Consider the following 56,757-nt stretch of genomic DNA (forward strand, 5'->3'; position numbering starts at 1 on the left):
AGCGCGGTCTGGTCGCTGGCGGCCTGGCACAGCGCGAGGATGTCGGCGACGGAGGGGCGCCCGGCCGCGTCCTTGGTCAGGCAGCGGGTCACCAACTCGCCAAGCTGCGGCGGGAGTCCGTCGAGCTGGGGCTCCTCGTGGACGATCCGGTACAGCACGCCGTGCGAGGTGCCCTCGCCGAAGGCCGGGCTGCCGATGGCCGCGTACGCCGCGACCTGGCCGAGCGCGAAGATGTCGGTGGCCGCGGTGACCGTCCGGCCCGCCGCCTGCTCGGGCGACATGAAGGACGGGGTGCCGATGGTGACCCCGCTGCCGGTCAGCGAGGTGGCGTCGGCGGCGCGCGCGATGCCGAAGTCGATCACCCGCGGCCCGTCGGCGGCGAGGAGGACGTTCGCGGGCTTGAGGTCGCGGTGCACGATGCCCGCGCCGTGGATGACCTGGAGCGCCTCGGCGATCCCGGCGACCAGCAGCAGGACCGTGTCGACGGGCAGCCTGCCGTGGGTCTGCACCGCGTCGGCGAGGGAGGGGCCGGGGACGTACGCCGTGGCCAGCCAGGGCTGCCGGGCGTCGGTGTCGGCGTCGATGACGGGCGCGGTGTACAGGCCCTGGACGCGCTGGGCGGACTTGACCTCCTGCGCGAACCGGCGCCGGAACTCGGCGTCTTCGGCGAAGTCGGGCCGGATCACCTTGATGGCGACCGGCCGGCCGCCCGGGGTGTACGACAGGTACACCTTGCCCATGCCGCCGGCGCCGAGCCGGGCGGCGAGCCGGTAACCGGCCACGGATCGCGGATCGTCGTCCTCCAACGGCTGGAAGACCGTTCCCTGGCGCGCCGGACCACCACTCATCAACCCATGTCCCCCGTAACGAACTTCGTTCTGATCTGCCTGCCGGACGCACCCTATCCAAGGCGGAGGCCCGTCTTCACCCGCGCACGGGCGCACGGGCATGCGGTATGCACTCCACATGGGACATACGACAACAGACGGACCGCGGATCGCGGGACTTCTCCTCGCGGCCGGCGGCGGACGGCGCCTCGGCGGGCGCCCGAAGGCCCTCCTGGAGCACCGTGGCCGCCCCCTGGTCGAGCACGCGGTGGGCGTGCTGCGCGCGGGCGGCTGCGACGTGGTGCACGTGGTGCTGGGCGCCGCCGCCGGCACCGTACGGGAACGGGCCTCGCTGCCCGGCTGCGTGCTGGTCGACAACCCGGACTGGGAGGGGGGCATGGGTTCGTCGCTGCGCGTGGGGCTGGCGTCGCTGGCGGGCTCGGGTGCCGACGCGGCCGTGGTGTCACTGGTGGACCAGCCGGGGATCGGGCCGGAGGCGGTGCGCCGGGTGGCGGCCGCGTACCGCTCCCGTGACGCGCTGGTGTCCGCCGCGTACGGCGGGAGGCGCGGCCATCCGGTGCTGCTCGGGGCGGACCGCTGGGCGGACGTGGGGGCGAGTGCGGAGGGGGACCGGGGGGCACGCGCGTACCTGAGGGAGCACGAGGCGGCGATCGTCCTCGTGGAGTGCGGGGACGTGGCGGAGCCGTACGACATCGACACGGTGGAGGACCTGGGGCACCTTGAGTGAACGAGATGGCACTCAGAGCCATGTTGTGTCGACCCTGAGAATCTCGACATCAACAAACCATTGAACTTCCACCATGAGGAAACTAGTATCCACTGTTCAGAAGCACCCGTTCGTAAGAAGGCGCCCGTGACCGTATCTCGGCTCCGACGGCACTCAGTGCCGCGCGCGGATGCCCGGCGGCCGCTGCACGGCGCCGTGCCACAGTCCCCGCTGAAGGAAGTGACAGCTCATGTCCGCACCAGCGCCGTCCCCGCTGGCCATCGTCGAAGCCGAGCCCCTGCCCCGGCAGGACGAGGTCCTCACCGATGCGGCCCTGGCCTTCGTGGCCGAGCTGCACCGGCGCTTCACGCCGCGGCGTGACGAGCTCCTCGCCCGCCGCGCCGAGCGCCGCGCCGAGATCGCCCGCACCAGCACCCTCGACTTCCTCCCGGAGACCGCACAGCTCCGGGCGGACGAGAGCTGGAAGGTCGCGCCGGCCCCGGCCGCGCTGAACGACCGCCGCGTCGAGATCACCGGCCCGACCGACCGCAAGATGACCATCAACGCCCTGAACTCGGGCGCCAAGGTCTGGCTCGCAGACTTCGAAGACGCGTCCGCCCCCACCTGGGAGAACGTCGTCCTCGGCCAGCTCAACCTGATCGACGCCTACGAGCGGAAGATCGACTTCACCGACCCGCGCACGGGCAAGTCGTACGCCCTCAAGCCCGCCTCCGAGCTGGCGACGGTCGTCATGCGCCCGCGCGGCTGGCACCTGGAGGAGCGCCACCTGCGCTTCGACGGCCGCCCGGTCCCCGGCGCCCTGGTCGACTTCGGCCTGTACTTCTTCCACAACGCCCAGCGCCTCATCGACCTGGGCAAGGGCCCGTACTTCTACCTCCCGAAGACGGAGTCGCACCTGGAGGCCCGCCTCTGGAACGACATCTTCGTCTTCGCCCAGGACTACGTGGGCATCCCGCAGGGCACCGTCCGCGCGACCGTCCTGATCGAGACGATCACGGCGGCGTACGAGATGGAGGAGATCCTCTACGAGCTGCGCGACCACGCCTCCGGCCTGAACGCCGGCCGCTGGGACTACCTGTTCTCGATCGTCAAGAACTTCCGTGACGGCGGCCAGAAGTTCGTTCTGCCCGACCGCAACGCGGTGACCATGACCGCGCCGTTCATGCGCGCGTACACCGAACTCCTCGTCCGCACCTGCCACAAGCGCGGCGCGCACGCGATCGGCGGCATGGCGGCGTTCATCCCGTCCCGCAAGGACCCCGAGGTCAACAAGGTCGCCTTCGAGAAGGTCAAGGCCGACAAGGACCGCGAGGCGAACGACGGCTTCGACGGCTCCTGGGTCGCCCACCCCGACCTGGTCCCGATCGCCATGGCCTCCTTCGACGCCGTGCTGGGCGACAAGCCCAACCAGAAGGACCGCCTCCGCGAGGACGTCTCGGTGGCCCCTGGGGACCTGATCGCCATCGACTCGCTCGACGCGAGGCCGACGTACGAGGGCCTCCGCAACGCCGTCCAGGTCGGCATCCGCTACATCGAGGCCTGGCTGCGCGGCCTGGGCGCCGTCGCCATCTTCAACCTGATGGAGGACGCGGCCACCGCCGAGATCTCGCGCTCGCAGATCTGGCAGTGGATCAACGCGGGCGTCGTCTTCGAGAACGGCGAGCAGGCCACCCCGGAGCTGGCCCGCAAGGTCGCGGCCGAGGAACTGGCCGCGATCCGCGCGGAGATCGGCGAGGATGCCTTCGCGGCCGGCACGTGGCAGCAGGCCCACGACCTGCTCCTGAAGGTCTCGCTCGACGAGAACTACGCGGACTTCCTCACCCTCCCCGCGTACGAGCAGCTCGTCGGCTGACACCCCTCCCGTGACACTCCGCCCCCTGGCGCCGCACAGAGCCGGGGGGCGGAGTCGTGTCTTGCGGCATGCCCTCATGCCAGACCTGACGGGCTCCCGGATCGGCCGGGTGCCCTACGCCGTCGACCGGAAGCCGACGAGCGTCCAAGGGGTGGCCAGGATCGCACGACACATCGGTCGGCTCGCGACCTGCCACGGCTGAGAGGCCTCGTCATACGCTCGGCCGGGCCGCTCAATCACTGACGTAGTCGGAGCGGAGGCGGTCCACGTACGCCCGCAAGGCGTCCGGCGAATGGAAGACCTGATAGCCGCACGCTTCCAGGGCCGCCTGTTCGGTCTGGCTCGGGTCAACGGCGAGGACGACCGGAACGCCTACTTCCGCTTGTAGGCCATGGGGCCAGACGGCCGCCGCCACGGTGATCGCTTCACCAGTACGCGGGTCACTGACCTCGGTCTCCAGCTCGGGCGAAGCGAGACCGACGTCGCCCAGCGCCGTGATCAGTTCGGCCAGACCCGGCACATCGTCGGAAACCTGGTCGCGTGTGGCCGGCGCCCAGGTGACCTCGGCGTCGGCGTCGACCGATGTGGTGTGGCCTGCGGCCAGGGCCACCGGCGAGGGGCCGTCGTGAAGCGCCTGGGCGAAGTCGTTGGCGGCAGCCGCCAGGAGTTCCCGGCGGGCCGCGAGGAAGTCGCGGTAGTTCTCGAGCCGCCAGAGGTCACGGTCCATGGGGATCCACTGCGACGCGAGGGCACCCGGCATCCGGGCCTCGATCTCCTCCAGGTAGACGGCCGGAGGCTTGGCTCCGATCTTCAGGTTGGCGCCCTGGGTGAGGAAGCACAGATTGGCGACCGCGTTCACTTCCTTGCGGTTGTACTCCTGCTCGTACAACCGGGCCTTCGGGAAGATGTGGTGGACCTGGAGGGAGCTCAGCCTGCCCAGCATGTTGTCGCGCAGCGGCACGCCGCTGACGAAGTCCTGAGCTCCGTGTACCCGGGTGAGGAGATAGAGCAGCGGGTAGAAGCGCGATCCCACGCCGGAGACGTTGAAGGATTCGGGCTGTACGTGGAGCGGGCCGACGTTCTGGCGCAGCACCTCAATGAGCCGGTCCACGCCGCCCTGGTCGACGGCCTCCAGGTCCTGGTTCATGGCCGTCTCGGTGGCCCCCGCCGAGTGGCGACCGCGCAGGAAGCTGTGGATGTACCAGTAGAAGAGGCGGTCCCTGGTCATGGCGTCCGGGAACTCGCCGCCATGGTGGTGCAGCAGGCGGACCATGACGGGGAAGGCGCCGCGACCGCTCAGGACCCGCCCATGGTCGAGGCCGAGGCGGCCTCCCAGGGCGTTCAGGAGGTAGGAGACCGAGTCGATCGAGGCCAGGAGGCCTTCCTTGAACGAAGCCACCTCGACGTCGGCCAGCTTCGCGAAGAGTGCCTCGCCTGTGAGGATCGCGTTCACATTGCGCAGCAGCCAGTCGAGTTTGAAGTCGAAACCTGCCTGCGACCAGGTGTCGAGCGCATTCTTCATGGTGGTGCGGGCGTCCGGCCAGGAAGCGCAGATGGCCGCGAGCGCCAGGTCGCCCTTCGAGAGCTTGGTGCCACCGGAGTTCACGCGGTTGAAGATTTCGACGACGACGTCGATGGTCTTGTCGGCACCGGTGACTTCATCGATGTGCACGGCACGGTCTCTGATCTGGGTGATGCGGTTCAAGCGGCCGATGTAGGCGACCTGTCGGGTGGCGTCGCCATCGGCGAGCTGCGTGGCCGCGACGAGCTGGCTCTCGAGTCCCTGCTGGAACAGGGCGGTGACATCGATCCAGACGGGATTGCCCTTCATCTTCGCGGGCGCGTAGAACTCGAAAGCCTCACTGTCGAGATTGAAGTGCAGCCCGGTGAACGTCGCCGGGTTGCCCTCGAAGAATCGCGGTGGCTTGCCCCGCGTGACGCCGTAGAGCGTGGTGACGCGCTGCTGGCCGTCGAGAAGCAGTTGGATCGTGCCGTCCTTGCCGGTGCCGCCACCCCGCGTGTCGGCGGTCTCGGCCTTGGTACTCCAGGTCAGAAACCCGCCGATGGGATAACCCTTGTAGAGGGATTGGAAGAAGCCCCGGACCTGGTCACGAGTCCACACGTAACCCCGCTGGAACTCGGGGAGCGCGATGTCTCCCGAATCGACCTTGTCCAGGATCTGCGAAATCTGCACGTCTTCTGCCTTCCGGATCCCCGGCGGCTTCCCCCCACCAGGATCTGCATACGAGTTGGAGAATCTACCAGCGCGCGTGGGCGCCGATCCCGTATCTCATGGCCACCCGGCCGGACGACGGTTGGCGGGAAGTCCGGTGGAACTCTCAGGGCATGGCTGAGGGCCGGCCCGACGCGGCGGGGGCCGGTCCGGAGCGGATGCCATGCCGAACTCGTGCGGAGACTGCGCAGAAGTGGCTCAGGCCGACCCACAACTCTTCCGTGCCACCAGGTGTCTAGCTCACCACGACCGTGCGCTGCGCGGAGAAGTCGCCCCAGGTTCCGTCCGGGAGCCTGGCGCGGAGCTTGACGCTGTAGCGGGTGCCCGGCTTGTCGGTGACGGTGAAGGTGTAGCCGACCTCGCCCGGGGGCGGCTGGGCGCCCCAGACGATGGTGGTGGCGAGGGTGCCGTTGAGGAAGAGCTGGTGCTCCTTGACCGGGGCGCCGATGTCGGGCGGGGTCCAGGCGAGGACCACGCTGCCCTTGCGGGCCGTCGCCCTGAGGCCGGTGGGGGCCGTGCTGGGCCCGGAGCCGGGGTCGGGGGTGGTCGTGAGGTCGACCGGGGGGCTGTCGGGCGACGAGTTGTCCGCGGCGTCGCGGGCGCGGACGGTGAACGTGTAGACGGTGCCCGGCCGGAGGTTGGCCACGCGGGCGCTGGTCTCGGTGCCGGGGACGCTGTGGACGCGCGAGTCGGCCTGGTAGATGTCGTACGCGGTGACGCCGACGGCGTCGGTGGCGCGCCGCCAGGTGAGCGTGACCGCCCGGCCGCCCTCGACGGTGCCGCGCAGGTCCGACGGCCGGGTGGGCGGCGTGCCGTCGTCCGGCGTGGCCGGGGGCGTGGTGACCGGTACGGCGGCGCTGGAGGCGGACAGGTTCCCGGCGGCGTCGCGGGCGCGGACGGTGAAGCTGTAGGCGGTCGAGGGCGCGAGCGGTTCGATGTCGACCATGGTCCGTCCGCCCTCCACGGTCCGGACCTTCCGGCCCTTCTGGAACACCTCGTACCCGGCCACCGCCCGGTCGTCGGTGGACCGCTCCCACATGACGTGCACGGACGTGGCACTGCCCGCCTGCGCGGTCACCCCGGTGGGTACGGAGGGCGGCTCGGTGTCCTCGTCGCCGCCGGCGCAGCCGGTGACCACGAGGACGAGCGAGACAGCGGACACGAACATGGTGGGGGAACGTCGCACGCCCGGACCTCCGCGCCTGACGGGGATTGGTCCAGACCTGTATGGCACATTCGCGGGGCTGCTTCAAGGGGCCGGCGGCGGAGAGGAGTTGGTGCGCCGTCTGCGGGCAGGGAGCACGGGGGTAATTCGCTTGAAGGGACACCGGGTCCGCGTGGCAGGCTTGCGCGGTGATTTTCGAGCCGTCTCCGAGCTCGCTGACCTGGGACGAGGTGGACCCCGCCCGTCATCCCTTCGACAGCGCGTCAGTTGCGCACGAGGTGCGCTCGCTCGGGCCCGCCCGGTGTGTGCCCCACCGCCCCGGCCTCCTCAAGTCCGACCCGGCGATGATCGCCTGGAGCTGGGGCGAGGGCCGGCTCTGGGCCGACGCCATGTCGCACGCCCTCGTCCAGCGCTATGGCCGCTGGGTCGTCGGCTGGCGCTGGGCGCACGACGAAGGGGACTTCGGCGGCGGACCGGTCGGGAGCTGGTGTTGCTCGCGGGACTCGATCACCACCCCGGAGGAGACCCTCGACCGTGTCGTCGCGTCGCTGTGCGAGTGGCGCGGGTGGCTGGAGAGCCTCGCCGGGTGGTTCGAGGCGTACCCGCTGGACCTGGCCGACGTCGCGGACCAGCGGATCCTGTGGGAGTGCGCCGCCCGTAACCTGATCCTGCACGTGACCGACCGCACCGGCTGCGGCAGCGGCTGGCACGGGCACTGCCGGCAGGTGCTCACCTGGTTCCTCAGCCGCTGGGGGGTCGACCCCGAAGTCGCACGGGAGCTGATCGACGAGGCGATCGGCGGGCGGTTCCGGAGCTGGACCGGCCCCGACACGGTGCTCGTGGACGACGTCGCGGAGCGACTCTCGCGGTCGCTGCGCCCGGACGACGCCGCACGGCCCGCCGGCCCCGTGCCGGACCACCTGCGGAGCTGGCTCGCGGTGCGCGAGGCCGTGCCGTGGCAGGAGGGGCCGGACGGCGACGCGGAGGGACCGGTGACCCCGTCCCGCGACGGCGCGGCGGAGGACATACGCGCCTTCGACGGCGCCCTGGACCCCGCCCGCGCGGAGGGCATGCTCGCCGCCCTGGAACTGGCGCGGGCCGACGCGGCGCGCGGCGCCCCGCTCAGCTTCGAACTGCTCAGCCGCTGGCAGCAGCACGTCCTGGACACCCCGCACCCGCCGCCGTTCCGCACCCTGCCCGCCTTCGCCAAGGGCGGCCGGGAACGCTACGGCATCGGCCCGGACACCCGCGACCGCCTCGACGCCTGCCTGGCCGAGAGCGCGAAGGGCGGCGCGCCGCCCCTCCCCCTCGCCGCCCGCGCCGCACGCGCCTGTCTCGACGTCTGCTTCTTCCACCCTTTCGACGACGGCAACGGCCGCTCCGCCTTCCTCGCCCTCGTCTTCGTCCTCGCCCGTGAGGGTGTCACGCTCGACGCGGTCGAACTGCTCCGACGCGTCACCTTCCGGGCCGACGCCCCCCGCGAAGCCCTGGTCCTCGCCCGCTGGATCGACAGCCACATCAAGGAAACCCGGCGCAGAGCCGCCGCCTGACCCGGCTCCGGGGGCGAGCCGTGGCACGGGGGCTGTGGCGTTGTCGTCGGTTCAGGCGGCTTGCCGGCAGTCCACGTCCGGTGACCCGGCGGGTATGAGCCGCACCTTGTCCGCGGGAATCTTCATCGGACCCGCCTTGCCGGTCCCGGAGTCGTTCCACAGAACCGCGTTCCCTCCGGCGACGGAAATGAGCAGGTACGGATGACGTTCTGCCGGGTCCAGGCTGCCGCCCTCGCTCGGCAGCTCGGCCACCGGAACGGCAGGTTCGACGCAGGTCCACTCGGGGCGCACTCCGAAGTAACCGGGCGGTGCGCCACGTTCGCGCGCCGCGGCCATGGTGGCATCGGCCGCCCGGTCGCCGGAATCGACCGCCAGGCCTCCCACACCGGTGAGGACGAGAATGAAGAGAAGGACGTAAAGGATGACGTTACTGCCGTCCCTCGGGCGGATGCGGTGAAAGTGCTTGAGGACGCCCCATGCGGCCGGGGCGAGCAGGACGAGCGTCAGGAAGCTCAACAGCTTGATCGCGGAGGCCGCCTGCCACAGGCCGGAAACGTCGAGGTCGTCGGGGGTCAAGGAGAGTGCGTCGGCGTAGAGGGCGTGCAGCACCGAACCCGATGCCACCACGCCGGAGATGACCAACGACGCGACCAGCGGAACCCCCCAGGTGAGCCATTCGCCCCACGTCCACTGCCGAACGAGGAGATAGCAGCCGGTCACGGTGAAACCGGTCGCCAGCATGACCAGGCCTTGGGCCGAGGTGACCCAGGGACCGGAGCGAGGGCCTGCCGCGACCGCGAAGAGGAACCCCGCGGCAACCAGACAGGCGATGCGCGTCTGTCCCTGACGGTGCACGGAGATCCGGCCGGACACACGCAGAGCGGCGGCCAGGAAGACAATAGCCAGAATCGACCAGAGGACGGTGGCACCGCCACGTGCGGCACGTGCCACGAACACGGCGAACAGCATCAGGCCGAGCCAGGAGAACGTGCGTAACAGACCGCGCTCGACCTGTTCCTCGCGATCGAAGAGTCCGTCCCCGCGCCAACGACCGTCCTTCGTCCGGACATCGACGTGGTGTCGGTCCGGCGAGCCCGGTTCCAGCCCCATCCTGGCGAGCCGACGGGTTTCGGACGGCGTTCCCGAAGCGAACTCACCGGTGTCGTACCGACCGCTGTTCTCCTGGACGCGCAGGCGCCTCCGCCGGCTGCGAAAGGCAGCCACATCCTCGCGTGACCGAGGGGCGGCAGGCAGAACGGGCCGGTGGCGGGTCGTGATCACCCGCCAGTGCGGCAACTGCTCACGATCAGGGTTCACCAACTCGGTCCGGCGCACGTACATTTCCAGCTTGGCGGCCCTCGCCAACGCCTCGACGCGCCAGGCGGCCGCCTGTCCGGTACGCGCGTTCCTCGCTCCGAAGAGCCGCACCTCCACGAGGAACACGCTGCTGTCGGCCCTCGCCCTCAGCACACCGGCGGTGGGGCCCTCGCCGCAGGGCCACCGCCCCAGTACCGGCCATGCCCGTTGCCCGAAGCACTCCGCGGCTTCGTCCTGATCCCTTGACGGGCCGCGCACTTCCACCAGAGCCAGCACCCGCTGGTCGTACCTCACACGCTGCACTGTCTCCCCCGCCGCTGCGCGGTGATCTCATACGCCGCGACGAGATTACTGGCAGCGGTCAGCCTGATGTACGCATCAGGCTGAGGCAGCGTCAGCGGCGGGGCTTCCTCCCGGTCGCCCGGGCGGTTGCCCTCGCGGTGCGGGAGGCCAGGGCCACCAGCTTGGGGTCAGGGTGGTGGGCGGCGAGTGACTCCAGGACCCTGTGGGCGGTGTGGCGGTCGGCCTCGATGAGGGCTTGTACGAGGGCGGGGGCGCCGCCGGGCCACTGGGAGGCGGCGGTGTCGAAGGCGTCGGGCAGCGCCCAGGGGAGGGTGGTGGGGGCCGGCTCCTCGGGGGCGGGCCGAGTCGTGGCGTCCACATAGGTGCGCAGGTCCTGGACGCAGTGGTCGTTGAGCGTTTCGAGGGTCAGTACCGCCCGGGCGCCGGGCGGGACGCGGTCGGCGTCGTCGGGGGTGGCCTCGCCCCGGCCGGTCAGGAGGCGGTGGGCGTGGGCGCCGGTGACCGGGTGGGTGAGCGCGGCGCGCAGGGCCTCGGCGGGGGCGGCGGCGAGGTCGAAGCGGGCGAAGAGGGCGGCCGTGTCGACGCCGTGGAAGTCGGCGCTCTTGGCCGCCTCCACGGCGTCGAGCAGCTCGCTCCAGGCGGTGACGCCCCGGCCCCCCGTCCACCGCGTCAGGGTGTCGACGGCCGTCTGCGCGGGCCAGTCCTGTACGGCGGTGACGACCTCGGCGGCCTCCCACTCGGAGATCTCCTCGTGGTCGGGTGCCGCCACGTGACCGGCGGTCAGGAGGTGGCGCAGCACGGCGCAGCCGAGCGGGGTGAGGCCGTACGCGTCGCCCGCGCGGAAGACGCAGCCCGTCTCGGCGAGCTGGTCCACGACGTCCGCCAGGGCCCGCGCGTGGGCGTCCAGTCCGGCCCGGTCCTCCTCACTCACGGACGGGATGCCCAGCAGGGCGGGGAGCCGGTCCCCCGGCGGCATCTCGTACGGCCGCCCCTGCTCGTGCTCGGGGACCGGTACGGGGGCGTCCTCCAGCGCCGGGTCGACCGGCAGGTCGCCCGTCTCGGCCGCCTTCCGTACGACGGAGTCGGCGGTGCCGCCCCGCTCGTACAGCGCGTACAGCAGGTGTGAGGCGTCGGGCGCGTACTCCGAGTCGGAGGTGGAGCCGATGGAGTCGACGACGGCCGCCAGGATGTCGGCGGCGAGCTCGGTCAGTTCCTCCGGGGTGCCGTCGGTCCAGACGGTGGCGGCGGAGCCGGTGAAGCAGCGTTCGGCGAGTTCGGGCGGGACGTCGTCGGAGCACGCCGCGAGGGCGGCGGGAAGCGGGGCCGCGTGCAGCAGCCCGCTGATCTCGTCGCGGGCGGGCAGCGCGGGCGGCGGCGGGACGGGGCGTGCGGTGTCGCCGTAGTAGTCGAGGTGTTCGCCGAGGAGCCGGTCGGCGAGGGCGAAGTGGGGGATGGCCTCGGGGCTGGGCGCGAGGGCGGCGTGCGGGCCGTCCGGTTCGGCGAGCGCGTCGCTGAGGCCCGCCGCCGTCCAGCGGTCGCTCAGCGTGGCCGCGATCCGCTCCAGCTCGGCGGGGAGCGCCTCGTCCGGGCGGTCGGCGTCCAGGGGCGGGCCGGGCAGCAGCGGGCCCGCCGGGGAGGCCTCCTCGACGTCGCGGGCGAAGGCGGCCAGCAGCATCTCGCCGAGCTGGGCGCGGACCGCGAAGGTGCGGGCGGCGACGTCGGAGCGGTGCAGGGGCGCGGGAAGGGCGGTGCGCTCGGCGCGCGGTGTGTTCTCGTGGGCGGTGAGCCAGGCCCGTACGGCATCGGGGTCGTCGGCGTCGACGCCGTCGGCGCGCAGCAGGGAGGCGTACCAGCGCGGCCAGGTCAGGTTCCACGGGTCGGCCATGGCCCGGCGGAACTCCGGCAGTGCCTCGTCGATCGCGGCGAGCAGCCGGGCGTGGCGCTTGGCGTTCAGCCGGCCGGAGGCCCGGACGTGGTCGGCGAGCGCGGTGAGGACGTCGGGCACGGCCTCGATCTCCGGCGGGGTGCCCCACAGCAGCACGGGCAGGTCCTCGTGGAGCACGGGGCTCAGCAGCCGGGCGGCCGGCTCGGGGACACCGGCCCGGCGGTCGGCCCCGCGCAGGGCGAGCATGGTCAGGACGGCGTCCGCGGTACGCACGGGGAGGGGGGCTTCCCCGCGGGCCTCGCGTTCCTTGTCCGCCCGGGCGAGGAAGTCGTCGAGTCCGGTGTTCAGAGCGGGTGTACGGATCACGGTCACTCGGGGAGCGTATGGGCCGCGCCCGGCTCGGCGCCGCTCGCGCACGGGTGGGTAGCCCAATCAGGGGACGCCGTTGTCAGTGGTGTGCGCTTCACTGGATTCATCACTCTCCGTGACGAGGGGTGGGGGATTCATGACGGAGCGTTTGACGTTTCTGACGCTGGGCGGGCTGCGGCGGCGCGGGTGGACGGACGCGATGGTGCGGGACCTGCTCGGTGAGCCTGACGTGCAGGGGCGGGACCCGAGGCGGTGGTCGGTCGCGCCGGTGCGGCTGTATCTGCTGGCGCGGGTGGAGGCGGTGGAGCGGACGCCGGAGTTCGCGGCGTGTTCGGCCGCGGCGGGGCGGAGTGCGGCGGCGGCGCGGGCGGCGGCGGAGCGCCGTCGGCAGGCGGTGCTCGCGGCCATCCGGGCGGAGCCGATCCGGGTGCCGTTGCTGCCGCAGCCGGAGCTGGAACGACGCGCGGTACGGCACCGGCGCCTCCTGGCCCACGAACCGAACGCGCCGGGAACGACGGGAGCGGGGGCAGCGGGGCAGGGGCCGGGGCGGAGGACAGGGCCGGCGGGAAACGGGCCTGGGCGCACGACAGGGCCGGCGGGGAACGGGCCGACGGGGAACGGGCCGGCGGGGCACGGGTCTGGGCGAGAACCGGCACCGGCACCGGGGGCGTTGGTGCGGTGGCAGGTGGACTATCTGCGCCATGTGCTGCGCCGGTACGACGCGCTGCTGGACGGGCTGTACGGGGCGACCGGCCGGGCGGAGGCCGAGCGGCTGCTGCGGGAGCGGGTGTACGGGGCGATCGCGCGGGCGTACCCGCGGCTGGCGGCCGAGTGCGCGCGGCGGACGCGGTGAGGGCGGACGATGAGTTTCCGGGCCGGCGGAGGTCTGCCATGGCATGGACGCACACACGGACGTACCCACGGAGACAGTCATGCTCGATCTCGGACCCGCGACCCGCCGGGTGGCGCAACTGGTGGACGGCGTCACCGACGACCGGCTCGACGGCCCGACGCCCTGCCCCGACTACGCCGTACGGGAGCTGCTCGCCCATCTTGCGGGGCTCGCGGTCGCCTTCCGGGACGCCGGGAGGAAGGCCTTCGGGCCCACCACGGACACCGACCCGCAGTCCGGCCTCCCGGTGCTGGACGACGACTGGCGCACCGCGCTCCCCCGCCGGCTTGACGAGCTCGCCGCCGCGTGGCGGGCACCGGAGGCGTGGGAGGGCACCACCCGGGCGGGCGGTGTCACCCTGCCGGGCGAGGTGGCGGGGCTGGTCGCGCTGAACGAGGTGCTGATCCACGGGTGGGACCTGGCGCGGGCGACCGGCCAGGAGTACGCACCGGACGAGGCGTCCCTGGAGGCGTCGTACGCCCTGCTGGCCCCCACCGCCGACGACCCGGACCAGCGGGGACCGTTCGGCCCGCCCGTGCCGGTGCCGGCCGACGCGCCCCTGCTCGACCGCGTGATCGGCCTCAGCGGCCGCCGCCCCGACTGGCGGCCGGGAGCCCGGTGATGTCCGGGTGACCAGCGCCCCGGGGGGTGTGCGGTGCTCCCCGGCCGCGGCTCCCCGGTCGTGGCCGCCCCGCAGAGACCGCCCGCTGAGGCCGACGGCCCCTCAGCGAGGGCTGGTGGCCGCGGTGTCCAGCCCCAGGCCCCGGCGGATCGCGATCTCCACGGGCGAGTACGCGCCGTCGGCCCGCTCCAGTTCGTACGGCGCGGCCGGCATCAGCGGCGGCTGGGCCATGAAGCGCGGGCGCGCGCCATGGTGCGGTTGCGCCGCGTGCACCAGGAACGGATGGCACAGGTAGACGTCACCCGGGGACCCGGTGGCGAGGGCGAGCGGGCGGTGGTCGGACGCCGCGACCAGATCGGGCGCGAGGGCCGGCCCGCTCGCCCCGTCCTCCCCGTACTTCTCCAGCACCTTCGGCACATCGAGGTGGGAGCCGACCCGGATCCGGGTCGGGGCGTCCTCCTCACCGACCTCGCTGAACAGGAACAGCATGAGCAACGCCCGGCCCCGGGAGCGCAGGTTGGTGAAGTACCAGTTCTCGCCCTCCGGCAGGTAGCTGCCCTCGATGTGCCAGCCCGCGTCCTCCGGCTCCTCCTCGTGCGGGAAGCGCAGCGGGAACGTGCCCAGCGAGTAGCGCGGCTCCCAGCGTCCCGCGCCGACGAGCAGGTCGTACGCGCGGTGCAGCGTCGGGGAGTTGGGTGCGGCGGCGAACGGTCCCTGCGCCATGCCGGGCACCCAGCGCACGGGCTGCGTCCAGGTCGCCGGATCGTCCGGGTCGCAGCCCGTCTCCCGCCACAGCAGCCGTGCGCAGTCGGCGGCCACGCGCGGCGCGACGGCGCCCTCCAGCTTCACGAAGCCGTCGCGGAGGAAGCGGGATACCAAAGTCGTGTCGTCCATGCCCCCATCGTGCGGCGGCACCGGTCCCGGTCACCCGACATTCTCCGCACCGCTTTTGTCGGGTCACGGGGGCGTGAGCGCGGGGGGGGGGGGGGGGGGGGGGGGGGGGGGGGGGGGGGGGGGGGGCGAGAGGGGGGGGGGGGGGGGGGCCGGGGGGGGGGGGGGGGGGGGGGGGGGTTGTTCCCCCCCCCCCTTTCTTTCTTCTGCGTAAGACCCCACACCCCCCCCCCCCCCCCCCCCCCCCCCCCCCCCCCCCCCCCCCCCCCGCCGGACCCGGTTCGTCAGTGCACCGGGGCCGTCTTCGTGGCGCGGGTTTCGGAGATCTCCTCGCCCGGTTCCATGGGGGCGGTGACCTCGTCGGCGTCGCGGCCGCCGTTGCCCAGGTGGTTGAAGACCAGGTTCAGCAGGACGGCGGCGACGCAGCCGGTGGAGATGCCGGAGTCCAGGATGATCTTCGCGGTCTCCGGGAAGGCGTGGTAGAACTCCGGCGCCGTGATCGGGATGATGCCCACGGCCAGCGAGACGGCCACGATCAGGACGTTGTTGTCCTTCTCCAGGCCGGCCTTGACCAGGGTCTGGATGCCGCTGGCGGCGACCGAGCCGAAGAGGACGACGCCCGCGCCGCCCAGCACCGGACGCGGTACGACCGAGATCAGGGAGGCGGCCACCGGAGAGAGGCCCATCAGGACGAGGAAGCCGCCGCCCGCCGCGACCACGAACCGGCTGCGGATCTTGGTCATGGCGACGAGCCCGATGTTCTGGGCGAAGGCGCTGCACATGAAGCCGTTGAAGAGGGGGCTGATCGCCGAGCCGAGGGTGTCGGCGCGGAGGCCCGCCGCGATGGTCTTCTCGTCGGCCGGCCGCTCGACGATCTCACCGAGCGCCAGCATGTCGGCGGTCGACTCGGTCATCGACACGAGCATCACCACGCACATGGAGATGATCGCGGCGAGGGCGAACTGCGGAGCGCCGAAGTGGAACGGCGTCGGGAAGCCGACGATGTCCGCCTCGGTGACCGGGCTGAAGTCGGTGACGCCGAAGGGTATGGCGATGAGCGTGCCCAGCACCAGGCCGATCAGTACGGCGATCTGCTTGACGAAGCCTCGGGTGAACCGCCGCAGTACCAGGACCAGGACGAGCGTGATCGCCGCGAGGGTCAGATATGTGGTCGATCCGTAGTCCTTGGCCGCCGGATTGGGGCCCTGGGCCCAGCCGAAGGCGACCGGCAGCAGGGAGACACCGATCAGGGTGATGACGGTGCCGGTGACGACCGGCGGGAAGAACCGGACCAGCTTGCTGAAGTACGGGGCGGCGATGAAGCCCAGCAGGCCGGCGACGATGATCGCGCCGAAGATGACCGGCAGGGCGTCGGACTTGTCGTCGGTGGTGTCGACGATGGCGAGCATCGGGGCGACGCCGGCGAAGGTGACGCCGTTGACGAACGGCAGCCTGGCGCCGATCTTCCAGATGCCGAGGGTCTGGAGGAAGGTGGCGAGGCCCGCGGTGAACAGGCTGGCCCCGGTGAGGAAGGTGAGCTCGGTGCCGGACAGCCCTACGGCGGCTCCCACGATCAGCGGCGGGGCCACCACGCCCGCGTACATGGCGGCCACGTGCTGGAGGCCGCTGGTGAACATCTTCAGGGGTGGGAGCGTCTCGTCGACCGGATGCTTTCGGTCGTCGGGCGCGGCTCCTGCGTCGGCGACGTCGGTGGCGTCGGTGGCGTCTTCGTCGTTGCGAAACCTGGGCTTGGCGGCCACGTGGGTTCCTCCGGTCGGTTACACGTGCTCGGGGACGTGGGTTTCAGGGAGGTGTTGCAGGTGTTGCGCCCAAACGCGTGTCGCTGTGGGGGGCCGGACACGCTTCACCGTTCCGGGGGGTGCGCACCTCATTGCGGTACGGCACCCCCCGGTCCGGCTGCCGTGGACCCCGCTCGGGTCCACGGCGACCGGTCGAGGGCCGTCCCCCTCGACCGGACTTCGTGGATCGCCCACCCGTGTCAGGCGCGGGCGGCGATGTGTGCCCTAGGGGGTCAGCCCTGGGCGGCGATACGGGCGAGGCGCTGGGCCTCGTCCCGGGTGGAGCGTGCGATGGCGTCCTCGTCGACGGTCAGCAGACGGTTGTTCTCGACGATCTGCTTGCCGTTGACGAACGACGCGGTGACCGGGGCCGCCGCGCCGAAGACGAGGGCGGTCACCGGGTCGGCGATGGAGGCGTGCGCGAGGGTGTCCAGCTTCCACAGCACCAGGTCGGCGAGCTTGCCCTCCTCCAGGGAGCCGATCTGCGAGGCGCGGCCGAGGACCTGGGCGCCACCGTACGTCCCCAGGCGCAGGGCCTGGCGGGCGTTGAGGGCGGCCTCGCGGTGCACCGGGTTGAGGCGGTTGATCAGCAGCGCGTTGCGCAGCTCGGTGTGGAGCTCGCCGGACTCGTTGGAGGCGGTGCCGTCGACGCCGAGGCCGACCGGGACGCCGGCCTTGAGCATGTCCGGTACGCGGGCGATGCCGGCGGCGAGGCGGGCGTTGGACGAGGGGCAGTGCGCGACACCGGTCTTGGTCCGGGCGAAGGCGGCGATGTCGGAGTCGTTCATGTGGACGCAGTGCGCCATCCACACGTCCTCGCCGAGCCAGCCGGTGGACTCGAAGTAGTCGGTGGGGCCCATGCCGAACAGTTCCTTGCAGAACTGCTCCTCCTCCACGGTCTCCGAGCCGTGGGTGTGCAGGCGCACGCCGAGGCGGCGGGCCAGCTCGGCACCCTGCTTGAGCAGCTCGGTGGAGACGGAGAACGGCGAGCAGGGCGCGACGGCGACCTGGGTCATGGCGTCGAAGGAGGCGTCGTGGTGCTTCTTGACGGTCTCCTCGGTGGCGGCGAGGGCGCCTTCGAGGGTCTCGACGGCGAAGTCCGGCGGCAGGCCGCCGTCCTTCTCGCTGCGGTCCATGGAGCCACGGGCCAGGGTGAAGCGGACGCCCATCTCGGAGGCGGCCTTGATGATGGCGCCGGACAGGTCGCCGGAGCCCTTCGGGTACACGTAGTGGTGGTCCATGGCGGTGGTGACGCCGCCGCGGGCCATCATGGCCAGCGAACCCTGGGCCGCCGAGTAGCCCATCTGATCGTCGATGCGGGCCCACGTCGGGTAGAGGGCGACGAGCCAGTTGAAGAGGTTGTGGTCGGTGGCCAGGCCACGGGTGATCCACTGGTAGAAGTGGTGGTGCGTGTTGATCAGGCCGGGGGTGACGAGGTGGCCGGTGGCGTCGATGCGCCGTACCACGTTCTCCAGGCCCTCGGGGGCCTTCCCTGCTCCGATCGACTCGATCCTGTTGTCCGCGATGACGAGGTGACCCGAGGCGTACTCGGTGTCGTTGGCGTCGACGGTCGCGATCGCGCAGTTCTCGATCACGATGCGCTGGGCTGCCGAAGGTGCCATGGTGCTTCCTTCTTGTTCTTGTGGCGGTGTGGGCACGGCAGGACCCTAGGAGGATTTGAGTGCCGGGACCGCGTGACGGCTCCGGGTGCCGAGATGGTGGAAGAACAGGTTGAGCAGGACCGCGACGAGCGCTCCGGCGCTGATCCCGGAGCCGAGGACGGTCTGTGCCCAGGCCGGGAACTGTGCGTAGAAGGTGGGCGCGGCGAGCGGGATGATGCCCGCTCCGAGCGCGACGGCCACCAGGATGATGTTGGAGCTGTCGTCGAGCCCCGCCTCGGAGAGCGTACGGATGCCGCTGACCGCGATCGAGCCGAACAGGACGATACCGGCGCCGCCGAGGACGGGCATCGGGACGAGCGAGACGACCGCGCCGAGCACCGGGAAGATCCCGAGGACGAGGAGCGCGCCGCCGGCGACCGCGACGACGTAGCGGCTGCGCACCCGGGTGAGGGAGACGACGCCGACGTTCTGGGCGAAGGCCGAGGTGGGGAACCCGCCGAAGACGGGGCCGATCAGGGTGGCGATGCCGTCCGTGCGCAGGCCGCGGGTGATGGTCCTGCCGTCGGTGCGGCGTTCGCAGATCTCGCCGAGGGCGAGCATTCCGGCGCTGGACTCGGTCATCAGGACCAGCATCACGATGCACAGGGAGAGGATCGCGGCGGGCTGGAACTCGGGGGCGCCGAAGGCGAACGGCGAGGGCAGGGCCGCGACCGGCGCCTCCTTGAGCGCGGCGAAGTCGGCCATCCCGAAGGGGATCGCGGCGAGCGTGCCGATGAACAGGCCGAGCAGCAGGGCGATCTGCTTGACGAAGCCCTTGCCGAAGCGCTGGAAGAGCAGGATCACGACGAGCGTGAAGGCGGCGAGCGCCAGGTACTTCATGGCACCGAAGTCGGCGGCGTGCTTGTCCCCGCCCTGCGCCCAGCTCACCGGTACGGGCATCAGGGTCACCCCGATGAGGGTGATGACGACGCCGGTGACGAGCGGCGGGAAGAAGCGGAGCAGCCTGCCGAAGAAGGGGCCGACGGCGAGGCAGAACACTCCGGCGACCATGACCGCGCCGTAGACGGCGGGCAGTTGGTGGCCGGGGGCGCTGGTCTCGGCGATGGCGAGCATCGGCGCGATACCGGCGGAGGAGGCGGCGTTGACGAACGGCAGCCGGTTCCCGGCGATGTTCGTGACACCGATGGTCTGGAGGATGGTGGCGAGGCCGGCGATGAGCAGGCTCGCCGCGATCAGCCGGGTCATTCCGGCGGCGTCCAGGCCGACGGCCTGGCCGATGATGAGCGGAGGGGTGACGACGCCCGCGTACATGGCGGCGATGTGCTGGAGCGCGGCGGGGACGAGCCGCGAGAAGGGGAGCTTTTCATCCACCGGGTGGCAGGAGGTCTTCGCCGGTCGGATGGACTCCGGTCGGGTGGACTCCGGTCGGGTGGACTCCGGTGGGGTGGAACACGGGCCTTCTGGTGCCGGCCCCGTTGCGGGCTGTGCCATTGCTGTTCCCTCCGGTCCGGTGCCGCCCCGCCCTACTGCGGGCGGGCGGGGCGGTCATCGGTCTGGCAATCAGAGGTTGGTCATGTCGACCGGGATCTGCGGCTCCACACCGTCCCGGAGGATGGTGGCCTCGATGAGGCCGTACGGGCGGTCGGCCGCGAAGTAGACCTCGTTGTCGTTCTTGAGCCCGAACGGCTCGAGGTCGACCAGGAAGTGGTGCTTGTTCGGCAGGGAGAAGCGCACCTCGTCGATCTCCGACCGGTTGTTGATGATGCGCGAGCCCATCTGGTACAGCGTCTGCTGGAGCGAGAGCGAGTACGTCTCGGCGAAGGCCTGGAGCATGTGCTTCTTGACCTGCTCGTAGGACTTCTCCCAGTTGGGCATCCGCTGCTCGTCGTCGGTCCAGTTGAACCGCCAGCGGCCGGAGACCTGGGTGGCCAGGATGCGGTCGTACGCCTCCTGGAGGGTCGTGTACTTGTCCTTCACGTACCCCCAGAACTCCGAGTTGGTGGAGTTCATGACGATGAGGTCCTTCAGGCCGGAGATGACCTGCCACTTCTCACCGTCGTAGGTGATCTCCGAGACGCGGGTCTCCTGGCCCTTGCGGACGAAGGAGTGCTTGACCTCGTCCGCGCCGATGAACTTGGAGTTGGCGTCGGAGGTCTCGATGCGCTCCCAGGCGTACTCCTCGATGCGGATGCGCGCCCGGTGGATCGGCTCCTGCGACGTCACGAAGTGACGGGCGAGGTGGATGCCGAACTGCTCGGCGGACTCGATGCCGTACTCCTTGGCGAACGCGTACACCGTGTTCTTGGTGGTGTCGGTCGGCAGGACGTTGGCGTTCGAGCCGGAGTAGTGCACCTCGTCCATGTCGCCGGAGAGGGCGACCGAGACGTTCAGGTCCTTGATGTGGTGGGTGTCGCCGTCCCGCGTGATCTTGACGACGCGGTTCTCTGCTTTGCCGTACTGGTTCTGGCCGAGAATCGTGGGCATGTGTCTGCTAGCTCCCTCGGTAAACGGAGTAGCCGAACGGGTTGAGCAGCAGCGGTACGTGGTAGTGCTCGCCCGGTACGACGGCGAACGTGATCGCCACCTCCGGGAAGAACGCGCCGCTGTCCCTTACGCGGGGGGCGTCCTGCTGCGCCTCGGCTTGCTTCTGGTCGAAGTACGCCTCGGTCTCGAAGTCGAGACGTACGTGGGTGGTGCCTTCCGGCAGGGCCGGCAGGTCCTTGCAACGCCCGTCCGCATCGGTCTTGGAGCCGCCGAGCGCCACCCACTCCGCGCCGGAGCCGCTACGGGCCGACAGGGAGATGGCGACGCCCTCGGCGGGGCGTCCGATGCTGGTGTCCAGGATGTGCGTGGACACCGATGCGGTGGTCTCGGTGCTCATGCGGCGCTCTCTTCCTCTACGAGACGGGTCAGCCGGATACGGTTGATCTTGCCCAGTTCGGTGCGGACGATTTCCCGCTCCTGCTCGGGCGAGTTCCCGATCCGCTCGCGGACCGCGTCGCGCATCTGCTCGCCGGTCCTGCCGGTGGCACAGATCAGAAAGACGTGTCCGAACTTCTCCTGGTAGGCCAGGTTCAGTTCGAGCATTTCGGCCTTGAGTTCCTCGGAGGCCCCGGCCATCCCGCTCTGTTCGCGGGAGGAGGTCGGGTCGCCGGGCTTCGGGCGGCCGATCGGCGGGTGCCCCGCCATCGCCTCGGCCAGGTCTTCCGCCGTCAGTTCGGCCATGGCGGCGTCACTGGCGAGAAGGAGGGCCTCGGTGGTGGCGTACGGGCGCTGGGCGAGCAGTTTGCTCCCCCACGCCGAGCTGGCACACACCTCGTGCAGGGCGGCGAGCGCGTCGCTGTCCGCGGAGGTGTTGAACCGGGCGAGGCCCGGTGTCGTACTCGAAGTCACGGGAGCCTCCGTGGCTGTATTCCTGTGCTTGGACGGGCTGCGGATAGCTAACGCCCTCGCCCAACGCTCCGTCAACACTTTGTTGAAACTTCGGTGACACAAAAGCCGCCGTCCCGACATCTGGACGGCGGCCGACCGCGGAGCGTGCTCAGCTACTCACTCTTCGCCGCATTCTCCCTGTTCAGGTAGTTGTACACGGTGAAGCGGCTGACCCCGAGGGCGCCCGCCACCGTCTCGACGCCATGACGGACGGAGAAGGCACCGCGTGCCTCCAGCGTACGTACGACGGCCTGCTTGGTCTTGCGGTCCAGCTCCGACAGCGGCTTGCCGTGGCGTCGCTCCATCGCCGCGAGGATGTGGTCCAGCGAGTCGGCGAGCTGCGGCAGCCGTACGGCGAGGACGTCCTCGCCCTCCCAGGCGAGGACGACGTCGTCGGCCGTGGCCTGCTCCGGCACCAGTATCTGGGCGCCCATCGCGTCCACCAGCGGCTTCACCGCGGCGACCAGCGGGTGATCTCCCGGCTCGGTCACTTCTCGTCCTCCCCGATCACATTGACCTGCAGCGAGACGCGGGTGGCGCCCGCGCCCAAGGCCTGGCGGAGGAGGGCGTCGACCGCGGTGAGCACCGCGTCCGCGCCGCCTTCGGCCGTGTTGCCGAACGGGCCCACGTCCACGGCGTCGAGATCGGCCGCCTGGATGACCTCACGGGCCACGACCGCGTGGGCCGGTGCCTCGTCCAGGTCGAAGGGCTCTGTCGTGAACTCCACTCTCAGTCGCTGCATGCCCCCACGTTAAGCAATCGCGGAGACCGCGTGCGACGGACGGGGGCTACTGGCGCGTAGAGGAGGTGACACAGGCCGACAGGGAGGGGCGATCACGTCATGCGTGCAGCGGACGGCGGCAAGGCGGACAGCGGCAAGGCGGACAGCGGCAGGGCGGACAGGACCGGGGCGGACAGGAGCAGGGCCGTCCGGGGAACGGTGGTCGCGGCGGCGGCGGTGACGGCGATGGCGGCGCTGAGCGCGTCGCAGGCACCGGGGGCGTCGGCCTCGGCGGCCCGGGAGTCGGCGCCGGCCGTGCCGGGATCGAGCGTCTCCGGCGACTCGCCGTACCGCACGGAGCTGCCACCGCTGCGGACGCCGGGCGCGGACGCGGCGGAGAAGGGGCGGCGCGCGGCGGCGGGCCGGGCGTCGGAGGCGGGAGCGGCGGCGACGGGCGGCGGCGCGCTGCCGGCCACGGTGTTCGCCGCGTACCGGGGGGCGGAGGAGCGGCTGGCGGACAGCACGCCCGGCTGCGGCCTGCGGTGGCAACTGCTGGCGGCGATCGGCCAGGTGGAGTCGGGGCAGGCCCGGGGCGGCCGGGTGGACGCGGACGGTACGACGCTGACGCCGATCCTGGGACCGCGCCTGGACGGCAACGGGTTCGCGCTGATCCGGGACACCGACGGCGGCGCGTACGACGGGGACGCGGTGTACGACCGGGCCGTCGGGCCCATGCAGTTCATCCCGTCGACGTGGGCGGTCTGGGGCGCCGACGCCAACGGGGACGGGGTGGCCGACCCCGGCAACATCCACGACGCGGCGCTCGCGGCGGGGCGTTACCTGTGCGCGGGCGGGCGGGACCTGTCCGACCCGTACGACCTGGACCGGGCGATCCTCGGCTACAACCACTCGACCGCCTACCTGCGGACGGTCAGGGCCTGGTTCGCGTACTTCCTGGAGGGCCACCGGGTGGTCCCGGACGTGGCCGGGGCGGCGGCTCGCCCCGGTGCGCCGTCGAAGGCGCCCGCCCGGCAGGCCGGCCCCGGTGCCGGTTCCGGTGGTGACGGGGATGGTGCCCGGCCCTCGGCCGAGCCGTCGCGCAAGCCCGCGCCCACGGCCGCCCCGTCGCAGTCCCCGTCGCCCTCGTCGTCGCCGAAGCCCTCGCCGTCGTCGTCGCCGACGCGGCCGGGCACCCCTACGGAACCCGTGCTTCCGGTTCCGGATGTCGAGGACGTACTGCCTGGTGGGCCCGTGGGCAACGGTAAGGACTCGATGGCCGCCGCCCCCTCCACAACTCCGGATACCGGGCGGTAATGTCGCGTTCCGCCGGGCGGCAGGGACCGGCGGGTGAGCGCGAAGGGGCCCTCATGGCTACGGACAGGCACGCACCGTCCGACGGTGACCGCTGGCAGCGGGCGTGGAGCCACCGCGAGCAGTTGCTCAAGGTGGCCCGCCGCAGGTCCATGAGCCTGGAGGACGCCGAGGACGCCGTACACGAGGCGATGCTGCGGGCCGCCGAGCAGCCGCACCTCGACGACGAGCGCCTCGGCGCGTGGCTCACCACGGTCACCATGCGGCTGTGCGTGGACCGCCACCGGCAGGTCCACCGCGAGGCCGACCCGGGCCGGGCGGCCGCGCTGGTGCCGCCGGGCCCCGCGCCGGTGGACGAGCTGGTCTGCGACCGGGCCGAGGCGAAGTGGCTCGCCGTGCGGAGCGGGGAGCTGCCCGCCCGGCAGGCGGAGGCGCTCTGGCTCAAGTCCGAGGACCTCGACGTCGGCCAGGTCGCCCGCAAGATGGGCCTGAGCTACCGGACGGTCGAATCCCTGCTCGCCCGGGCCCGCCGCACCCTGCGCAACTCCCTGGCCGCCACGCTGGCACTGGCCCTGTGGCTGTGCGGGCGCGGCCGGCCGCGCGGCACCCAGGTGGTGGCCGCCGCCTCGACGGCGGCCACCCTCGCCGTGGCCGGGTTCGTGGTGCCGTACGCCCACGACTGGGACCCGCCCGCCTCCGCCCCGGCCACGTCCGGGGCCGCCGACGTGCGTACCGCCGACGGCGCCCGTCCGCCATCGGCGTCCCCGGGCGCCTCGGCGACCTGGGAGCGGCGGTCCGCGTCGCCGGACACCCGGAGCGGCGCCCCGGCCTCGCCCCCGCTGCTCCCGGGCCCGGTGCTCCCACCCCTCCCACCCCTGCCGCCGCTCCCGGACGCGGCCGTCCCGCCGGTACCGGAGGTCCCGAAGGTGCCGCAGGTCCCCCAGGTGCCGCAGGTCCCCGAGGTGCCCGAGGTACCCGAGGTGACCCTGCCCTCCGTACCGGAGCTGCCGGAGCTGCCGTCGGAAGACGTCACCACGCTCGGCACCCCATCGGCGCCGGCCGCGCCCTCCATACCCCCCGCGCCCGCGCCCGCGCCGCCCATACCTCGGTCACCGTCACCCTCGGCGTCCCTCCCGGCCGCCGCACCCGACCCCGGGGACACCTCCACCGGCCTGCCCGCCGGAGGCCGGTGACCCAACCGCCGGTGACCCAACCGCCGATAACCCCCGCGGCCGATAACCCCCGCCACCGATAACCCGGCCGCCGGCAACCCCCCGCCGCCGATAACCCGGCCGCCGATAACCCCCGCCACCGGCAACCCCCGCCACCGGCAACCCCCGCCGCCGGTGACCCGACGGTCACCGGCAACCCGGCGGTCACCGGCCCGGCCCGTTTCCCACCGGCACCCGAGCCGGCGCCGTCGCGGCAGCCGCCGCGTCGCCGGACGGCCGCCCGCGCGCCACGCCGATGACGACTCCCATGACGCAGATCAGCGCCAGTGGAGCGGCATAGCTGCTCGCCCGCTCGATGACCTCGAACACGGCACCGCGCGCCCCACTCGTCACGTACAGCATCTCCGTCGCGATCTTCCAGCCGCACACGAAGAGGAGCAGCCCGGTCAGCGGCACGGGCACCAGGACGAGCGCGCCGAGCCCGATCTCGAACCAGCCCACCGCGTGGCTCATGACGCCGGGGGCGTCCACCAGGGACGTCAGGCCGATCGACTCGTAGTGGTCGATGAGCGCCGGCTTGTGGGTGAGGACTCCGTAGGCACCGTGACCGATCAGGAAGGCCGCGATGATCACCCGGAGGCCCCGGGCGAACGACCGGGCACGCTCCCGCGTCAGGTGCGGGACGGTGCGGACGCGCTCCAGCCACTCCCGGCGTGAGGTTCCGACACCGCAGAGCAGGAGCAGGACGAGAGGCACGCCGAAGTTGTAGGAGCGTTCGACGACCTCCCACCACGACTCCCCGCTCAGCGGGCGCAGCAGGGCGGTGAACAGGCCCCAGAACGCCATGTACGCGAGGGGCGCGCGGGTGGGACGCAGCAGCACCAGGAGCCCGAGCGTGATGTCGACCATCCCGGTGATGGGCATCAGCACCCAGGCCGCCGAGGGCGGGATGCCGAAGACCGCGTAGTAGCTGAGCCAGGCCTCCTTGCCGATGATGCCGAAGGCGCCGTGGCCGATGAACTCGCACGCGATCGCGATGCGCAGGATCCAGTGGATCTTCCACTCCGGCGAGTGGGCTCTGAACTCCTTCAGACCTATCGCGTTCATGATGGGCGCACTTCCTGGGACGAGGGGCTCCGGCGCGCGTTCACGCTGGTGCTCTCACGCTAGGAACGGCCGGGTGCGCGCACATCGGGCGGCGCACCCCAGCTTTCGCCGGCGGGACCCGGTTTTCACCGGCACGCCGCCCCAGAGACGCGCGGTCGCCGCCCGGTCACGCCTCGAAGCCGTGGTCGCCCTGGTTTCCGCCCGGTAAAAAACTTGCGACTCGTCGCGACGGACGGGCCTCCCCTCCCCGTAGAGCAGGTGTCGGAGCTGCTCCACGGCTGAAGGGTGAACCGGATGGGTGTCGAGATCTGTGTGGAAGGGCTGACCAAGTCCTTCGGCCACCAGGTCATCTGGCAGGACGTCTCGCTGACGCTGCCCGCCGGGCAGATCTCGGTCATGCTCGGGCCCTCGGGCACGGGCAAGTCGGTGTTCCTCAAGACGCTCGTGGGGCTGCTGAGGCCCGACCGGGGGTCGATCGTGATCGCGGGCCAGGACATCACCAAGCTGCGCGAGCACGACCTGTACGAGGTGCGCAAGCTCTTCGGCGTGCTGTTCCAGGACGGCGCGCTGTTCGGGTCGATGAACCTGTACGACAACATCGCCTTCCCGCTGCGCGAACACACCCGCAAGCCGGAGAGCGAGGTCCGGCGGATCGTCCTGGAGAAGATGGACATGGTAGGGCTGATCGGCGCCGAGGAGAAGCTGCCCGGCGAGATATCCGGCGGTATGCGCAAGCGGGCCGGGCTGGCACGGGCGCTGGTCCTCGATCCGGAGATCATCCTCTTCGACGAGCCGGACTCGGGCCTCGACCCGGTGCGGGTGGCCTACCTGAACCAACTGATCGTCGACCTCAACGCCCAGATCGACGCGACCTTCCTGATCGTCACGCACGACATCGCCTCCGCCCGCCAGGTGCCGGACAACATCGGGCTGCTGTTCCGGCGCGAGCTGGTGATGTTCGGGCCCCGGGAGGAGCTGCTGACCAGCGAGGAGCCGGTCGTGCGGCAGTTCCTGAACGGGCGCATGCAGGGGCCGATCGGCATGGCGGAGGAGAAGGACGCCGCCCAGGTCGAGCAGGAGCTGGCCCAGATCGACGAGGCGGCCGCACCGGCCGTCATGACGCCCCGGCTGCTGCCGAGCGCCGGGATCGACCGGCCCGACCGCTGGAAGGACATCGCCCGGCGCGAGCGGGAGGCGGTGGCGAAATGAGCCTCTCCCCCATCGGCGCCCTGCGGCAGTCGGGCAGCCTCTTCGCGATGGCCCTGGACGTGCTGCGCACCCTGCCGAGGCGGCCGTTCCAGGTGCGCGAGTTCATCCAGCAGGCCTGGTTCATCGCGAGCGTCACGATCCTCCCCACCGCGCTGGTCTCGATCCCCTTCGGCGCGGTCATCGCCCTCCAGATCGGCAGCCTGACGCGCCAGCTCGGCGCCCAGTCGTTCTCGGGCGCGGCCTCCGTGCTCGCCGTGCTGCGCGAGGCGTCGCCGATCGTGACGGCGCTGCTGATCGCGGGCGCGGGCGGCACGGCGATCTGCGCGGACCTCGGGGCGCGCAAGATCCGCGAGGAGATCGACGCGATGCAGGTGCTGGGCATCGACCCGATCCACCGGCTCGTCGTCCCCCGGGTGCTGGCGTCGATGGTGGTGGCGGTCCTCCTCAACGGCCTGGTCTCCGTCGTCGGCGTCGCGGGTGGCTACTTCTTCAACGTCGTCCTCCAGAACGGCACGCCCGGCGCGTACCTCGCCTCCTTCACCTCGCTCGCGCAGATCTCCGACCTGTGGGCGGCCGAGTTCAAGGCCCTGGTCTTCGGCGCGATCTCGGCGATCGTCGCCTCGTACAAGGGGCTGACGGCCAAGGGCGGGCCGAAGGGCGTCGGCGACGCCGTGAACCAGTCCGTGGTGATCACCTTCATGTTGCTGTTCGTGACGAACTTCGTGCTGACCGCCGTGTACTTCCAAGTCGTTCCGCAGAGGGGTTGACGCATGGCTCTGTTGCACCGCCTGGAGGAGCTGGGCGCCCAACTCGTCTTCTACGGCCGCTCGCTGGCCTGGACCGGCCGCACCCTGCGCCGCTACAAGAAGGAGGTCCTGCGGCTGCTGGCCGAGGTGAGCTTCGGGCGCGGCGCGCTCGCGGTGGTCGGCGGCACGGTGGGCGTCATCGCGTTCCTGTCGTTCTTCACCGGCACGGAGGTGGGGCTCCAGGGGTACGCGGCCCTCAACCAGCTCGGCACGTCGAACTTCGTGGCGTTCCTGTCCGCGTACTTCAACACCCGCGAGATCGCCCCGCTGGTGGCCGGGCTCGCGCTGTCGGCGACCGTCGGGGCCGGGTTCACCGCCCAGTTGGGCGCGATGCGGATCAGCGAGGAGACGGACGCGCTGGAGGTGATGGGCGTCCCCTCGCTGCCGTTCCTGGTCACCACCCGGATGATCGCCGGTTTCGTGGCGGTGATCCCGCTGTACGTGGTGGGGCTGCTGTCGTCGTACTTCGCCGCCCGGACCATCACGACCGGCTACTACGGCCAGTCGGCGGGCACGTACGACCACTACTTCCAGCAGTACCTGCCACCGGTGGACGTGCTGTGGTCCTTCGGCAAGGTGATCGTCTTCGCCGTCGTGATCATCCTGGTGCACTGCTACTACGGCTACTACGCGAGCGGCGGCCCGGCCGGGGTCGGTGTGGCGGTGGGCCGGGGCGTGCGCACCTCCATCGTCGCCATCAACGTCCTGGACTTCTTCCTCAGCCTGGCGATCTGGGGCGCCAGCACGACGGTACGGATTGCGGGGTAGGTGCCGATGCGTACGCCTGTGAAACTGCGCCTGTACGGGGTCGTCTTCATCGCCGTCCTCGCCCTGCTGCTGTCGCTTTCCGTCGCCGTCTACCAGCAGGTGTTCACCTCCGTCGTGCGGATCACGCTGGAGGCCGGCACGCTCGGCAACCAGTTGGAGCCGCGCGCCGACGTCAAGCTGCGCGGGCTGCTGGTCGGCGAGGTGCGCGAGGTACGGGCCGACGGCGAGAAGGCCACCCTGGACCTCGCGCTCAAGCCGGAGCACGTGTCACGCATCCCGGTCGATGTGCGGGCGCGGCTGCTGCCGAAGACGCTGTTCGGCGAGAAGTACGTCGACCTCGTCGCCCCTCCGGGCTCGCGGGCGCGCCCCATCCGCGCCGGTGACGTCATCAGCCAGGACCGCACCAAGGTCGGCATGGAGGTGCAGCAACTGATGAACGACCTGCTGCCGCTGCTGAGGACGGTGAAGCCCGCCGAGCTGAACGCCACGCTGTCCGCGTTCGCCACGGCGCTGGAGGGCCGGGGCGACCGGATCGGCGACAACCTCGTACGCGTCGAGGACTACCTGAGCCGACTGAACCCGCACATGCCGTCCATCAAGGAGAACATCTCGCGGTTCGCCGATGTGGCCGAGGTGTACGGGGACGCCGCACCCGACCTGATGAACATCCTGCGCAACACCATCACCACCAGCCGCACCCTCGTCGAGAAGCAGGACCAGCTCGCCGCCCTGTTCACCTCCACGGCCACCATGTCGGGCACCGCCGACGCGTACCTGGACGAGAACGGCGAACGGCTGATCACCCTGGGCCGTGTCTCCCGCCCCACGCTGGCGCTGTTCGCCCGGTACGCACCGGAGTACCCGTGCCTGCTCAAGGGCCTGGTGAGGCAGGAGGAGGCGGCGGAAGAGACCTTCAGAGGCGGAGAAATGCGCATCACCCTGGAAATCGTGCGTCCCCGCCCGGGCTACGAGCCCGGCGAGGAGCCGCGCTACCGCGAGCGGTCGGGCCCCGACTGCCGGGGGCTTCCCGGCCCCGGCGTCCCGGCCGGGCACACCAAGCTCGACGACGGTACGCGTGACGTACACCCCGGCGGCCGCCCCGGCGCGCACCAGTCGTCCGCCACGGCGGCCGAGCAGCGGGCCGTGGGCTCGCTGGTGGCTCCCGTCATGGGCGTACCGGCCGACGAGGTGCCGGCGGTGGCGACCCTGCTGTTCGGCCCGATGGCCCGGGGGACGGCGGTGAGCGTCGCATGAGCGGTACGAAGAGCGCGCGGAGCACGGCGGCCCCACTCGTCAAGTTCGGCCTGTTCGCGGTGGTGACGATCCTCGCGACCACGGTGCTGGCGGGCACCATCGTCAGCATCTCCTTCACTCCCGAGCACACCTACAAGGCCGTGTTCAGCGATGTGACGAGCCTGGAGGAGGGCGACGACATCCGGGTGGCGGGCGTGCGGGTCGGCGAGGTGGAGGAGATCGCCATCAAGGACCGGACGCTGGCGGAGGTCACGTTCACGGTCACCGAGGACCGTCCGCTGCTGGCTACCACCGGCGCCGTCATCCGCTACCGGAGTCTGGTCGGGCAGCGGTACATCGCGCTGACGGAGGGCGCGGGCGACGACACGCAACTGCCGCCCGGCGGGACGATCCCGCTGTCGCGCACCCAGCCGGCCCTGGACCTGAACGCGCTGCTGAACGGCTTCAAGCCGCTGTTCGCGGCGCTCAGCCCGAAGGACGTCAACCAGCTCGCCACCGAGATCATCAAGACGCTCCAGGGCGAGGGCGGCACGGTCAACAGCCTCCTCGCGCACACCGCCTCCCTGACCACCACGCTCGCCGACCGGGACCAACTGATCGGCTCGGTGATCGACAACCTCAACACCGTGCTGGCGACGCTCGACGAGCGCGGCGCCCGCTTCTCGGGGCTGATCGAGCAGCTCCAGCGGGTGATCTCGGGGCTGTCGGCGGACCGCAAGCCCATCGGGGAGTCGCTGGTGAACATCAACAACCTGACGGAGGCCACGTCCGGCCTGCTCCAGGACGCACGGCCGCCGCTGAAGGCCGACATCGCCGAGCTGACCGAGCTGACCGGAACGCTGAACGAGAACGAGAAGACCGTGGAGGGCGTGCTGAAGCGGCTGCCGAACAAGCTCAACAAGCTGACGAGGACCGCCTCGTACGGCTCGTGGTTCAACTTCTACCTCTGTGACTTCGACGGCCGGATCGTGCTGCCGAAGACCAAGGAGGTCATCACCCCCGAGCTCCACGTCGCCCGGGCGAGGTGCGCATGAGGGGCGTTCCCTTCCGGGACCGGAACCCGGTGACCATCGGGGCGGCCGGCCTGACCGCGCTCGCGCTGCTGACCGTCGCCGCGTTCAACGCCGACAGCCTGCCGCTGATCGGCGACGGCGAGACGTACAGCGCGGCGTTCTCGGAGGCGGGCGGCCTGAAGCCCGGCGACGAGGTGCGCATCGCCGGGGTGAAGGTCGGCAAGGTCGACGAGGTGGACCTGGACGGCGACCACGTCAAGGTGGTGTTCCGGGTCAAGGGCGATCCCGCGTTCGGTACGAGGACGGGCGCGGCGATCCGCATCAAGACGATCCTCGGCGCCAAGTACCTGGCGCTGGAGCCCAAGGGGCCGGGGCAGCTCAAGCCGGGCAGCGAGATCCCGCTGAACCGGACGACACCGGCGTACGACGTCGTGGCCGCCTTCAGCGACCTGACCACCACGACCGAGCAGGTCGACACCGAGCGGCTGGCGACGGCCCTGGACACCATCTCCACCACCTTCGAGGACTCCCCCGCCGAGGTGCGGGCGTCCATCCAGGGCCTGTCGCGGATCTCCCGCACGGTCGCCTCCCGCGACCAGGCGCTGCGCGAGCTGCTCGCCCACGCCAATGGAGTGAGCGGGGTGCTCGCCAAGCGGTCGGGCGAGTTCTCCAGGCTTGTGAAGGACGGCGACAAGCTGTTCACGGAGATCGCGAACCGGCGGGCGGCGATCCACGCGCTGCTCAAGAGCTCCGCCGCCCTCGGGATCCAACTGTCCGGGCTCGTCAAGGACAACAACAAGGAGATCGGGCCCGCGCTCAAGGGCCTGAACCAGGTGGTGGCGATGCTCGAACGCAACCAGGCGAGCCTGGACCGCTCCATCAAGCTGATGGCCCCCTACGTCCGGGTCTTCACCAACACCCTCGGCAACGGCCGCTGGTTCGACAGTTACATCCAGAACATGGTCGCCGCTCCGGTGGTCCCGCGCACGGGAGGTTCGTCGTGAAAGTGCCACGCGTGAAGGTGCCGCGTCCGAAGACGCGGAAAGCGCGCCGGGCGGTGGCGGTCGTCGTCGCCCTCGCGGTCGTCGCCACGGCCACCGTGGTGCTGTGGCCCACCGCCGAGCCCGTCCGGATCACGGCGTACTTCCCCCGGACGGTCGGCATCTATCCCGGCTCGGACGTGCGGGTGCTGGGCGTGCGGATCGGCGAGGTCAAGGAGATCACCCCGCAGGGCGAGCGGGTGAAGGTGACGCTGGAGTACGACGCCGGGCGCGAGGTCCCGGCGGACGCCAGGGCCGCCATCATCAACTCGTCGGTCGTCAGCGACCGTTACGTCCAGCTCCTGCCGGTGTACAAGGGCGGCGCGCGGATGCGGGACGGCGACGTCATCCCGGAGCACCGCACGGCCGTGCCGGTCGAGCTGGACCGGGTCTTCGACAGCCTGCACACGACGGCGGAGGCGCTCGGCCCGCGCGGCGCGAACAAGGACGGCTCGCTGTCCAGGCTGCTGGGCGTGAGCGCGGACAACCTGGAGGGGCAGGGCGCGAACCTGCACCAGACGGTGGAGGACCTGTCCCTCGCCGTGACGACGCTGTCGGACGGGCGCCAGGACCTGTTCGGGACGGTGCGCAACCTCCAGGTGTTCACGGCGGCGCTGGCGGCCGACGACCGAAGCGTCCGGTCGTTCAACGACAGCCTGGCGAAGGTGGCCGACCAGCTCGCGGCCGAGCGCAAGGACCTGGCAGCCGCGCTGCGGTACCTGGGCGTGGCGCTGGCCGACGTGTCGGAGTTCGTACGGAAGAACAAGAAGTCCCTGACGTCGAACGTGGAGGGGCTCTCCAAGGTCACCAAGGTGCTGGTGACGCAGCGCGCGGCGCTGGCGGAGGTGCTGGAGGTGGCCCCGACGGGGCTGTCGAACCTCCAGAACGCCTACAACCCGTCCTCGGGGACCCTCGACACCCGTAACAACCCCGACCAGCCGCAGGACCCGGCCTCCCTGCTGTGCTCGCTGCTGAGCACGACGGGCGAGGCGAAGGCGGCGGACTGCGCCGAGCTGAAGAAGCTGTTCGCCTCCCTTCCGGAGCTGGGGTCGGCGCCGCACAACGCGCCGGCCGCCGGGACCGGCCCGGTGGACCGGACGCTGGGCGGAATCCTGGAGGAGGACGTATGAGGCGCCTCCGGGTGACCGTCGCGGTGTGGTCGGCGGCCGGTTCGCTGCTGCTGACGGGCTGCGACTTCGACGGGCTGCACGACGTGCAGTTGCCGGGCGGCGCGGCCGCCGACGGCGACGCGTACCGGGTGACGGTCGAGTTCCGGGACGTCCTGGACCTGGTGCCGCAGTCGGCGGTGAAGGTCAACAACGTGACCGTCGGCGCGGTCGAGAAGGTGGAACTGGACGGCTGGCACGCGCGCGTGCGGCTGCGGATCGACGACTCGGTGAAGCTGCCGGGCAACGCGATCGCCGAGCTGCGCCAGACCAGCATGCTCGGTGAGAAGTACGTGGCCCTGTCCGCGCCCGTGGACGTGGCGCCCGCCGGGCGGCTGAAGGACGGGGCGCGCATCCCGCTGTCCCGCAGCGGCCGCAACCCGGAGATCGAGGAGGTGCTGTCCGCTCTGTCGGCGCTGCTCAACGGTGGCGGCGTGGCCCAGCTCAAGACGATCACCACGGAGCTCAACAAGGCCCTGGAGGGGCGGGAGAACCGGGTCAAGGCGCTGCTGGGCGAACTGGACACGTTCATCGGCGGGCTGGACGCGCAGCGCACGGAGATCGTCCGTGCCCTGAGCGGCATCGACCGGCTCTCCAAGCGCCTGGCGGCGGAGAAGAAGACGATCGCGGCCGCCGTCGACACCGTGCCGCCGGCGCTGAAGGTGCTGGCGGACCAGCGGACGAAGCTGACCGCGATGCTGACGTCCCTGTCGGCGCTGAGCACGACCGGGACGAAGGTGATCAACGCGTCGCGTGACGACGTGGTCGCCAACCTGCGGGCGCTGCGGCCGATCCTGGAGCAGCTCAACAAGGCGGGTGACGATCTGCCGAACGCGCTGGAGCTGCTGACGACGTATCCGTTCCCGCGCAACTCCGTGGACGCCATCAAGGGCGACTACGTCAACCTCAAGATCACCGCCGATCTGGACCTGGCGAGCATCTACGGCAATCTCCGCGACGAGCCGGCGAAGCCCGGGACCCCGGCTCTGCCCGGTGTCCCGGACGCTCCGGGCCTGCCGGAGGTGCCGGGCGTGCCGGAGGTGCCCGGGGTCCCCGTGCCGGAGGTGCCGGATGACCCGAAGGCCCCGGACGTCCCGGGCGTACCGCAGCCGGCTCCACCGCCACCGGGGCCCTCCCGCCCCTCGGACGGCGGCGATCCGCTCTGCCCGCCGGTGTGCACGGTGGCGCACACGTCCGCGTCCGCCGGTGAGCGGGACGGTTTCCCGGCCGGGACGAACGTCTCCCTCGCGGAGCTGATGCTGAAGGGGATGCTGCTGTGATCACCCGTACGGTCAAGGCCCAGCTCCTCGCCTTCGCCACCGTGACGGCCGTGGGCGTGTCGTACGTCGGCGCCGAGTACACGGGGCTGGTCGACGCCCTGCTGGACCGGGGCTACACCGTGAACGCCGACTTCGCCGACTCCGGGGGCGTGTTCAAGGGCGCCGAGGTCACCTACCGGGGGGTGCCGGTGGGCCGGGTCGGCGAGCTGCGGCTGACGGACGGCGACGGGGTGACGGTGGTCCTGGACATCGAGGACGGGGCGCGCATCCCGGCGGACACGCTGGCGGTGGTGGCCAACCGGTCGGCGGTCGGCGAGCAGTACGTCGACCTCCAGCCGCGCGGTTCGGGCGGCCCGTACCTGGGGGACGGCTCCACCATCGCCCGCCGCGACACGCGGGTGCCGCTGCCCGCCACGGACCTGATCGTCAGCCTGGACCGGTTGGTGAACTCCGTCGGCAAGGACGACCTGCGCATCACGGTCGACGAGCTGGGCAAGGCCTTCTCGGGCACCGGTCCGGAGCTGAGCAGGCTGGTGGACTCGGGGAACCTGCTCGTGGAGTCGGCGTCCGACTCGCTGCCCCAGACCGTCTCGCTGATCGAGGACTCCCGCACGGTCCTGAAGACGCAGGCCGACAAGGGCTCGGCGATCCGCTCCTTCTCCGAGGACCTTGCCGCGCTGACCGCCGAGCTGAAGTCGAGCGACGGCGACATCCGGCGGCTGATCGGCGCCGGGGCGCCCGCCGCCCAGGAGGTGAACTCGCTGCTGACGACCACCCGGCCGCACCTGCCGGTCCTGCTGGGCAACCTGATCAGCGGCGGCCAGATCACGGTGGCCCGGCTGCCCGGGGTGGAGCAGGCCCTGGTCACGTTCCCCGTGGTGGTGGCGGGCAGCTACACCGTGATCCCCGGCGACGGCACCACCCACTTCGGGCTCGTCGCCGGCCAGGACGACCCGCCGGCGTGCCGGCAGGGGTACGGGACCCAGCGCCGCGACCCGGCCGACACCGCCGAACGGCCCGCCAACACCGACGCGCGCTGCTCGGCCCCGCGCGGCGCCGCCACCTCCGTACGCGGCGCGCAGAACGCGCCCGGCCCCTCCGGGGGCTCCCGCGCCGGCCGGGGCGCCGACCCGGCCGCGCACGTCACCCCCTACGACCCGGCGACCGGCAGGGCGGCCGGGCCGGACGGAACGACCGTCGAGATCGGCTCGACGGGCGGTGAACAGAGTGTGTTCGGAAAGGACTCGTGGCAATGGCTGCTCGTCGGACCCATGGCATGACAGGCGCGCCGTTCGCCTACGCGATACGCCGCCTCGGGGAGGCCGCCCGCCGGGGCAGGGCGCTGCCCGGGACGCTGGCGGTGGTGACCCTGCTCGTGACGGCCCTGTCGGGGTGGCTGGCGCTCCAGGTGTACGAGCAGCGCACCGAGGAGCAGCGGCGCCAGGACATCCTGGCCGCGGCGCGCCAGTCGGCGATCAACTTCACCTCGCTGGACTACCGGCACTACGAGCGGGACAGCGCGAACGTGCTGAAGGGCGCCACGGGTGACTTCAAGGACCAGTTCGCGGCGCAGACCGCCGAGCTGACCAAGCTCGTGGCCGCCAACAAGTCGGTGTCGGAGGGCCAGGTCCTGGAGGCGGGCATCACCCGCGCCGACGACCGCAGCGCCCGCGTCCTGGTGGTCGCCGACAGCAAGGTCACCAACACCGCCGCCCCGCAGGGGCAGGCCCGTACATACCGGCTCCAGCTCGACCTCGTCCACGAGGGCGGGCGCTGGCTGACGTCCAACGTCGAGTTCGTCGGCTGATCCGGCCGAGTCGGCTGAAAGGACCCTTCTGATGGCGAACACGAGTCTCCGAGGCCGGGGCGGCGCCGGCTCCCCCGCCCGCCGCTCCCTGTCGGCCGCCGCCCGCGCGGCCGCCAAGCGCAGCGAGCGCACCGAACGTCCCGCGGGGGGTGTGCCGGGCGTGGTGGCCGGCCGCACCCTCCGCCCCGAGGACCCGCCTCCGGCCGGCCGGGCGCCGGAACCGGACTGGGAGGCGCCGGACTGGGAGGGCGCGGACGAGGAGGCCGCGGAGGCCCCTGAGGCCGCGGAGGCGCCGGCGAGGGCGCCCGGGCGGCGGCGGGGTGTGCTGTGCGCCCTCCTGGCGCTGGTGGCCGTGCTGGGGCTGGTCGCGGCCGTCCTGCTGGCCTTCGAGTACCAGGACGGGCGGGACGCCGAGCGGGCGCGGGCCGAGGCGGCGGCGGCCGCGCGGCGGGCGGCGCCCGTCGTCCTGTCGTACGACCACCGGCACCTGGACCGGGACTTCGCGGCGGCACGCGGTCACCTCACCGGCGCGTTCCGGGACGAGTACCGAAGGACCACCACGAGCGTGGTGGCGCCGACCGCGCGGAAGTACCGGGGCGTGGTCAAGGCGACGGTGGTGGAGCCGCCGGGCGGCGGTGACCCGGCGGTGTCGGTGGTCTCGGCGTCGCCGGACCGGGCGGTCGTGCTGCTCTTCGTGAACCAGGTGACCACGAGCACCCAGGTGTCGGGGCCCCGCGTCGACCTGAACCGGGTACGGATGACCCTCGCGCGTACGTCCGGCGGCTGGAAGGTGAGCGCCGTTGACGCGTTGTAGCAGGTTGTAGCGGTGTACAAGCCGCCAAGGCGCCTTTCGGGCCATCGCCCGGAAGGCGCCTTTTTTGTGTGCCGTTTTGCGGGCCACTCTTGACAGCCCTCCCCCACTCCAGGCAATCTTCCGTTAAGCAGAAACGAACTTCCGCAATACGGAAGGAGCGCCGAACCCCTCATGGGATACACGGACCAGCGCTTCAATGTGAACCTGTCGATCCTCTTCACCGAGCTCCCGCTCCTGGAGCGTCCCGCGGCCGCCGCCGCGGCGGGCTTCAACGCGGTCGAGCTGTGGTGGCCCTGGATCGAGACGCCGACGCCCGACCAGAGCGAGCTCGACGCCCTCAAGAAGGCTCTGGACGACGCCGGCACCCAGCTGGTCGGCCTGAACTTCTACGCCGGGCAGCTCCCCGGCCCGGACCGCGGCGCCCTCTCCGTCCCCGGTGAGGAGTCGGACCGCTTCCGCGCCAACATCGACGTGGCCGCGGACTTCGCCGCCTCCGTCGGCTGCAAGGCGCTCAACGCCCTGTACGGCAACCGCGTCGACGGCGTCGACCCGGCCGCCCAGGACGAGCTCGCCCTGGAGAACCTGGTCCTGGCCGCCCGCGCGGCCGACCGGATCGGCGCGACCCTGCTGATCGAGGCGCTCAACAAGCCCGAGTCGCCGCGCTACCCGCTGGTGAGCGCCCCGGCCGCGATCGAGGTCGTCGACAAGGTCAACGCCGCCACCGGACTCGGCAACGCCAAGTTCCTCCTCGACATCTACCACCTGTCGATGAACGGCGAGGACGTCAGCCAGGTCATCGAGGCGTACGCCGCGAAGACCGGTCACGTCCAGATCGCCGACAACCCGGGCCGTGGCGCGCCGGGCACCGGCTCGCTGCCGCTGGAAGAGCTGCTCGACCAGCTCACCAAGGCCGGTTACCAGGGCTGGGTCGGCCTGGAGTACAAGGCCGGCGACCGCCCGAGCGCCGAGTCCTTCGACTGGCTCCCGGCCGAGGCCCGCGCGGCCCGCTGACCCGGCCCGCCGACTTCCTTCCGCACCACCAGTTTTGAGAGGCACCCTCATGAGCAATCTCCCCAAGATCGCGTGGATCGGCCTCGGCATCATGGGCTCGCCCATGTCCGAGAACCTGATCAAGGCCGGCTACCAGGTCACCGGCTACACCCTGGAGCAGGACAAGCTGGACCGCCTGGCCAAGGCGGGCGGCACCGCCGCCGGCTCGATCGCCGAGGCCGTCAAGGACGCCGACGTGGTCATCACGATGGTCCCCGCCTCCCCGCAGGTCGAGGCCATCGCGTACGGCCCCGAGGGCATCCTGGAGAACGCCAAGCAGGGCGCCCTGCTGATCGACATGTCCTCGATCACCCCGCAGACCTCGGTCGACCTGGCGAAGAACGCCGCCGAGAAGGGCATCCGCGTCCTGGACGCCCCGGTGTCCGGCGGCGAGGCCGGTGCCATCGAGGCCGTCCTGTCGATCATGGTGGGTGGCGAGAAGGCCGACTTCGACACGGCCCTGCCGATCCTCGAGGCGCTGGGCAAGACCATCGTCCTGTGCGGTCCGCACGGCTCCGGCCAGACGGTGAAGGCCGCCAACCAGCTCATCGTCGCGGTCAACATCCAGGCGTGCGCCGAGGCCGTCGTCTTCCTGGAGAAGTCCGGCGTGGACCTCAAGGCCGCCCTGGACGTCCTCAACGGCGGTCTGGCCGGCTCCACCGTGCTGACCCGCAAGAAGGACAACTTCCTGAACCGCGACTTCAAGCCCGGTTTCCGGATCGACCTGCACCACAAGGACATGGGCATCGTCACCGACGCCGCCCGCAACGTCGGTGCCGCGCTGCCCGTCGGTGCCGTGGTCGCCCAGCTCGTCGCCTCCCTGCGCGCGCAGGGTGACGGCGGCCTGGACCACTCGGCGCTGCTGCGCGCCGTCGAGCGCCTCTCCGGCTCGCAGGTCTGAGCCTTCCGGCTCCCCAGATTTCCGGGCGGCGTCGCCGCTGACACCTGTCCTGTCGCGCCCAGGCGGCGGCGCCGTCCGGAACACCTCAGCTTCACTTTCAACAAACTGTTGACGTGAGCTCGGGGGCGTACTTACGCTCCTCGCACCGCCAGCAGCTCCCGTACGTATCGGAAGGTCACGATGTCGAAGCGCGTGCTTACGACCGAGTCCGGCGCCCCTGTCGCCGACAACCAGAACTCCGCCACCGCCGGCGTCGGTGGACCGCTCCTCCTCCAGGACCAGCACCTGCTGGAGAAGCTCGCCCGCTTCAACCGTGAGCGCATCCCGGAGCGCGTCGTGCACGCCCGTGGCTCCGGTGCGTACGGCTACTTCGAGGTCACCGACGACGTCACCGCCTACACCAAGGCGGACTTCCTGGGCGAGGTCGGCAAGCGCACCGAGCTCTTCATCCGCTTCTCGACCGTCGCCGACTCGCTGGGCGGCGCGGACGCGGTCCGCGACCCGCGCGGCTTCGCGGTGAAGTTCTACACCGAAGAGGGCAACTACGACCTCGTCGGCAACAACACCCCGGTGTTCTTCATCAAGGACCCGATCAAGTTCCCCGACTTCATCCACTCCCAGAAGCGTGACCCGTTCACGGGCAAGCAGGAGCCGGACAACGTCTGGGACTTCTGGGCGCACGCCCCCGAGGCGACGCACCAGATCACCTGGCTCATGGGCGACCGCGGCATCCCGGCCTCGTACCGCCACATGAACGGCTACGGCTCGCACACCTACCAGTGGACGAACGCCGAGGGCGAGGCCTTCTTCGTCAAGTACCACTTCAAGACGAACCAGGGCATCCGCTGCCTGTCCTCCGAGCAGGCCGCCGAGGTCGTCGGCAAGGACGCCAACAGCCACCAGACCGACCTGCTCCAGGCCATCGAGCGCGGTGTGAACCCCTCCTGGACCCTGTACGTGCAGATCATGCCGGCGGCCGAGGCGGCGAACTACCGCTTCAACCCGTTCGACCTGACCAAGGTGTGGCCGCACGCCGACTACCCGCTCCAGCGGGTCGGCCGGATGGTCCTCGACCGCAACCCGGACAACGTCTTCGCCGAGGTCGAGCAGGCCGCGTTCTCGCCGAACAACTTCGTTCCCGGCATCGGCCCGTCCCCGGACAAGATGCTCCAGGGCCGCCTCTTCGCCTACGCGGACGCCCACCGCTACCGCCTCGGTGTCAACCACACCCAGCTCCCGGTGAACGCCCCCAAGGCGACGGTCGCCGACAACTACGGCCGCGACGGCTTCATGGCCACCCGCAACGGCTCGCGCCACGACAAGAACTACGAGCCCAACTCCTACGCCGGTCCCGCACAGACCGACGCGGCGCTCTCCGCCCCGCTGGCCATCTCCGGCTACACGGGCACCCACGCGGCCCCGCTGCACGTCAAGGACGACGACTTCTTCCAGGCGGGCGAGCTGTACCGCCTGATGTCGGAGGAGGAGAAGTCCCGCCTCGTCGCCAACATCGCCGGCGGCCTGTCCCAGGTCTCCCGCGAGGACGTCATCGAGAAGAACCTCGCCCACTTCCACGCCGCCGACCCGGACTACGGCAAGCGCGTCGAGGAAGCGGTCCGCGCGCTGCGCGAGGACTGAGACCCACCGGCGACACCAGACCGCGTACGGCTCCCGACGGGAGGTCGGCAGCCGTACGCAGTCCGCACCGCGGGCCCGGATGAGGGGTGGCCAACGGTACGGACAGCGTGAGGACCGCGGCGGCGAGCGTGCCAGTGCGGTGGTAAGGGGTACCGGTCACCTTCTTGACCTGAAGGAAGGCCGGCCGGAACCCCGTCGCCGCCGCCGCGGTCCCAGCGCCCCTCACCTCCCCCAAGACCCCCGTCCGGCGGCGCGAACGTCCTGTCGCACCAGCCTCGCACCGTCGGACGGCTACAACTTCACACCAACAGAAAAGCCAGAGCGCGGAGTTGGGGTTTACGGTCCCCCAACTCCGCGCTCTTCCTTGTATCGCTGACCTCGGTTCCCGTTGTGTTCCCGCGTTTTTCCGAACACCGCAAGATTGGTCACAAAGCAGCTACGGCAGGGCACGGCACGGCGGAGGAATGCGGCCCACGTCCCGCATGTGGTACGAGACCGGGGATCACGCCGTCGACGCGCACGCTTTTAACCAGATCGGCATTCATATCAGGACCCCGGCGGAGCCGGGATGGGCGAGTCGGGAATGCCTTCCGGCTTCCCGTACCAGTACTGGCATTGCTCCAAACCCAGGTCGTGAATTTGCACCGCGAGATTATTCCCCGCTTCAATGAGTTTGATGCCCTGCTCCTTCTTAGGAGCCCCTACGGCAACGCCGTCCGCCGCACCGTAGTACCCGTCACTGGCGGCCGTACCTGCCTGAAGCAGCTTGTCAATGTCTTCCCCACGCCCATCTGGGCGTTCCAATGCCCGCCAACTGCCGACAAGGCGCCGCATTGCCACTCCGGCGTCCGCCAACTCCGTCGCCGTATAATCAAGTTGCTCCTGCGTCCAGGGGGGATCAGCGGCCTCCAGTTCGTCCATGGCGATGGACGCATTGTGAAAGTGAGCACCCGCACTGGGACCCTCTTTCTCGCACACTGCGTCAGCCTGCGCTTTCCATTCGTCAAAACTGGGTCCCTGACCCTCGCAGCGGGTCAGGATAAATGCCAGAATTCCGACGGCGGCCGACACCGCGCCGAGCCACCAGCCGATATTTGCCCGCAGCTTGCTTGCACGCGGCTCCTCTGGTGACTCTGGTGACTTCTCTGAGGGTTCGGGCGACTCCTCTGAAGGGTCAAAGGTCATGCAGCCCTCCACGAAATCGGGCCAGCTCGATGCCCTCTTCCCAACTGCCCACCCGATAGGGCATCGACGCATAAGCGGACACAGCCCCTAGCCTCCGCCAAAACTGGTCCCGCCGCATCTGGACCGCACGGCGACCAAACCGGCGGCATACCGCTCGCCGCCCTGCTGTACGGCCGGGCACGCTACATCGCCACCGAGTACCCGGCCGTACGACGGGACCGATACGGCACCGCGCGTATCGACCCGTGCGACGGCTCCTGGTCCCGCCGCGGCGGCAACGTCACCTGGTGCGCCTGGCTGACCGGCTACGTGCCTTACGCCATGAGCCGCCCCTGGGCTGCCGAACTACAAAACCAGCTTGAGGACGCCGTACGCCGCGCCCGGTTCCTGACCGGCGCCGCGGTCCGCCGTACGCCCAAAGACGCGCCTTGTCCGGCCTGCTCCGCGTTCACGCTCGTCGCGACCGACGGAGAATGGCACATCGCCTGCGAAGCGTGCGGTCACCTACTGACCCCGACGAGTACGACGCTCACCGTGCCGACGCCATTCCCGCCCTGGCCGCCATCGCGCTTCACCGAGTCCTACCACGCGTGAACGCCGCACAGGACAGCCTGACGGAGTTCGACGCAGCAGCCGCTCTTGGAGCTCGCTAGAAGTGCACGTTGCGTCGGCGCTGCGGTCATTCGGGGTCGACAGCGCGTGCTCGTCGCGGACGGCGGCGAGCACGTCAGGGTCGCCGGTGCCGACGTGGTTGGCGCGGCCGGCGCTGATCCAGTAGACGTCGCCGTTCTTGGCGATCACGCCGTGCACAGCGGGCCCGGGAGGGCTGCTGTGAAAAGACGCCCTGGCGGCTGCCGGGGCGTTAATGGGTGGGAAACTTTGCAGATCTTGTCCATTGGGCGTAGACAGAAGAGAAGGGCTCCGGCTCCCTGTGCCGGCACTCCCACCGTCTGGGGGCGAGGTGCGTGTCTGGCCCTCGACAGCAAGAGCCGCGACCAAGAGGCCTTCTGCTGCACATGGAAAACGTTCAGAAGGTCGGCGAATTCCTGACCTTCTGCATTGCCACAGGGGCCACGATTGTTGGATTCGTGAAGAATTCTGGCGGGCCGGTGCAATTTTTGGTCGAAGTGGGAACGTTTGGATTCGCTAGCTACGCTGCCGCCTGTGTGGTGGTTCCACTTCTGTTCGGAGTCATCGCACTATTGGAGCACGCAACTCATAGACAGACGACCGATGCGGCGCAAGTGGTAGTACTGGGCCTGGGGCTTCTAGGGGGTGGGGCCTTGATTCGTTTTGGCCTATTTGCCCCTGATGTCACCAAAGATCTCGACGCAATCGGCATCGCTTTTACGGCAAGCGTTGGCGTTGTCGTCCTCTGTATTCCGCTGGTGATGATTTGGTATTTTAAGGGGAGTACGCCGAACCGCCCTTAGATAAAGGTGAGAGCCATGACTGCCGGGGTCGAGGCCAACCTCACGCCGGACCACCACCCACACGTCCGGGCCGCCGTGTGCGCCACTCGATCATCGGCGACATGGTCACCTCGGTCTCGTCCAGTTCCAGCCCATTAGGACCCCGGCGTAGCCGGGATGGGTGTGTCGGGAATGTCTTCCGGCTTCCCGTACCAGTACTGACATTGCTCCAAACCCAGGTCGCGAATTTGCACTGCGAAATTCTTCGCCGTGTCAAAGCGTTTAGTGTTCTGCTCTTTCGTAGGAGCCCCTACGGAAACGCCCTCCGCCGACTCGTAGTACGCGTCACTGACGGCCGTACCTGCTTGAAGCAGCTTGTCAATGTCTTCCCCCCGCCCATCTGGGCGTTCCAATGCCCGCCAACTACCGACAAGGCGTCGCATTGCCACCCCGGCATCTGTAAGCTCCGTCGCCGTCGCATCAAGCTGCTCCTGCGTCCAGGTATCAGCGGCGTTCAGTTGGTCAACGGCGTTGGCCGCGTTTACAATATGGGCACCCACACTGGGACCCTCTTTCTCGCACACTGCGTCAGCCTGCGCTTTCCATTCGTCAAAACTGGGTCCCTGACCCTCGCAGCGGGTCAGGATAAATGCCAGAATTCCGACGGCGGCCGACACCGCGCCGAGCCACCAGCCGATATTTGCCCGCAGCTTGCTTCCACGCGGCTCCTCTGGTGACTCTGGTGACTTCTCTGAGGGTTCGGGCGACTCCTCTGAAGGGTCAAAGGTCATGCAGCCCTCCACGAAATCGGGCCAGCTCGATGCCCTCTTCCCAACTGCCCACCCGATAGGGCATCGACGCATAAGCGGACACAGCCCCTAGCCTCCGCCAAAACTGATCCCGCCGCATCTGGACCGCACGCCCACGGGAGGCTGCCTACCGTCAAGCCGAGGATCTGGCTGTCGGCCCGAACCCGTCGGCCACCCGTCGGCGACGGCGTGTAGACGATCACGGGTGGTCGTCCGGGCATGGCTCCAGCCTCCGTCCGGATGCATCTGAACGGAGGCCGGGCATGTCACAAGACGCCAAGCTCCCGATCCGGCCGGCACATGGTGCACGCCTCGACACCGGCGTCCGTGAGCAGCCGCAGCGCCTCTTCCCGGGTGATCGCCCGGCCCTTCGCAGCGGGTCCACCCTCGTGCGTCCGATTCGCGAGGCACTTGACCTTTTCGACTTGGAGCCGTCCCCAGTTACCTCAGCCGGATCGGTCACGGAACTTGCCGCTGCGGCTCACCGAGTGTGCCAGGAGGTCCGGGCCGCGCACCTCCGCAAGGCAGCCACGAGCCTCCCGCCGCTCATCGCTGCCCTGACCCTCGTCGTGCAGACGCGTCCCTCTACGGCTGCGTGGCAAGCCCTCGCCTCCACCTACCGCACGGCTCACGACGTGGCGCTGAAGGTGGGGTACCAGGACCTGGCGACGGTCGCGCTCGACCGCATGGGGTGGGCCGCGGAACGCACGTCAGACCCCTGCCTCGCCGCATTCCGCCAGTACAAGCGGGCCCTCGGGCATAAGACCGCAGAGCACGACCTAGGCCGCCGGCTCGTCCAGGCCGGGCATTCCCTACTCGATGGCGAGGACTCGCGCGAGGCGTTGGCAGTCGCCGGGCAACTGCACCTGGGGGCCTCAGCCGTCGCCGCCCGAGCCAACGACCCCGACGCTGTTGCTCAGCACATCGCCGAGGCCCGGGGCTGGCGCAGCGTGTCGGTGAGGAGGCCCGAGAGGTGCACTGGCTTTCCTTCGGCCAGATGAACGTCGCCCCGCACGAGATGGGTGCGTCGATCACGCTTCGGCAGTTCGACGCGGCGCTGAAGCAGGCACGGAAGATCAAGCTGCCGCCAGCGACGCTGACGTCCCGGCGCGCCCGGTTCCTCGTTGATCAGGCAGTGGTGGAAATGGAGACCGGCCACACGGACCGTGCGCTGCGGCATCTCGTCGAGGCGCGACGCCGGCGCCCGAGCAGACCAGGTATCACTCCGGGACGCGCGACGCCATCACGAGGCTCCCGCACACGGCTCGCCGCACCCCCGACACGCTCAGCCACATGGCCGCCTGGATCGGCCTGTAACACGCTCACAGCGCTCACGGAACTGTGAGCGCTGCGCCCTTGTGAGGGGGCCACTCTGGCCCCATGCCAGAGCAGCGAACCAGCAGCCCGTCAGCGCTTCGGTGCGCTTACTGTCCCGAGCCGCACGCCGACGTGTGCATCCGGTCCGTCGCCGCCAACTCCCGCCCGGACCGGGCCGTATACGCCCATCGCGCGTGGGCCAAGGCGCGGGGTGTGAAGCCGCTGTACGAGGTACTGGCGACACCGGAGTCAACCCCGTGAGCGCCCGTGCGGCCGGGCAGCCACGCACGGCAGCCCACGTGATGCGCCCACCGGGCCTGGACCTGTGTTGGTCACCACATCCCCGTACACCGAGCCGCTGTTGCACCCACGCCCCGGGCCACGAGGGCGACCACTTCCACGAGTACTCGGGCGCCCGATGGCCTCAGCGGGCGGAAGACGCCGCGCGTAGGCCACCCGATGCTTTCGTCTGACGCCCTGATGTACCGCTGATCTCCGCCCGCTGCCCATGACCTACGGCGGGGACGGCGCAGGGGGCGGACACCACCACCCCGCCACATCCGGCACCACCTACCCAGGAGGTACGGATGAGCGACACCATGGCCGACGGAGGAAAGCACGGCGGCGCGCCATCCGACAAGCCCTGGACTCCGCCGCCCTCCCCGCCGTCCCCCCGACGGCTCCGGGCCCAGCCGGGTCACCGACACCGACGGGCGCTGATGTGAGCACCGCCCACTTGGGCGGGCATGCCGCGCTCGTAGAGAACCTCTACGAACGCGGTCTGCTCGACGAACTATGGCGCGACGTCTGGCACGCCGTCCCCCGCGAGCCCTTCATTCCCCAGCAGGCATGGCGGCAGACCCCCACGGCGTGCGAGCCGCTGACCACCGAGGCCGAGCGCCTGGCCCTCACCCACTCGGACGAGCCGGTCGTTCTCCAGCTCGACGACGGCAAGCCGGACGGCCCCGGCATCGCCACGTCCTCCAACTCACAGCCGTCGATGGTCGCCCGCATGCTCCGTCTGTTGGAGATCGAAACCGGTCAGCGCGTGCTTGAGATCGGCACCGCGTCCGGGTACGTCGCGCGCTGCTCTCCCGCCGCCTCGGCGACTCGGCGGTGTACAGCGTCGAGATCGAGGAGGTCTCGCACATCACGCGGCCGCCGTCCTCCGCGCTGCCGGCTACTGGCCCAACCTGGCATGCGTGGACGGTGCATGGGGCTGGCCCGACCAGGCCTCGTTCGACCGCATCATCGCCACGTGTGCACTCCGGACGGTTCCGCACCAGCTCGTGCAGCAACTGCACCCAGGCGGGATCCTGGTCGCCCCGATGGCCCGCGACTTCTGGAGCGGCGCCGTCGTACAACTCACCACCGATGGCAGCGGCGTGGCAGCGGGCCGGTTCCAGAGCGGCGCCTCGTACATGCCGATGCGCTCGCACCGAGCACCCACGCCCGCTCCGGTCGACCAGGCAACATGCCGGTCCACGGACGCGAAGGTCGACCCGCGAAGAATGCTGACGCTCGGGTTCGCGCTGTACGCGGGCATCCGCCTGCCCGAGGTCCGCGTGTGGCACATCGACCGGAACGACGGCGCCCAGTTCTGGCTACAGGACAACGACGGCTGCGCGGCCACCGCAGCCACGAGCGAAGTCGCGATCGAGTACGGAGTGCGCAGCCTCTGGCAGGAAGTGGAGCGGGCGCACGAGGAGTACGTCGCACTCGGCTCCCCCCAGGCATGGGACTTCGGGCTGACCGTGTCCGCCCGGGGTCAGCAGGTCTGGCTCCATCATCCGGAACGGATCACCGAGGCGGCACCGGTGCGCGAACCCGCCCTGTGAGACCGCCCCGACCGCCGCTGATCCTCGTCACAGCCGGCCGGGGCTCGGCCCCTGCTCCGCCGTGGCCCAGGAAGTGTCCGGCGCTCTGCCGTCCGGACGGGCCAGTCGTCCCCTTGTGGCGTCCAGCGGAGCAGGGGCTCACCGTACGAGGTCAGCGAGGGGTACGCCGATCGCGTCGGCGATGAGGATGAGGGTGTCGAGAAGCGGCGAGCTATGGCCCTGCTCGATCCGGTTGTACGTCGCCCGGTCCATGCCAATCCGGTTCGCCACTGCCTCTTGGGGGAGGTTCGCGTGGAGGCGTACCGCGCGGATCTCGTCGCCGATGGCCCGCCGTCGGCGAGGGCGTGGTCCGGCGGTGGGGTGAAGCGTGGCACCGTCCCACGCTCGTGCCTGCATGGTCTGGTCGAGGGCCTGTTCCCGCGGGAACACCCAACGGCTTCCGGGGGTCTCCACTGGCATTGAGTGGCACCGAACGGCATTGAAATGTCCGGGTTTCCGGTATCCATGCTCAAGAAACGGTCACGGCCCCCCAACTCCGCGCTCTTCCCTGTGCCCGCGCGTCCCGTGGCCCGATGCCGAGGCCCGGCGTCGAGGCGCGTTGTCAGTGCCCCGCCGTACCGTGGAACACGTCCCAACAGCGCGCTGATGGCTGCGGCGTGCTGGTGCTACCGAACCCGCCCCGCCGGAACAGCGCCCGGTGGGGCGGGAGGGTGCCGGGGTCAGCCGGAGGAGGGGTCGATCAGTTTGTCCAGGGCCCTCCTCACCGCCTTGTACGCCGATGCCGACATCTCGTCCTGCGCCTCCTGCTCCTGTCGGCGTGCCCAGTCCCGGGTGACCCGGATGCGGCGGAGCAGTTCGTCCGCGTCCACAACGTCTGCCATGGGGGTCGGGTACCCGCGTTTCGGGGGATGGAGCACAGGGGTGTCGGTTACGCACGGTGGGTAGTACCCGGACTGGACGTACACCACCGTGTACCTGTCAGCAGCTCCGGAAAGGGGGGCCATGGCGTGGTATACCGCTGCGACGCGCATGGAGTTGCAGCCCGAGTCGGACGCCCAGCCGGCGATCCGGCCCACACAGTTCATCATGCACAGCATCGCCGCTCCGTGGACCGCGCGCCGGATGTACGAGTACTGGCGTGACTCGTCGAACCTGGAGAGCCACTTCGGGCTGGGGTACGAGGGCGACCTCGCGCAGTACATCGGCACCGAGACCCGCGCGGACGCCAATTACCAGGCCAACCGGCGCCCCGACGGCACCGGGGCGGTGTCCATCGAGACGGCGTCCAATCTGAAGCACACCGATCCCTGGACCGACAAGCAGGTCGAGCAGCTCATCCGGCTCGGGGTGTGGCTGCACAAGCGGCACGGCATACCGCTGCGGATCTGCCGTACCGCGTCCGATCCCGGCTACGGCTACCACCGGCTGCACTCCGCGTGGTCGAGCGGGGGTACGGCCTGCCCCGGTGACGCCCGGGTGCGCCAGTTCAAGAACGTCGTCTTCCCGGGGATCGTCGCCCGGGCGAGCGGCCAGCCACAGGAGGAGGACCCCATGCCGACCGTCATCAACGAGACCCAGGAGGGCGGCCCGGCCCTGGAGGCGGGGAAGTACAAGCAACTGGCCATGGCCAACGACGCCGCGCTGCTCCAGGGCCCGTGCGCCTATTCGGCGACCGCGTACGCCACGGTCAAGGGCCAGGCCGGTACGCGCGTCACCATGCGCTTCCAGGACTACCACCTCACCACCAAGCACCGCTCCCTCGACCTGCCCATGGACTGCGGCACGATCGGCGCGAACGGGGTGCTGAACGTCGCCGTCACGCGCAACGGCGTCCTGGACACCAACGAGGTGTTACGGGTGGAGATCCTGGCCGACCGCGCCGCCAGCGTCACCTGGCGGGTGCTGCGGGCCCTGCGCTGGTCCACCTGAGCCGCGGGGAAAGGGAAAGGCCCCCGTCCCGGGGACTCCGGGGCGGGGGCCTTTCAGGGTGCGACTGCCGCGCGTACTACACGAGCGGGCGGATCGCCGTCGGGGCGTGCCCCGGCTCGGTGGCGAGCTCCTCGAACTCGGTCACGTTGCTCATGTCGACCGTCTTGCTCATCGCGATGTTGGTGACGCGCTCCAGGATGGCCTCGACGACGACCGGGACCTGGAACTCCTGCGCCAGCTTCTTGGCCTCCTCGAAGGCCTCGCCCAGCTTATTCGGGTCCTCGACGCGGATGGCCTTGACGCCCAGGCCCTCGGCGACCTTGACGTGGTCCACGCCGTAGACGCCGAGCTCCGGGGTGTTGATGTTCTCGAACTCCAGGTTGACCTGGAAGTTGATGTCCATGCCCGCCTGCGCCTGACGGATCAGACCCAGGTAGGCGTTGTTCACCAGAACGTGGACGTAGGGGACCTTGTGCTGCGCGGCGACCGCCAGCTCCTCGATCATGAACTGGAAGTCGTAGTCGCCGGAGAGCGCGACGATCGGGGTCTCCCGGTCGGCGGTGGCGGCACCGATGGCGGCCGGGATGGTCCAGCCGAGCGGGCCCGCCTGGCCACAGTTGATCCAGTGGCGCGGCCGGTAGACGTGCAGGAACTGCGCTGCGGCGATCTGGGACAGGCCGATGGTGGTGACGTAGCGCGTCTCCGGGCCGAAGGCCTTGTTCATCTCCTCGTACACGCGCTGCGGCTTGATCGGGATGTTGTCGAAGTGCGTGCGGCGCAGCAGGGTGGACTTGCGCTCCTGCGCGGAGGCGGCCCAGGCGCTGAAGTCCGGCAGTTTGCCCTCGGCCTTGAGCTCCTTCGCCACCTCGATGAAGAGCTCCAGCGCGACCTTGGCGTCGGAGGCGATGCCGTAGTCGGGGGCGAAGATCTTGCCGAGCTGGGTGGGCTCGATGTCGACGTGGACGAACTTGCGGCCCTTGGTGTACGCCTCCAGGTTGTACCCGGTGTGGCGGTTGGCCCAGCGGTTGCCGATGCCGAGGACGAAGTCCGACTCCAGGAAGGTCGCGTTGCCGTAGCGGTGCGCGGTCTGGACGCCGACCATGCCGGCGGCCAGCTCGTGGTCGTCGGGGATGGTGCCCCAGCCCATCAGGGTGGAGATGACCGGGACGTTGATCAGCTCGGCGAACTCGACCAGCAGGTCGGAGGCGTCGGCGTTGATGATGCCGCCGCCGGCGACGATCAGCGGGCGCTCGGACTCCAGCAGGAACCGCAGGGCCTTCTCGGCCTGGGCGCGGGTGGCCTGCGGCTTGTAGACCGGGAGCGGCTCGTACGTCTCGGGGTCGAACTCGATCTCGGTGAGCTGGACGTCGATCGGCAGGTCGATGAGGACCGGGCCGGGACGGCCGGAGCGCATCAGGTGGAAGGCCTGCTGGAAGACGCCCGGGACCTGGGCGGCCTCAAGGACCGTGGTCGCGGCCTTGGTGACCGGCTTGGCGATCGAGGCGATGTCGACGGCCTGGAAGTCCTCCTTGTGGAGCTTCGAGACCGGGGCCTGGCCGGTGATGCAGAGGATCGGGATGGAGTCCGCGATCGCGGAGTACAGGCCGGTGATCATGTCGGTGCCGGCCGGGCCGGACGTGCCGATGCAGACACCGATGTTCCCCGCCTTGGCGCGGGTGTAGCCCTCGGCCATGTGCGAGGCGCCCTCGACGTGGCGGGCGAGCGTGTGGTCGATGCCGCCGCCCTCCTTGAGGGCCTTGTAGAAGGGGTTGATCGCCGCGCCCGGCACACCGAACGCGTTGGTGACGCCTTCGCGCTTGAGGATCTCAACTGCCGCTCGGGCGGCGGTCATACGAGGCATTGGGTGCTCCTGCTTCGGCCAGCGGATTCGTGCTCTGTCGCGCCACCTGAGAGCTTTGATTCCGTAATGCGGAAGTGTAGTTCTGCTATACGGAAGCAATCTAGGGTGTGGGAGACATGCAGTCAAGGGATGGCCGAACTCCGTCCCCAAGCGCACGCCCTTGGTGGACGATGGGTGGCGGAAAGAAGGGGGTCTTACGTGGGAGAGAACGTCCCGGTACGCTGCCCGGCCTGCCGTCGCACGCACGCCTACGCGCCGCCCGTCTACCCGTGCCCGTGCGGTGTGCCCGTCGTCCCGCCGCTCCTGAGGGGCGCCCCCGCCGAGCCGATCACCCACCGCACCTGGACCGACGACTGGGTCACCGTCCGCTGCACGGCGTGCGGGCGCCACGACCAGTGGCCCCAGCCCGAGCTGGGCTGCCCCTGCGGCACGGTGCTCCGCGTCCCGGTACGGCCGGTCACCGCCGTACCGCCACAGTGGGGCCCGGGAGCCGGAGCACCGGACTCCCCGGCGGCCGCGACCGGGCCGGGCGGCTCGTACCTCCCCGGGGCGGGAGCGGCCGGTGCGGATGCCTCCGGGACCGCCGCGGCCGGGTTCTCGGGGTCGGAGGCCGGGGCGTCCGGAGGAGCGTCCGGGGCGTCCGGGGCGTCCGGGGCACGGTTCTCGGCTACGGAAGCCGGGGCGGCCGGGGACGGGGCTTCGGGGACCGGGCCCTCGGCGTCAGGGACGTCCGGGGCCGGAGCGGCCGGGGACGGGGGCTGCGGGTCCGGGAGGGGGCCCTCCGGGATCGGGGCCTTGGGGGCTGGGTTCTCCGTTACGGGATCCGGGGCGTCCGGAGTCGAGTCCCCGGAGCCGGGGCCCAGCGGAGACGGGCCCTCCGGAACGGGGACCACGGCCGCGGGCTCCGGGGCCGGGACCGCCGGCGCGGAGTCCGGGGCGTCCGGGACCGGGGCCGCCGGGGCGCGGGCCTCCGAGGCGGGGTCCGCGAGCGCCGAGGCCGGGGCCTCCGGGACGGGGTCGGACACCGGGGCCGGGGCGGGCGCTTCCGCGGGTGGGATCTCGACGGCGCCCTCCCACATCCCGCTGCCGCGCACCGCCGCCGTGCCGCGTCCGTCCTTCCGGCCGGTGACCATCCGCACCGCGCGCGACGCGGTCACCGCCGCCGCGCTCTACCTCCGCTGGCTCGGCTTCCGTGACGTCGTCCAGCCCGAGGAGCCCTCCGGGGCCGGGCACGGGCCGGGCTCGGCGTTCGGCGTCGAGCTGCGCGGCCCGGGGTTGGTCGCGCAGGTCGACCCCACCACCCGGCCCACCTCCCTGCGCGCGGTGGAGTGCCTGTGGCTGACCGGCCTGGCGGCATCGGCGACGAGCGTGTCGTTCTCCCTCGCCGGGTACGAGGAGAAGGCGCGCGCCCGCGCCGACCGGCTGCGGCTGCCGCTGTTCGTCATGGACCTCACCGGCACCCCGCAGCCCCTCAACGCCGCCGCCGACGAACTCGTCGCCCGGGGCGCCTGAAGCCCCGGGCGCGTGAAGCCCCGGGCGCGTGAAGCCCGGGGCGCGTAAGGCCCCGGGCCGGGTGGGCCCGCCTAGCCGCCGTACCGCGTGCGCAGCTCCACTTTCCGTACCTTCCCGCTCACCGTCATCGGGAAGGCGTCGAGGATCTCAACCCGGCGCGGGATCTTGTAGTGCGCCAGCCGTTCGCGGCAGTACGCGGTGATGTCGGCCTGCGTCGGCGGGTCCGCCGGGTCGCGCGGGATCACGCAGGCGAGGATCTCCTCCCCGTACCGCTCGTCGGGCACCCCGACCACCTGTACGTCGGCGATCTTGGGGTGGGCGTACAGGAACTCCTCGATCTCGCGCGGGTAGACGTTCTCCCCGCCCCTGATGATCATGTCCTTGATACGGCCGACGATCCTGACGTACCCGTCCTCCCGCATCACCGCGAGGTCGCCCGTGTGCATCCAGCGGCCCGCGTCGATCGCCTCGGCGGTCTTCTCCGGCTCGTCCCAGTAGCCGAGCATCACGCTGTAGCCGCGCGTGCACAGCTCGCCCGCCTCGCCGCGCGGCAGGGTCACGCCGGTCACCGGATCGACGACCTTGACCTCGACGTGCGGCATGACCCGCCCGACCGTGCCGGTGCGGCGCTCCAGGTCGTCGTCGCGCCGGGTCTGGGTGGAGACCGGGGAGGTCTCCGTCATGCCGTAGCAGATGGATACCTCCGCCATGTTCATCTCGGCGACGACCCGTTTCATCACCTCCACCGGACAGGGCGAGCCGGCCATGATCCCGGTCCGGAGGGAGGAGAGGTCGTAGGAGGCGAAGTCCGGGAGGTTCAGCTCGGCGATGAACATCGTCGGCACGCCGTACAGCGAGGTGCACCGCTCCCGCTGGACGGCGCGCAGCGTGGCCGCCGGCTCGAAGGAGGGGGCCGGGATCACCATGGCGGCGCCGTGGGAGGTGGCGGCGAGGTTGCCCATCACCATGCCGAAGCAGTGGTAGAAGGGCACGGGCAGGCAGATCCGGTCCCGCTCGGTGTAGCCGAGCATCTCGCCCACGAAGTAACCGTTGTTGAGGATGTTGTGGTGGGTGAGCGTGGCGCCCTTGGGGAAGCCGGTGGTGCCGGAGGTGTACTGGATGTTGACGGGGTCGTCGCACGACAACTCCGCCTCCCGCGCGGCCAGTTCCGCGTCCGTGACCGTCCCGCCGACGAGCTCGTCCCACGACCGGTCCCCGATGTGGTGCACGGCCCGCAGACCGGGGCAGTCGGCGCGCACCTGGTCCACCAGGGCCCGGTAGTCGCTCGTCTTGTGGGCGAGGGACGCGATCAGCAGCGAGACGCCCGCCTGGCGCAGGACGTACGCCAGCTCGTGCGCCCGGTACGCCGGGTTGATGTTCACCATGATGGCGCCGATCCGGGCGGTGGCGTACTGCGTGAGCACCCACTCGGGGCAGTTCACCGCCCAGATCCCGACCCGGTCGCCCTTGGCGACCCCGGCCGCCAACAGCCCGCGCGCCAGCTCCTCCACGGCGGCGCCGAACTCGGCGTACGTCCAGCGGCGCCCGGACGGCACGTCGACGAGCGCCTCCCGGCCGGGGTGACGGGCCACCGCCCGCGCCAGGTTCGCGCCGATCGTGTCGCCGAGCAGTGCCGTGTCGCCCGTTCCATGCGCGTACGACAGGTTCGTCACAGCTCGCCCTCCACGTACTCGGCCGCCGACCCGGCCGCCGTGCGCTCCCGCAGCTCGATCCGGCGGATCTTCCCCGACACGGTCTTGGGCAGTTCGGCGAACTCGATGCGGCGGACGCGCTTGTACGGCGCGAGGACCGCGCGCGAGTGCGCGAACAGGGCCTTCGCCGTCTCCGGGCCGGGCTCCCAGCCGTCGGCGAGGACGACGTACGCCTTGGGCACCGCGAGGCGGACCGGGTCGGGTGCCGGGACGACCGCCGCCTCCGCGACCGCCTCGTGCTCCAGCAGGGCGCTCTCCAGCTCGAACGGTGAGATCTTGTAGTCGGACGCCTTGAAGACGTCGTCGATCCTGCCCACGTACGTCACGTATCCGTCGGCGTCGCGCGCGCCGATGTCGCCGGTGCGGTAGTAGCCGTCGGCCATCGCCTCGGCCGTACGCTCCGGGTCGCCGTGGTAGCCGGTCATCACGCCCACGGGCCCGGTCGACAGGTCGATGGCGATCTCGCCCTCCGCCGCGCCCGGCTTCCCCGTCACCGGGTCGAGCAGCTCGATGCGGAAGCCGGGGCTCGGCCGCCCCATGGAGCCCGCCTTCAGCAACTGGCCCGGGCTGTTGGAGACCTGGACGGCCGTCTCGGTCTGCCCGAAGCCGTCCCGGATGGTCACGCCCCACTCGCGCCGTACGGTCTCGATGACCTCGGGGTTCAGCGGCTCCCCCGCGGCGACGACCTCCCGGGGCGGGGTGCGCAGCGCGGACAGGTCGGCCTGGATGAGCATCCGCCACACGGTGGGCGGGGCGCAGAAGCTGGTGACGCCGTGCCGGTCCATCTCGGCCATCAGGCGGGCGGCGTCGAAGCGCGTGTAGTTGTGGATGAAGACGGTCGCCTCGGCGTTCCAGGGCGCGAAGAGGTTGGACCAGGCGTGCTTGGCCCACCCGGGCGAGGAGATGTTCAGGTGCACGTCGCCGGGTCGCAGACCGATCCAGTACATCGTCGCCAAGTGGCCGATGGGGTACGAGGTGTGGGTGTGCTCGACGAGCTTGGGGCGGGCGGTGGTGCCGGAGGTGAAGTACAGCATCAGGGGGTCGTCGGCGCGGGTGTCGCCGTCGGGCTGGAAGGGCACGCACGCCCCGTGGGCGTCCTCGTACGCGATCCAGTGCGGGACGCGCGCACCGACGGCGATCGGGGTGTAGTCGCCCGGCACGTCGTCGAACTTCGCCGTGTCCTCGGCGCGGACGATGACATGCCGTGCCCGGCCGCGCTCGATGCGGTCGGCGAGGTCGGCGGGGCCGAGCAGGGGGGTGGCGGGGATGACGACGGCACGGAGCTTCATCGCGGCGAGGGCGGTCTCCCACAGCTCCACCTGGTTGCCGAGCATGACGACGATCCGGTCCCCGGGCCGTACGCCCAGCCCGCGCAGCCAGTTCGCGACCCGGTCGGAGCGCGTCCGCATGTCGGCGAAGCTCACGCGCGTGTCGGTGCCGTCCTCCTCGACGATGTGCAGGGCGGTCGCGTCGTTGCCCTCGGCGATGACGTCGAACCAGTCCAGCGCCCAGTTGAAGCGGTCCGGCCGGGGCCAGGCGAACCCCTCGTACGCCGCCTCGTAGTCCTCCCGGTGCCGCAGCAGGAAGTCCCGGGCCTGCCGGAACTCCCGCGTCGCGCCGCTTGCCGCCATACGTCCTCCTCGACAACTTCCCGGACCCCGTCATTGCGGGACCCGTCACCGGCATCGTGTAATCGGTGACCCAGGTCTCACTACCCCCGAACGGGGGTGAAGGAGCGGTGACGTGTCCGAGCGGGTGGAAGCTGTGGAGATACGCGCGGCCCTGCTGCGCCTGCGCCGTGCCAGCGGGCTGCCCGTCGCCTTCGGTGGCCTGCTCCACGACGGCCGCCGGATGCGGATCGCCGAGCTGAACGGCGCGCTGTCCACCGCCCTGCGCGGGCTCACGGTCGGCACCGGCAACGGGCTCGGCGGCAAGGCCATCGCGCTGGCCCGGCCGTGCGCGGTGACCGACTACGCCTCGGCGCGCCACATCAGCCACGAGTACGACGGCCCGGTCGCGGCGGAGGGGCTGCGCTCGGTGCTCGCCGTCCCGGTGGTGGTGCGGCGGCGGGTGCGGGGTGTGCTGTACGGAGGGCTGCGCGAGCCGTTGCCGCTCGGGGACCGGGTCTTCGACGCGGCGGTCGCGGCGGCCCGGGACGTGGAGCAGGCCCTGGCGGTACGCGACGAGGCCCAGCGGCTGGCCTCGGCCGGGGCGTCCACCGGCCCGTCGGGGGAACCGGCGGCGTGGGAGACGGTCCGTGAGGCGCACGGCGAGCTGCGGGCGCTGGCGCCCCGGATCGCCGACCCGGCCCTGCGCGCCGAGCTGCTGGCGGTGTGCGGGCGGCTCGCGTCGGCCCGGGTGCCGGCGGGCGCGCCCGGCGTGACGCTGACGCCCCGGGAGGCGGACGTGCTGGCGGCGGTGGCGTCGGGCGCGACCAACACGGGCGCGGCGCAGCGGCTGGGCCTGCGGCCCGAGACGGTCAAGGGTTACCTGCGGTCGGCGATGCGGAAGTTGGGCGCGCACACGCGTGGCCAGGCGGTGGCGGCGGCCCGGCGGGCGGGGTTGTTGCCCTGACGTTCACACGTGTGCGCGCACTAGGGTGAGGCCATGGTGTCCAC

Annotated in this window: 50 protein-coding genes and 3 pseudogenes (2 of these 53 cut by a window edge); 29 read left to right on the plus strand and 24 right to left on the minus strand. The window is 71.0% G+C overall.

Annotated features, from left to right (window positions below):
- Positions 1 to 848 carry the beginning of a serine/threonine-protein kinase gene (locus ACZ46W_RS04065; protein WP_468330922.1) on the minus strand. The gene continues 1,096 nt to the left of window position 1, outside the view, so only the first 848 of its 1,944 coding nucleotides appear in the window; its start codon is at positions 846 to 848; its stop codon lies beyond the left edge, outside the window.
- Between the two features lie 118 nt (positions 849 to 966).
- On the opposite strand from ACZ46W_RS04065, the gene ACZ46W_RS04070 reads away from it, so the two are divergent.
- Together ACZ46W_RS04070 and aceB are read left to right on the plus strand one after the other, a co-directional pair.
- The gene (locus tag ACZ46W_RS04070; protein WP_468330925.1) at positions 967 to 1,575 is read left to right on the plus strand and encodes a nucleotidyltransferase family protein; all 609 of its coding nucleotides are present in this window, start codon (positions 967 to 969) and stop codon (positions 1,573 to 1,575) included.
- 229 nt (positions 1,576 to 1,804) lie between these two features.
- On the plus strand, positions 1,805 to 3,427 hold the full coding sequence (gene aceB, locus ACZ46W_RS04075) for a malate synthase A (RefSeq protein ID WP_468330928.1): 1,623 nt from the start codon (positions 1,805 to 1,807) through the stop codon (positions 3,425 to 3,427).
- A 232-nt stretch (positions 3,428 to 3,659) separates the two neighbouring features.
- On the opposite strand, the gene ACZ46W_RS04080 is transcribed toward aceB, so the two are convergent.
- Both ACZ46W_RS04080 and ACZ46W_RS04085 read right to left on the minus strand, forming a co-directional pair.
- Complete coding sequence (locus ACZ46W_RS04080) at positions 3,660 to 5,621, minus strand: GmrSD restriction endonuclease domain-containing protein (protein ID WP_468330931.1); 1,962 nt, start codon at positions 5,619 to 5,621, stop codon at positions 3,660 to 3,662.
- Positions 5,622 to 5,895: 274 nt separating this feature from the next.
- Entirely contained in the window at positions 5,896 to 6,828 is a 933-nt protein-coding gene (locus ACZ46W_RS04085; protein WP_468330934.1) for a fibronectin type III domain-containing protein, read from the minus strand.
- A 185-nt stretch (positions 6,829 to 7,013) separates the two neighbouring features.
- Here ACZ46W_RS04085 and ACZ46W_RS04090 point away from each other — a divergent pair, with 185 nt between their 5' ends.
- Positions 7,014 to 8,375: a Fic family protein gene (locus tag ACZ46W_RS04090; RefSeq protein ID WP_468330937.1), complete on the plus strand. Its 1,362-nt coding sequence runs from the start codon at positions 7,014 to 7,016 to the stop codon at positions 8,373 to 8,375.
- A gap of 51 nt (positions 8,376 to 8,426) precedes the next feature.
- Here ACZ46W_RS04090 and ACZ46W_RS04095 read toward each other — a convergent pair whose 3' ends face one another.
- Positions 8,427 to 9,986, minus strand: a complete 1,560-nt coding sequence (locus tag ACZ46W_RS04095; RefSeq protein WP_468330940.1) for an NnrS multi-domain protein — start codon at positions 9,984 to 9,986, stop codon at positions 8,427 to 8,429.
- Between the two features lie 100 nt (positions 9,987 to 10,086).
- The gene (locus ACZ46W_RS04100) at positions 10,087 to 12,252 is read right to left on the minus strand and encodes a hypothetical protein (RefSeq protein WP_468330943.1); all 2,166 of its coding nucleotides are present in this window, start codon (positions 12,250 to 12,252) and stop codon (positions 10,087 to 10,089) included.
- Between the two features lie 133 nt (positions 12,253 to 12,385).
- Between ACZ46W_RS04100 and ACZ46W_RS04105 the strand changes: the two genes are divergently transcribed.
- Together ACZ46W_RS04105 and ACZ46W_RS04110 are read left to right on the plus strand one after the other, a co-directional pair.
- Positions 12,386 to 13,102, plus strand: coding sequence for a hypothetical protein (locus ACZ46W_RS04105; RefSeq protein ID WP_468330946.1), 717 nt, complete (start codon positions 12,386 to 12,388; stop codon positions 13,100 to 13,102).
- A 79-nt stretch (positions 13,103 to 13,181) separates the two neighbouring features.
- Entirely contained in the window at positions 13,182 to 13,763 is a 582-nt protein-coding gene (locus tag ACZ46W_RS04110) for a TIGR03086 family metal-binding protein (protein WP_468330949.1), read from the plus strand.
- A gap of 102 nt (positions 13,764 to 13,865) precedes the next feature.
- On the opposite strand, the gene ACZ46W_RS04115 is transcribed toward ACZ46W_RS04110, so the two are convergent.
- The 9 genes from ACZ46W_RS04115 to ACZ46W_RS04155 all read right to left on the minus strand — a co-directional run bounded on the left by ACZ46W_RS04115 (position 13,866) and on the right by ACZ46W_RS04155 (position 22,249).
- Positions 13,866 to 14,657 (minus strand): phytanoyl-CoA dioxygenase family protein, encoded by a 792-nt coding sequence (locus ACZ46W_RS04115; RefSeq protein ID WP_468330952.1) that lies wholly within the window; start codon positions 14,655 to 14,657, stop codon positions 13,866 to 13,868.
- 281 nt (positions 14,658 to 14,938) lie between these two features.
- The gene (locus ACZ46W_RS04120; protein ID WP_468330955.1) at positions 14,939 to 16,414 is read right to left on the minus strand and encodes a nucleobase:cation symporter-2 family protein; all 1,476 of its coding nucleotides are present in this window, start codon (positions 16,412 to 16,414) and stop codon (positions 14,939 to 14,941) included.
- Positions 16,415 to 16,686: 272 nt separating this feature from the next.
- Entirely contained in the window at positions 16,687 to 18,075 is a 1,389-nt protein-coding gene (locus ACZ46W_RS04125; protein ID WP_468330960.1) for an 8-oxoguanine deaminase, read from the minus strand.
- A gap of 45 nt (positions 18,076 to 18,120) precedes the next feature.
- Positions 18,121 to 19,566: a nucleobase:cation symporter-2 family protein gene (locus ACZ46W_RS04130; RefSeq protein WP_468330963.1), complete on the minus strand. Its 1,446-nt coding sequence runs from the start codon at positions 19,564 to 19,566 to the stop codon at positions 18,121 to 18,123.
- A 69-nt stretch (positions 19,567 to 19,635) separates the two neighbouring features.
- Positions 19,636 to 20,559 carry a factor-independent urate hydroxylase gene (pucL, locus tag ACZ46W_RS04135; protein ID WP_468330966.1) on the minus strand — a complete coding sequence of 308 codons (924 nt, stop codon included), beginning with the start codon at positions 20,557 to 20,559 and terminating at the stop codon, positions 19,636 to 19,638.
- Between the two features lie 7 nt (positions 20,560 to 20,566).
- On the minus strand, positions 20,567 to 20,956 hold the full coding sequence (gene uraH, locus ACZ46W_RS04140; RefSeq protein ID WP_366130878.1) for a hydroxyisourate hydrolase: 390 nt from the start codon (positions 20,954 to 20,956) through the stop codon (positions 20,567 to 20,569).
- Positions 20,953 to 21,468 (minus strand): 2-oxo-4-hydroxy-4-carboxy-5-ureidoimidazoline decarboxylase, encoded by a 516-nt coding sequence (gene uraD / locus ACZ46W_RS04145; protein ID WP_366130877.1) that lies wholly within the window; start codon positions 21,466 to 21,468, stop codon positions 20,953 to 20,955. Before uraD ends, uraH begins: the two co-directional genes overlap by 4 nt.
- Before the next feature lie 152 nt (positions 21,469 to 21,620).
- Positions 21,621 to 21,998, minus strand: coding sequence for a helix-turn-helix domain-containing protein (locus ACZ46W_RS04150; RefSeq protein WP_468330971.1), 378 nt, complete (start codon positions 21,996 to 21,998; stop codon positions 21,621 to 21,623).
- Positions 21,995 to 22,249, minus strand: a complete 255-nt coding sequence (locus ACZ46W_RS04155) for a YkoF family thiamine-binding protein (RefSeq protein WP_133087651.1) — start codon at positions 22,247 to 22,249, stop codon at positions 21,995 to 21,997. Before ACZ46W_RS04155 ends, ACZ46W_RS04150 begins: the two co-directional genes overlap by 4 nt.
- Positions 22,250 to 22,474: 225 nt before the next feature.
- Here ACZ46W_RS04155 and ACZ46W_RS04160 point away from each other — a divergent pair, with 225 nt between their 5' ends.
- Entirely contained in the window at positions 22,475 to 23,542 is a 1,068-nt protein-coding gene (locus ACZ46W_RS04160) for a lytic transglycosylase domain-containing protein (RefSeq protein WP_468332437.1), read from the plus strand.
- A 53-nt stretch (positions 23,543 to 23,595) separates the two neighbouring features.
- On the plus strand, positions 23,596 to 24,732 hold the full coding sequence (locus tag ACZ46W_RS04165) for an RNA polymerase sigma factor (RefSeq protein WP_468330975.1): 1,137 nt from the start codon (positions 23,596 to 23,598) through the stop codon (positions 24,730 to 24,732).
- 183 nt (positions 24,733 to 24,915) lie between these two features.
- Here ACZ46W_RS04165 and ACZ46W_RS04170 read toward each other — a convergent pair whose 3' ends face one another.
- Positions 24,916 to 25,818: a hypothetical protein gene (locus ACZ46W_RS04170; RefSeq protein ID WP_468330977.1), complete on the minus strand. Its 903-nt coding sequence runs from the start codon at positions 25,816 to 25,818 to the stop codon at positions 24,916 to 24,918.
- A gap of 294 nt (positions 25,819 to 26,112) precedes the next feature.
- Here ACZ46W_RS04170 and ACZ46W_RS04175 point away from each other — a divergent pair, with 294 nt between their 5' ends.
- From ACZ46W_RS04175 to ACZ46W_RS04240, 14 genes are all read left to right on the plus strand, one after another.
- Positions 26,113 to 27,027 (plus strand): ABC transporter ATP-binding protein, encoded by a 915-nt coding sequence (locus tag ACZ46W_RS04175; protein WP_468330979.1) that lies wholly within the window; start codon positions 26,113 to 26,115, stop codon positions 27,025 to 27,027.
- Positions 27,024 to 27,794, plus strand: coding sequence for an MlaE family ABC transporter permease (locus ACZ46W_RS04180; RefSeq protein ID WP_366130869.1), 771 nt, complete (start codon positions 27,024 to 27,026; stop codon positions 27,792 to 27,794). The genes ACZ46W_RS04175 and ACZ46W_RS04180 overlap by 4 nt, the downstream gene beginning before the upstream one ends.
- A gap of 3 nt (positions 27,795 to 27,797) precedes the next feature.
- The gene (locus ACZ46W_RS04185; protein WP_019890370.1) at positions 27,798 to 28,601 is read left to right on the plus strand and encodes an MlaE family ABC transporter permease; all 804 of its coding nucleotides are present in this window, start codon (positions 27,798 to 27,800) and stop codon (positions 28,599 to 28,601) included.
- A 6-nt stretch (positions 28,602 to 28,607) separates the two neighbouring features.
- On the plus strand, positions 28,608 to 29,855 hold the full coding sequence (locus ACZ46W_RS04190) for an MCE family protein (protein WP_468330982.1): 1,248 nt from the start codon (positions 28,608 to 28,610) through the stop codon (positions 29,853 to 29,855).
- Positions 29,852 to 30,889 (plus strand): MCE family protein, encoded by a 1,038-nt coding sequence (locus ACZ46W_RS04195; protein WP_468330984.1) that lies wholly within the window; start codon positions 29,852 to 29,854, stop codon positions 30,887 to 30,889. Before ACZ46W_RS04190 ends, ACZ46W_RS04195 begins: the two co-directional genes overlap by 4 nt.
- Entirely contained in the window at positions 30,886 to 31,872 is a 987-nt protein-coding gene (locus ACZ46W_RS04200; RefSeq protein WP_468330986.1) for an MCE family protein, read from the plus strand. Before ACZ46W_RS04195 ends, ACZ46W_RS04200 begins: the two co-directional genes overlap by 4 nt.
- 53 nt (positions 31,873 to 31,925) lie before the next feature.
- Positions 31,926 to 33,038, plus strand: coding sequence for an MCE family protein (locus ACZ46W_RS04205; RefSeq protein WP_468332440.1), 1,113 nt, complete (start codon positions 31,926 to 31,928; stop codon positions 33,036 to 33,038).
- The gene (locus ACZ46W_RS04210) at positions 33,035 to 34,354 is read left to right on the plus strand and encodes an MCE family protein (protein WP_468330989.1); all 1,320 of its coding nucleotides are present in this window, start codon (positions 33,035 to 33,037) and stop codon (positions 34,352 to 34,354) included. Before ACZ46W_RS04205 ends, ACZ46W_RS04210 begins: the two co-directional genes overlap by 4 nt.
- Positions 34,351 to 35,634: an MCE family protein gene (locus ACZ46W_RS04215; RefSeq protein WP_468330992.1), complete on the plus strand. Its 1,284-nt coding sequence runs from the start codon at positions 34,351 to 34,353 to the stop codon at positions 35,632 to 35,634. The genes ACZ46W_RS04210 and ACZ46W_RS04215 overlap by 4 nt, the downstream gene beginning before the upstream one ends.
- Complete coding sequence (locus tag ACZ46W_RS04220) at positions 35,631 to 36,161, plus strand: hypothetical protein (RefSeq protein WP_468330994.1); 531 nt, start codon at positions 35,631 to 35,633, stop codon at positions 36,159 to 36,161. Before ACZ46W_RS04215 ends, ACZ46W_RS04220 begins: the two co-directional genes overlap by 4 nt.
- A 31-nt stretch (positions 36,162 to 36,192) precedes the next feature.
- A complete protein-coding gene (locus ACZ46W_RS04225) occupies positions 36,193 to 36,975 on the plus strand; it encodes a hypothetical protein (RefSeq protein WP_468330997.1) in 783 nt (260 codons plus the stop codon).
- A gap of 171 nt (positions 36,976 to 37,146) precedes the next feature.
- Positions 37,147 to 37,986 carry a TIM barrel protein gene (locus ACZ46W_RS04230; protein ID WP_468331000.1) on the plus strand — a complete coding sequence of 280 codons (840 nt, stop codon included), beginning with the start codon at positions 37,147 to 37,149 and terminating at the stop codon, positions 37,984 to 37,986.
- 49 nt (positions 37,987 to 38,035) lie between these two features.
- A complete protein-coding gene (locus ACZ46W_RS04235) occupies positions 38,036 to 38,926 on the plus strand; it encodes a 2-hydroxy-3-oxopropionate reductase (RefSeq protein ID WP_468331003.1) in 891 nt (296 codons plus the stop codon).
- A gap of 180 nt (positions 38,927 to 39,106) precedes the next feature.
- A complete protein-coding gene (locus ACZ46W_RS04240) occupies positions 39,107 to 40,564 on the plus strand; it encodes a catalase (protein ID WP_468331006.1) in 1,458 nt (485 codons plus the stop codon).
- Between the two features lie 546 nt (positions 40,565 to 41,110).
- Here the strand turns inward: ACZ46W_RS04240 and ACZ46W_RS04245 are convergent.
- The gene (locus tag ACZ46W_RS04245) at positions 41,111 to 41,749 is read right to left on the minus strand and encodes a hypothetical protein (RefSeq protein ID WP_468331009.1); all 639 of its coding nucleotides are present in this window, start codon (positions 41,747 to 41,749) and stop codon (positions 41,111 to 41,113) included.
- Between the two features lie 1,016 nt (positions 41,750 to 42,765).
- Between ACZ46W_RS04245 and ACZ46W_RS04250 the strand changes: the two genes are divergently transcribed.
- The gene (locus tag ACZ46W_RS04250; protein WP_468331012.1) at positions 42,766 to 43,182 is read left to right on the plus strand and encodes a hypothetical protein; all 417 of its coding nucleotides are present in this window, start codon (positions 42,766 to 42,768) and stop codon (positions 43,180 to 43,182) included.
- 134 nt (positions 43,183 to 43,316) lie between these two features.
- Here the strand turns inward: ACZ46W_RS04250 and ACZ46W_RS04255 are convergent, their stop codons facing one another.
- From ACZ46W_RS04255 to ACZ46W_RS04265, 3 genes are all read right to left on the minus strand, one after another.
- Positions 43,317 to 43,952: a hypothetical protein gene (locus ACZ46W_RS04255; RefSeq protein ID WP_468331015.1), complete on the minus strand. Its 636-nt coding sequence runs from the start codon at positions 43,950 to 43,952 to the stop codon at positions 43,317 to 43,319.
- 284 nt (positions 43,953 to 44,236) lie between these two features.
- The gene (locus tag ACZ46W_RS04260; RefSeq protein ID WP_468332443.1) at positions 44,237 to 44,329 is read right to left on the minus strand and encodes a DUF6233 domain-containing protein; all 93 of its coding nucleotides are present in this window, start codon (positions 44,327 to 44,329) and stop codon (positions 44,237 to 44,239) included.
- A gap of 557 nt (positions 44,330 to 44,886) precedes the next feature.
- Positions 44,887 to 45,150, minus strand: a complete 264-nt coding sequence (locus tag ACZ46W_RS04265; protein WP_468331018.1) for a hypothetical protein — start codon at positions 45,148 to 45,150, stop codon at positions 44,887 to 44,889.
- A 645-nt stretch (positions 45,151 to 45,795) separates the two neighbouring features.
- Between ACZ46W_RS04265 and ACZ46W_RS04270 the strand changes: the two are divergent.
- Positions 45,796 to 46,317, plus strand: a pseudogene (locus tag ACZ46W_RS04270) (hypothetical protein); the annotation flags it as partial.
- Between the two features lie 172 nt (positions 46,318 to 46,489).
- Entirely contained in the window at positions 46,490 to 47,125 is a 636-nt protein-coding gene (locus tag ACZ46W_RS04275; protein WP_468331021.1) for a methyltransferase domain-containing protein, read from the plus strand.
- A 138-nt stretch (positions 47,126 to 47,263) separates the two neighbouring features.
- Here ACZ46W_RS04275 and ACZ46W_RS04280 read toward each other — a convergent pair whose 3' ends face one another.
- Positions 47,264 to 47,584: a helix-turn-helix domain-containing protein gene (locus tag ACZ46W_RS04280; protein WP_468331024.1), complete on the minus strand. Its 321-nt coding sequence runs from the start codon at positions 47,582 to 47,584 to the stop codon at positions 47,264 to 47,266.
- Positions 47,585 to 47,844: 260 nt separating this feature from the next.
- Positions 47,845 to 48,006, minus strand: coding sequence for a hypothetical protein (locus tag ACZ46W_RS04285; protein ID WP_468331027.1), 162 nt, complete (start codon positions 48,004 to 48,006; stop codon positions 47,845 to 47,847).
- A 121-nt stretch (positions 48,007 to 48,127) separates the two neighbouring features.
- On the opposite strand from ACZ46W_RS04285, the gene ACZ46W_RS04290 reads away from it, so the two are divergent.
- Positions 48,128 to 49,054, plus strand: coding sequence for a peptidoglycan recognition protein family protein (locus ACZ46W_RS04290; RefSeq protein ID WP_468331030.1), 927 nt, complete (start codon positions 48,128 to 48,130; stop codon positions 49,052 to 49,054).
- A gap of 76 nt (positions 49,055 to 49,130) precedes the next feature.
- On the opposite strand, the gene gcl is transcribed toward ACZ46W_RS04290, so the two are convergent.
- Positions 49,131 to 50,915 carry a glyoxylate carboligase gene (gcl, locus tag ACZ46W_RS04295; protein ID WP_468331033.1) on the minus strand — a complete coding sequence of 595 codons (1,785 nt, stop codon included), beginning with the start codon at positions 50,913 to 50,915 and terminating at the stop codon, positions 49,131 to 49,133.
- A 129-nt stretch (positions 50,916 to 51,044) separates the two neighbouring features.
- On the opposite strand from gcl, the pseudogene ACZ46W_RS04300 reads away from it, so the two are divergent.
- Positions 51,045 to 51,381, plus strand: a pseudogene (locus tag ACZ46W_RS04300) (hypothetical protein); the annotation flags it as partial.
- Positions 51,382 to 51,959: 578 nt separating this feature from the next.
- Positions 51,960 to 52,427 (plus strand): annotated as a pseudogene (locus tag ACZ46W_RS04305) (hypothetical protein); the annotation flags it as partial.
- 71 nt (positions 52,428 to 52,498) lie between these two features.
- Here ACZ46W_RS04305 and ACZ46W_RS04310 read toward each other — a convergent pair.
- Together ACZ46W_RS04310 and ACZ46W_RS04315 are read right to left on the minus strand one after the other, a co-directional pair.
- Entirely contained in the window at positions 52,499 to 54,100 is a 1,602-nt protein-coding gene (locus ACZ46W_RS04310) for an AMP-binding protein (RefSeq protein WP_468331036.1), read from the minus strand.
- Entirely contained in the window at positions 54,097 to 55,770 is a 1,674-nt protein-coding gene (locus tag ACZ46W_RS04315) for an AMP-binding protein (RefSeq protein ID WP_468331039.1), read from the minus strand. The genes ACZ46W_RS04310 and ACZ46W_RS04315 overlap by 4 nt, the downstream gene beginning before the upstream one ends.
- A gap of 112 nt (positions 55,771 to 55,882) precedes the next feature.
- Here ACZ46W_RS04315 and ACZ46W_RS04320 point away from each other — a divergent pair, with 112 nt between their 5' ends.
- Together ACZ46W_RS04320 and ACZ46W_RS04325 are read left to right on the plus strand one after the other, a co-directional pair.
- Complete coding sequence (locus ACZ46W_RS04320) at positions 55,883 to 56,713, plus strand: helix-turn-helix transcriptional regulator (RefSeq protein ID WP_468331042.1); 831 nt, start codon at positions 55,883 to 55,885, stop codon at positions 56,711 to 56,713.
- A gap of 33 nt (positions 56,714 to 56,746) precedes the next feature.
- A protein-coding gene (locus ACZ46W_RS04325) for a LysE family translocator (protein ID WP_468331045.1) crosses the window boundary here: on the plus strand, positions 56,747 to 56,757 show its 5' portion. 637 nt of this gene lie beyond the right edge of the window; only the first 11 of its 648 coding nucleotides appear in the window; the start codon lies at positions 56,747 to 56,749; its stop codon lies beyond the right edge, outside the window.

The organism is Streptomyces sp. NPDC031064, from assembly GCF_055570965.1.

Coding starts and splice junctions, on each gene's coding strand:
- ACZ46W_RS04070 (WP_468330925.1), top strand. CDS start 967: ATGGGACATACGACAACAGACGGACCGCGGATCGCGGGACTTCTCCTC.
- aceB (WP_468330928.1), top strand. CDS start 1,805: ATGTCCGCACCAGCGCCGTCCCCGCTGGCCATCGTCGAAGCCGAGCCC.
- ACZ46W_RS04085 (WP_468330934.1), bottom strand. CDS start 6,828: ATGTTCGTGTCCGCTGTCTCGCTCGTCCTCGTGGTCACCGGCTGCGCC.
- ACZ46W_RS04105 (WP_468330946.1), top strand. CDS start 12,386: ATGACGGAGCGTTTGACGTTTCTGACGCTGGGCGGGCTGCGGCGGCGC.
- ACZ46W_RS04110 (WP_468330949.1), top strand. CDS start 13,182: ATGCTCGATCTCGGACCCGCGACCCGCCGGGTGGCGCAACTGGTGGAC.
- ACZ46W_RS04115 (WP_468330952.1), bottom strand. CDS start 14,657: ATGGACGACACGACTTTGGTATCCCGCTTCCTCCGCGACGGCTTCGTG.
- ACZ46W_RS04125 (WP_468330960.1), bottom strand. CDS start 18,075: ATGGCACCTTCGGCAGCCCAGCGCATCGTGATCGAGAACTGCGCGATC.
- ACZ46W_RS04130 (WP_468330963.1), bottom strand. CDS start 19,566: ATGGCACAGCCCGCAACGGGGCCGGCACCAGAAGGCCCGTGTTCCACC.
- pucL (WP_468330966.1), bottom strand. CDS start 20,559: ATGCCCACGATTCTCGGCCAGAACCAGTACGGCAAAGCAGAGAACCGC.
- uraH (WP_366130878.1), bottom strand. CDS start 20,956: ATGAGCACCGAGACCACCGCATCGGTGTCCACGCACATCCTGGACACC.
- ACZ46W_RS04155 (WP_133087651.1), bottom strand. CDS start 22,249: ATGCAGCGACTGAGAGTGGAGTTCACGACAGAGCCCTTCGACCTGGAC.
- ACZ46W_RS04160 (WP_468332437.1), top strand. CDS start 22,475: ATGGCGGCGCTGAGCGCGTCGCAGGCACCGGGGGCGTCGGCCTCGGCG.
- ACZ46W_RS04165 (WP_468330975.1), top strand. CDS start 23,596: ATGGCTACGGACAGGCACGCACCGTCCGACGGTGACCGCTGGCAGCGG.
- ACZ46W_RS04170 (WP_468330977.1), bottom strand. CDS start 25,818: ATGAACGCGATAGGTCTGAAGGAGTTCAGAGCCCACTCGCCGGAGTGG.
- ACZ46W_RS04175 (WP_468330979.1), top strand. CDS start 26,113: ATGGGTGTCGAGATCTGTGTGGAAGGGCTGACCAAGTCCTTCGGCCAC.
- ACZ46W_RS04180 (WP_366130869.1), top strand. CDS start 27,024: ATGAGCCTCTCCCCCATCGGCGCCCTGCGGCAGTCGGGCAGCCTCTTC.
- ACZ46W_RS04185 (WP_019890370.1), top strand. CDS start 27,798: ATGGCTCTGTTGCACCGCCTGGAGGAGCTGGGCGCCCAACTCGTCTTC.
- ACZ46W_RS04190 (WP_468330982.1), top strand. CDS start 28,608: ATGCGTACGCCTGTGAAACTGCGCCTGTACGGGGTCGTCTTCATCGCC.
- ACZ46W_RS04195 (WP_468330984.1), top strand. CDS start 29,852: ATGAGCGGTACGAAGAGCGCGCGGAGCACGGCGGCCCCACTCGTCAAG.
- ACZ46W_RS04200 (WP_468330986.1), top strand. CDS start 30,886: ATGAGGGGCGTTCCCTTCCGGGACCGGAACCCGGTGACCATCGGGGCG.
- ACZ46W_RS04210 (WP_468330989.1), top strand. CDS start 33,035: ATGAGGCGCCTCCGGGTGACCGTCGCGGTGTGGTCGGCGGCCGGTTCG.
- ACZ46W_RS04220 (WP_468330994.1), top strand. CDS start 35,631: ATGACAGGCGCGCCGTTCGCCTACGCGATACGCCGCCTCGGGGAGGCC.
- ACZ46W_RS04225 (WP_468330997.1), top strand. CDS start 36,193: ATGGCGAACACGAGTCTCCGAGGCCGGGGCGGCGCCGGCTCCCCCGCC.
- ACZ46W_RS04230 (WP_468331000.1), top strand. CDS start 37,147: ATGGGATACACGGACCAGCGCTTCAATGTGAACCTGTCGATCCTCTTC.
- ACZ46W_RS04235 (WP_468331003.1), top strand. CDS start 38,036: ATGAGCAATCTCCCCAAGATCGCGTGGATCGGCCTCGGCATCATGGGC.
- ACZ46W_RS04240 (WP_468331006.1), top strand. CDS start 39,107: ATGTCGAAGCGCGTGCTTACGACCGAGTCCGGCGCCCCTGTCGCCGAC.
- ACZ46W_RS04245 (WP_468331009.1), bottom strand. CDS start 41,749: ATGACCTTTGACCCTTCAGAGGAGTCGCCCGAACCCTCAGAGAAGTCA.
- ACZ46W_RS04250 (WP_468331012.1), top strand. CDS start 42,766: ATGGAAAACGTTCAGAAGGTCGGCGAATTCCTGACCTTCTGCATTGCC.
- ACZ46W_RS04255 (WP_468331015.1), bottom strand. CDS start 43,952: ATGACCTTTGACCCTTCAGAGGAGTCGCCCGAACCCTCAGAGAAGTCA.
- ACZ46W_RS04265 (WP_468331018.1), bottom strand. CDS start 45,150: ATGCCGCAGCGCACGGTCCGTGTGGCCGGTCTCCATTTCCACCACTGC.
- ACZ46W_RS04280 (WP_468331024.1), bottom strand. CDS start 47,584: ATGCCAGTGGAGACCCCCGGAAGCCGTTGGGTGTTCCCGCGGGAACAG.
- ACZ46W_RS04285 (WP_468331027.1), bottom strand. CDS start 48,006: ATGGCAGACGTTGTGGACGCGGACGAACTGCTCCGCCGCATCCGGGTC.
- ACZ46W_RS04290 (WP_468331030.1), top strand. CDS start 48,128: ATGGCGTGGTATACCGCTGCGACGCGCATGGAGTTGCAGCCCGAGTCG.
- gcl (WP_468331033.1), bottom strand. CDS start 50,915: ATGCCTCGTATGACCGCCGCCCGAGCGGCAGTTGAGATCCTCAAGCGC.
- ACZ46W_RS04315 (WP_468331039.1), bottom strand. CDS start 55,770: ATGGCGGCAAGCGGCGCGACGCGGGAGTTCCGGCAGGCCCGGGACTTC.